Source organism: Flagellimonas amoyensis (assembly GCF_003058265.1).
GTDB lineage: Bacteria > Bacteroidota > Bacteroidia > Flavobacteriales > Flavobacteriaceae > Flagellimonas > Flagellimonas amoyensis.
This window is the reverse complement of record NZ_QBUK01000001.1, coordinates 288,356-345,661: the sequence shown is the minus strand read 5'-3', so window position 1 is coordinate 345,661 and position 57,306 is coordinate 288,356. Positions and strand designations below refer to the sequence as shown.

Sequence of the window (57,306 nt, the reverse complement as noted above, 5' to 3'; positions counted from 1 at the left end):
TTTCCAAAAGTAGGTTGGTGGACCCTGACTTTTCCCATCTAACAGTAGAGGCCATTGGCCAAACAGTGGGCTTTAGGTCCAAATCTGCCTTTTACAGTGCCTTCAACAAACATGTGGGGCAATCGCCATCGGCCTTTGTGAAGCAGAAAAACGGGCAAAAAACGGTCTAATTTCTCCCAAATTGTAATTCAGGACATTTGCACGGACCTAAAATCAAGCGATTTACAAACGTACTTCCCATCTTTGGCCAAAATTCATCAAAATGGAAAAAACGATTAGACGTTATGATCTCGACTGGCTGCGGGTCATTGTATTTGGATTGCTCATTTTTTATCACGTGGGCATGTTCTTTGTCCCCTGGGGCTGGCATGTGAAGAACAATGTGATCTACGATTGGTTGCGTTGGCCCATGCTGTTCCTCAACCAATGGCGGCTTCCCATACTCTTCACCATCTCCGGGATGGGGACATATTATGCCCTAGGTAAAAGGGGCTTGGGGAAATTTGCGTGGGAGCGTTTCCTACGCTTGGGCATTCCTTTGGTTGCGGGCATGCTACTCATCGTCCCTCCCCAAGTCTATTTTGAACGCCTGGCAGAAGGCTCTTTTTCAGGTTCGTATGCACAGTATTATAGCTCTGTGGCTTTCGATGGGGTGTACCCCGAAGGGAACCTGAGTTGGCACCACCTTTGGTTCCTTCCCTACCTTTTAGTGTTCTCTTGGGTGCTTTCGCCGCTATTCATCTACTTGAGAAGTCACCACACCAAGTTTATCGATGGGATCAAAAGACTGCTCCAGAAACCCTTGAGAATCTATCTTTTTGTAATCCCACTCTACTTTGTAGAAGCCTTGGTGGAGCCTTTTTTTCCAGTGACCCATGCCCTGGTCGATGATTGGTTCACCATCATTTTCAGTAGCATTCTCTTTTTCTATGGATTTGTCCTGATTGCGACCGGAAATACATTCTGGGAAAGCCTGACCCAACTAAAGCACAAGGCACTTGTGATCGGCATAGTGGCTTTTTCGGCCCAGATGGTCATATGGCTGTTTTTTGAGGACGGTTATGTGATCCATTTCACCGAAGCCTTGCTGAAAGTCGTGAACATTTGGTCTTGGATCTTGGTGTTGTTCGCTTACGCCTCCCAATACTTGAACAGGCCCAGCAAGGGGCTTGCCTATGCCAACCGGGCGGTCTATCCCTTTTACATTTTGCACCAAACCGTGACCGTGGGCATTGCTTACTATCTCATGGACCTGGATTGGGGTTTTTTGCCAAAGGCATTCTTGCTGATCGTGGGCACGTTTGGCATCAGTTGGTTGATCTACGACCTTGTCATTTTAAGGATTCCTTGGTTGCATCCCTTGTTCGGATTAAAAAAGAAAAAGCCCGCTAAAGTCTAGCGGGCCTTTATTTTGTTTAGAAGTAATAGGATAACCCGAATAATACGCTGGCTGTATTAAGGTTTAGTTGGAATGAGTTATTATCCTCAGTAGCTCCTGAATCGTACTCCGTTTTAGCTGAATAGTATTGGAGCGCACCGATATGGGTTTCCAGCGCCAATCCCTGCGAAACAAAGAAGGATACCCCTGGCCTGATGGCAGCACCAAATTGGTCTATCCTGGATGTGGTTCGTCCTGAATTTGAGTTGGAAATATCATTCCAAAGGGCCGTATAGTCCAATTCCCCTTGAAGGTGTATCAAAAGCTTGTCCGTTAACCCAAAATATTTACGGACATAGGGGGTCACAGAGATACTTTCCGCTTTGTTTTCATAGTTGTAATCCAATGGATCGGCTGGTTGATGTTGTTCTGTCCGGCGAAAGGAATAGCCCGTCTTAAGACCCACCATCCAGTCATCGGCTATCGCGTAGCCAGCACTGGGAAAAAAAGACATTGAAAAATTGTCCGATTCCCATCCTGACTGCAGATTGTCCGATTGGGTATCCTGGACTCCAAAAGATAAGGTTCCCCCCAAGTTCCATGTGCCATTAGCGATAGTTCGTTTGTCGCCGTCAGAATTCTGCGCCTGAAGCAAGGTAATGCCAGACAACATTGCAAAAAGTAATACTCGTTTCATTTTTAATTGGATTTTAAGGTTAAAGCTGAGAAACATCAAGTATTATTCCCCATTCTACCAAAAAATCCCATTTGTGAATATTTTAACCAGCAAATGCCATTTATCGATTTAACTTCAATTTATCATCTTCATGGCAAGGTATTTGTTACTTTTATAGGTGCTAAATTGCTCCATCTTGCCATGAAAAAGACATTCTTTGTTTTGCTGGGCATCTTACTCTCAACAGCTCTCTCGTTCGCGCAGGGCGATTTGCCCACTACGCGTCCGTTAAAAATTGGCGAGAAGAACGACCTCGACATCAAGGCAAGCAATCAAGGTACATCGCTCCGAATGCCTTCCGTATTGGATGAGAGCCTCACTTCCAAAAATGAGAAACCTGGCATCCAAATGTTGCCCGATCGGGAATTGCTCCAAGCTGGTCACGACATGGTCATTGACCCGAAGGTTGGGGAAAAGAAGGAAAAAGGCAGTAACGAACATTTTGGAGATCAATATCTGGGTGACTTCAAGACCAATGCCAAGTTTGTGGGCATTGTGGCAAGGGACCACGAGTATGTGGATGGTGACCGCATCAAAATCTATGTGAACGGAGAGGTGGTGGAGCATAATCTCCTGCTATCGGGAACCTTCAGGGGCATCAATCTAGATTTGGTCCAAGGGTTCAACCGCGTTGAGTTCGAAGCCTTGAACCAAGGATCATCAGGACCCAACACGGCCCAAGTGGTCGTGACCGATGACAAAGGTGAGGTCATCCACAACAACCGATGGAACCTTTCTACAGGTTCAAAGGCAAGCCTGATCATCGTCAAAGAAGACGAATGATCACTGTCCGGGTCTGTACGTCCGTTCGGCCCGTTCCAAAACATCTTCCTTATAATATGCCGCATCTTTGAACTCGATATCGGCATAGCGTTGTGCCTGATCATTGAAATGGGGTGAATCGGGATCTCCACTCTGCCCCCCGGCAAGCATGGTCTTGGCCATGACCTTTTCCCCAAATTCCACTACGGCCACAAAACTGTTGCCCCGTGTACCGTAAATTTTCTTGGTATCGTTGTCGTACCGCGCGCCATAGGCCGCCAATGCACCCCAAGTGCCGCTTGCAAAACCAATGGGAATACTGGGTTTGGTATCATCAAAGGGTTGATAGATGTCCCCGTTCAACCTTTGGTAGCGGTTCACTTCGCCCCAAGGCATTTTCCAAGTACCGAAATCACGGGTAAGCCCATCCAAAGTTTCTTGAAACAAGTCCAATTTTTCCGAATTTGGGGAAGCTGTGCCCCAATATTCCACAAGTTCCATACCTGAAAGACCTTCGGGCCGCACCGCTTTGGAATAGCTCATTGTTCCATAATAATGGGCCAAGGTCATGGCCACCGATTCCTTGGAAGTGGTAAAGTCCCAATTCCGCATCATCTCCATGGCTTCTTTCAGTTCTGGTTTTGGTTGGGCATCATACGCACGCACCAGACCGGGAACCAATGCTTCAAAAGCGGGCAAATACGGATCGTGCGCCAATTGGATGAGGCTGTCCAAGGTATAACCGCTACGCCCGGTCAACAATGCAATGGCATGGACGCCCCTGAAATTTTCTTGGTCCCTGGACATGTAGTTAGGGTAATCCTCCCTTTTGGGGCTGTATTCCAAGGCCGAAGTGTATGGGGTCGAATTGCAGTTCTGTATCCATCCATTTTTGGGGTTCAGCACCAGAATGTTCTCGTCCACCTTGTGCAGTCCCTTCCAATCGGTTTTGGGATCACTGCCATCCACAGGCTCCGTATAATCATAAATGGTATCGCGTTTCGGGATAAAGTTTCCATGGAAATAGGCGATGTTGCCCTCAGCATCTGCATAAACCGTGTTGTTTGATGAATTGGTTCGGATGTCCATCATTTTTCGAAAACCATCATACCCCTCCTGTTTGGTACGGATATAGGATTGCTCCAAAGCCTTTACCGGCTCCCACATCATGGCCGATGCGGTCCATTGCCCTCCCACCTGATGGGTGATCGGGCCGTGATGGGTGCGGTACACGGGAAAAGTCCTCTCCTTCAAACTGTCCCCATCTTTATAGGTCAAGGTCACTTGACTGGAATCCACCGGGCGCAGTTCCTCTCCATATCGGTAGAAAAGCTTGCCCTCATTCTTTAGAATGGTCTCCTTGAACTCGTCCATCACATCAGTATAGGTCGATGTATGCATCCAGCCCGTTTTCTCATTGAATCCCTGATATACAAAAAACTGCCCCCATGTGACGGCACCGTAGGCGTTCAGACCTTCCTCACTCACCACATGCACTTCCCCCCGAAAATAGAAAGAAGTATGTGGGTTGATGAGCAACATCGCATTCCCGGATTGGGTCAAATCGCCTGAAATGGCAATGCCGTTTGAACCTTGGGGCTCGGCCATTTCCTCTTCCTTTTTCTGTTGGAGCAATTCCATCTTAGGGATTTCCATCCCACTTTCGTAAAAGCTTTGGATTTTTCGGGTGGAAATGCGTTCAATGTCACCTCCAATAGATCCCTCGCTGAAATACATAGGCATCCAAGGCTCGAAACGCGTCAAAAGTTTGGGTTTCACTTCCGGATGGGTGTGGAGATAATAGTTAACGCCATCGGCAAAGGCATCGCAGAGTTTTTTCAACCATTCGGGGCTTTTTTCATAATTGGCCTTGGCCTCCTCCTCTGTCATGAAAAGTTTGGCCCGCAAATCACTGTACAAAGCCTCTTCGCCTTCCACTTCGGCCAATCGGCCCGTGGCCCAGATATAATTTTGCTCCACGCGGTTAAAATCATCCTCACATTGGGCATACAGCAATCCAAAAACGGCATCTGCATCGGTTTTTCCATAAATGTGGGGCACTCCAAAATCGTCTCGGATGATAGTGATGTTCGCGGCTTGGGCCTCCCATTCTTCAACTTCGGTCTGCGTTTTTTCCGTGCAAGAAAAAAAGGCGAAAAGAATGGCAACAAGAAATGTCCTCATTTGGAGTGTGGTTTGGTTTTTATCTCCATGAAAATACGGGAATTCTCCTTCCCTACCAACTTCCACTGGCGCCACCCCCACCAGAGCTGCCACCGCCACCAGAGAAACTACTGGAACTTCCCCCGGAACTACTAGATCCAAACGAATGGCTGCCCGATGACGAAAAGGTCTTGCCCACATACGTTTTATCCGATTTGAACCAAGAAAGCTTGAAATCTTCCTTGCCCTTCACCAAAATCTTCACCACGGCCAAAAGGATTGTCAGCAAAAAAAAGCCGCCAAAAACATAATAGACCCAGCCAATGTCCTCGACCAAGGCCTCAAAATCCAAATTGAAGCCATAAATCATACTCAGAAAAAACAGGGGCATCAAAATAAAGACCAACCCAAACCCGACCATGAACAGTGCGGAGAAAATCATGAACAAACCCGGCACAAGGCCCAGTTTCCCCACCATGATCCCCCTGAACATTTCCACTAGACCCGAATAACCCTTGTAGAAAACGAATATCCCGGCAGCAATAAAAATGGATAAGAAAAGAGTGAACAACAGGTAGCCCCACCAAGGCATTTCGCCTTCCGCCTCAATTTCCCTGTTGAATTCGGCCAAGGCTTCGGGGTTTTTGAGGAACTCGATGATCTGTCCCGTGGCACCATCAATCCCTGCAAAATAGGCTTCTTCCTTAAAATTGGGGATCATGATATTGCGGATGATGCGTGAGGCCACGGCATCCGTGATGTAGGATTCCAGTCCATAGCCCACCTCAATACGAACTTCCCTATCGTTTTTTGAAAAAAGGATGAGAATGCCATTATCCTTATCCTCTTGCCCTAATTTATTCTGGTTGAAAACGCCATTGGCATATTGCTCGATGGTCTCGTAACCCAGATCATTGATGGTCAATACTACCAATTGGTTGGTGGTCTCGTCCTCAAACTGGGTCAGCTTTGCCCGAAGGTCTTGTAGTTCTTGTGAAGTGAAAATGTTGGCATTGTCCGTAACAATCTCGGTCAATTGTGGGTACTGGTCCTGTCCCCAGCAAAATCCCGAGAACCACAACAAAGCACAGAAAAGTAATGTCCTTCCCATAAACTTGTTCAGCAAGAAAGACTAAAGATAGGATTTTGTTGCTTTGTCCGCTCTTGGATTTGATCGATGGCTTCCTTGGATCAATCCTCGGCAGGGGCCAGCTCCACTTCCAGACCGTCGAGGTCTTCGGTAATGTGCAGTTGGCAGCCCAATCGGCTGTTGTCCTTTACAAAGAAGGCTTCGGCCAACATGGCGTCCTCATCGTCGGATTTTTCAGGGAGCTGATGGTCCGAAAGCACATAACATTGGCAAGAGGCGCACATGGCCATCCCTCCGCAGATGCCTATGGTACCCTCCGGGGCCAGTTCGTAGGATCGAACCACCTCCATGAGGTTCATGTTCATATCTGTTGGGGCATCTACCTCGTGCAGAACGCCATCACGGTCGGTTATTTTTAATTTTATGTCACTCATAATCTTTATAGGGGACACCCCTAAAGCCCCCTCAAGGGGAAAATTTTACGAAATATTTAATCTATTGCCTTGACAACTGCCTTAGGCGCTTCTTTTTTACTGCCATCAAATCCTGTAACGCCCCCGACCGTGGTATATTTCATCACATACTTTTTATCGGGGTGGATGCGCTGGTATGCACTTTGGCACATCAATGTTGCTTCGTGGAAACCACAAAGGATCAGTTTCAATTTTCCGGGATAGGTATTCACATCCCCGATGGCATAGATGCCGGGGATATTGGTCTGGTAGTCCAGCGCATTGTCCACCTTGATGGCGTTTTTTTCGATTTCCAATCCCCAATTCCCAATCGGTCCCAATTTGGGCGAAAGGCCGAACAAGGGGATAAAATGATCCACTGCGACCTCCGTATCTTCATCGGTATCGGTATTCCTGACGGTGACCTTCTCCAATGTGTCCTCGCCATGGAGGGACACGACCTCGGAAGGGGTCATCAGTTTGATTTTTCCCTGATCTTTGAGGTGTTGTACTTTTTCCACAGAGTCTAAGGCTCCCCTGAACTCGTTCCTGCGGTGTACCAAAGTGACTTCTTCGGCCACATCCGCCAAGAAAATGGACCAGTCCAAGGCCGAATCTCCTCCCCCGGCAATCAATACTTTTTTATTGCGATACACCTCAGGTTCCTTGATCATATAGGCCACACCGTTGTCCTCATATTGGGCTAGGTTGTCCAACAAAGGTTTTCTGGGTTCAAAACTGCCCAGACCACCAGCAATGGCAACTACGGGGGCGTGGTGCTTGGTCCCTTTGTTGGTGGTGACCACAAAGCTGCCATCGTCCAACTTTTGAATGGTCTCTGCCCGTTCTCCCAGGGTAAAACCGGGCTGAAAGGGTCTTATCTGCTCCATAAGATTGTCCACCAGCTCCCCCGCCAATACTTCAGGGAAGCCCGGAATATCATAAATGGGCTTTTTCGGATAGATTTCGGAACATTGTCCACCGGCTTGGGGCAATGCGTCTATCAGGTGGCATTTCAATTGGAGCAGGCCTGCTTCAAAAACGGCAAAAAGACCCGTAGGCCCTGCTCCGATTATCAATATGTCGGTCTTGATCATGTGCAATGGATTTTGTGGCATGCAACTTACTGCTTGCCCAAGGAAAGGCGAATGACTTTTATCAGTTAGCTCAAATTGATGACTTCCTCAATTTGGGGCGCATATTTCTTAATGGTCATCTCCACACCGCTCTTCAGGGTCATCTGGTTGACGCTACAGCCTATGCAATTGCCCTCCAATCTAACTTTTACGGAATTGTCATTGTCTATCGAGACCAAGGTGATATCGCCCCCATCACTTTGGAGAAAGGGACGTATTTCCTGTAAGGCCTTTTCAACATTGCTTTTTATTTCTTCTGATGTCATGCTCATTTCTTTTTAACGGCGGCACAACCGGCCATTGTTGTAATCTTTATTGCTTCGGTGGGAGGGAGATCGGTGTTTCGTCTCACCAATTCCTGTACCACGTTTCTAGTCAGTTCCTCAAAAGCTTCCTCGGTAGGGGTAGCTGTCTGCAGTGCCGCCGGTCTTCCCACATCACCTGCTTCCCTGATGCCCTGCACCAACGGAATCTCTCCCAAAAAGGGCACATCGAGGTCTTCCGCCAGATTTTTGGCACCGTTTTGTCCAAAGATATGGTATTTATGGTCAGGAAGTTCGGCCGGGGTAAAGTAGGCCATATTTTCCACGATACCCAAAACCGGTACGCTAATGGCTTCCTGCTGGAACATGGCAACGCCTTTTCGGGCATCGGCCAAGGCAATTTCCTGCGGGGTGCTGACCACAACGGCGCCTGTCACGGGCAAGGACTGCATAATGCTCAAATGGATGTCCCCGGTTCCAGGGGGCAGATCCAGCAACAAAAAGTCCAATTCACCCCAATGGGCATCAAAGATCATCTGGTTGAGGGCCTTGGCGGCCATGGGTCCACGCCAGATCACGGCCTGGTTGGGCTGGGTAAAAAATCCGATGGAAAGGAGCTTCACCCCATAGTTTTCAATGGGCTTCATCTTTGCCTTGCCATCCACATTGATGGACAAGGGCTTCTCATTGGCCACATCGAACATAATGGGCATGGAAGGTCCGTAGATATCCGTGTCCAAAAGCCCCACCTTAAAGCCCATCTTGGCCAAGGTAACAGCCAAATTGGCGGTAATGGTCGATTTTCCCACACCCCCTTTTCCTGAGGCCACGGCCACGATGTTCTGTATGCCCGGAATGGGGTTCCCCTTGATTTGGTTGACCTTGGGTGTGGCTGGGGCATCAACCTTTAGGTTGACCTTGATCTTGGCCTTTTCATAGACCTCTCGATGGATGCACTTCAAGATTTCCACCTCGGTCTTCTTTTTGGCCTGAAGACTAGGGTTTTTTATGGTAACATCCACTTCTACTTCATCCCCAAACACTTGAATGTTTGTGATTGCACCACTCTCCACTATATTTTGACCATCTCCAGGCGCAGAAATTTTTTCCAATGCCTTGAGGATATCTGCTTTTTTCAACTTCATTGTCCGAATTTTATATGCAGTCGTTTGTACTGATTCTAAATTACAAAGATACGGTGTTGCGCTTAGATTTAGAAGTTGGTCCATTGAATTTCAATATGGTAGAACAACTTGCCTCTATAGTGTGATGATTTGTCCCATTTTAGCATGTTTTTCAGCCTTTTATTGGTTTTCATACTTGAAGAATCTGTAGAAATATACTGCTCCCCCTCTCTTTTTTTTGAAAAAAATGTAGCTTAGGCTATTGAACATGCCTATAACCGACCACACATGCCAACCCACCTCAAAATTCCTCCTTTCCTTTGCTCGTTTGGTTTGATTCTTTTGATTTCCTGCGCCTCACAACATGAATTTACCAAAAGGGATGTCAAGAGATCCGAACGCCTCATTGGCATCCAATTTTCGAAAGAGGCACGGGATACTTTGTATCCTTATTTGCAAAGGAACCGCGAAGGGTTTGACTCGCTCCGAAAATATCCGTTGGACGATGCTGTTTTTCCTGCCGTTCGCTTTGACCCTATTCCATTTGGCTTTGAAATGCCCGAACAATTGGAACATCAGGTTTGGGAAATTCCCGATTCTGTGGAAATCCCAGAACCTTATAATCTATTGGCCTTTTATACCATTCCTCAGCTCGCATCCCTCATCAAACATCAAAAAATCACCTCCACCGAACTCACCCAATTCTTTTTGGCCCGATTGAAAAAATATCAACCCATGCTGCAATGTAGCATCACCATTACCGATAGTCTGGCATTGGCACAGGCCAAACGTGCCGACGAAGAGATAAAAAATGGACGGTATCGAGGTATTTTGCACGGCATCCCCTATGGCACCAAAGATTTGATGTCCGTCGCCGGATATCCGACCACTTGGGGCGCCGCTCCCTACAAAGATCAAGAAATCGATGAAACCGCCACCGTGATCGAACGTCTTGAGGAAGCAGGTGCCGTATTGGTTGCAAAGCTGGTTTCGGGGGCCTTGGCCCGGGGCGATGTTTGGTTTGGTGGCAAGACCAAAAACCCATGGGACACCACCCAAGGGGCCAGCGGCTCTTCGGCAGGTTCGGGATCGGCCACTTCGGCGGGACTGGTGCCTTTTGCCCTCGGAACCGAAACCTTGGGATCTATTACTTCGCCGAGCAGCAGAAATGGGGTCACCGGACTGCGCCCTACGTATGGCAGGGTGAGCCGACACGGGGTGATGAGCTTGAGCTGGTCCATGGACAAGGTTGGGCCATTGGGACGGAACGCGGAGGATTGCGCCATTGTATTTGCCGCCATTCAAGGGAAAGACGAAAAAGACCTGACCACCATCGATCTTCCTTTCGGTATTGATTGGAAAAAAGACATCACCGGCTTGAAGGTGGCCTATCTCAAAGCGGATATCGAAAAAGACACCACGGAAAGTGGCGACAACCTGAGAAAGGCTCTTGAAGTCTTAGAGACCATGGGAATAACACCTACGGCCGTGACATTGCCCGAAGCCATGCCCTATCGTGGGTTTGACATTATCCTGAGGGCAGAGGCAGGAGCTTTTTTTGATGCGCTGGTACGTTCGGGGAAAGTGGACGAGATGGTGGAACAGGACCAGCGTTCCCGGGCGAATTCACTACGCCAAAGTCGCTTTATCCCGGCGGTGGAATACCTGCAGGCCAATCGGCAAAGACAGGTATTGATTCAAGAAATGAACGCATTGATGAAGAATTACGATGTGCTCATTTCGCCTTCGTTCGGGAACGACCAATTGCTGGCCACCAACCTCACGGGGCATCCCGTGATCGCTATTCCTACCGGTCTGGACAAAAAAAACCATCCCACCAGCATGACCTTTGTGGGCAATCTGTACGATGAAACCAGCATTTTACTATTGGCAAAGGCCTTTCAAGAGAATACGGAGTTTGATGAAATGCACCCTCCCGGATTTTAAAGCTCTTTCCCCGGGTCCCAAAAATGTTTTTGGAAATCCACAATTTGGTTGTCCTTGACCTTGATGCCCTCGTTTTCGAGCAATTGTTGCATCAAGTTAGTACCTCCAAAATGGTGTTTGCCTGTAAGTACCCCCACACGGTTCACTACCCTATGTGCGGGCACCTCCTTTGCCGATGAATTGTTCATCGCCCAGCCCACCATTCGGGCGCTACGGGCCGCTCCAAGATATTTGGCAATGGCCCCATATGAAGTAACTTTCCCATAGGGAATTTCCCTTGCCACCGCGTATACTTTGTCAAAGAAATTTTCATCTTCCATATCAACGGTAAAAAATCCGAATAAGGGTAATCACCAGTAGCAAGAGCATAAGTGCGCTCAGGATGTAATTGGAGTTTTTGGAAAACCGGTTGGTCTTGGTCTCCAATTTATCAAAATAAAAGGTGTAGAGATAGAGCACGGAGAACGTTCCGGCCCCGGCTGCCACCACAAAGGTGGTAATGTCCTTGGCCTCGAACTTGATCCATCCGGCTTCGTTCCACATGGCATTGAGTCCGCTGTAATAGGGAATGGTGAGCAGGTTGACAGCGGCCAAGAGCACTCCCTTGAAAAAACTGTTTTTCTTGCTCAGGTTCACTTTTTTGATCTTCTGTGTTTTCTTCCGCTTTGCCGCTATAAAAAAGTACACCGCAAAAAAGGCAAAAATGGCAATGGCTATTTTGAGGAGGATGTCGATGACCTCGGGATTCCTATATAAAAATTTGGAAATGAAGACCGCGATGTAGGCCTGCACCATGATTATGGAGGACACCCCAAGGCTAAAGATGACACCATTGACCTTCCCCTTTTCCACACTGATCTTGGCCGCATTCATATTGAGCAATCCCGGCGGCACAGTAGCCATGAAGGCTGCCGAAAATGTGGCAAAAAAAAGGATGAGGATATGGGTCATAGGTCGGTCGATCCTAACTTAAACTGGATATATGTAATCGGTTTTCCTTTCTCAAGATACTGATTTTCATAGAAAGTTTGGATTTCCAAAACTTCTGCGGGGCTTCCACTGTTTTTATAGACGTCGTGGTTGGCATAGGCAATCTCGTACCCCAGCCCATGCAAAAGCCCAAGCGTATAGCCGTGCATGAACTCGCTGTCCGTTTTCAGGTTCATCGTGCCCCCCCTTTTCAGGATGTTTCTGTATTTTTCCAAAAAAACGGGATTGGTGAGCCTGTGTTTGGTGCGCTTGTACTTGATCTGCGGATCGGGGAAGGTGATCCAGATCTCATCCACTTCATTTTCGGCAAAAAGATGATCCACCAATTCGATTTGGGTACGCAGGAATGCCACGTTGGACAATTGTTTCTCCACAGCGATCTTGGCCCCACGCCAAAATCGCGCGCCCTTGATGTCTACCCCGATATAGTTCTTGTCCGGGTTCCTTTCTGCCAGACCAATGGTGTATTCGCCCTTACCGCAGCCAAGTTCCAGGACAATGGGATTGTTGTTCCCAAAAAAGGAGGCCCAATCGCCCTTAAACCTGAATCCTTGCAGGACCTCATCCCTCGTTGGCTGTACCACGTTTGAAAATGTCTCGTTCTCCCTGAACCTCTTAAGTTTGTTCTTGCTTCCCACTTTTGTCCTGAATTGACCAAAAATTTAATGATTTGGCAAAACTAAGGAAATCCACAAGCAAATTACATTTTGTTTTTTTGCACTCATGTTCAATTCCAAGCGGATTTTGGTCGCCCCATTGAATTGGGGCCTTGGGCATGCCACAAGGTGCATTCCCATAGTTCGGGCTTTGCTGGAGCACGGCCACCAGCCATACCTTGCTTCGGACGGGGTGGCCCTGTCGTTACTGCAGAAGGAATTCCCGGAACTGCCCTCTTTTGAACTGCCCTCTTACAAGATCACCTATGCGGAAAAGGGCAAAAACTTCAAGATCAAGATGATTTGGGACTCCCCAAAAGTGATCAAGGCCATGGCCAAGGAAAAAAAAGAGGTGAAGCGATTGGTGAAGGAACATGGGTTGGACGGGATCATTTCCGATAACCGATTGGGGGCATTCTATAAAAAAGTACCCTGCGTGTTCATCACCCACCAATTGAACGTGCTTTCTGGCAATACTACCTGGATGAGCTCCAAGGCGCACCAGAAAATCATACAGAAATTTAATGCCTGCTGGGTCCCCGATGTTGAGGACAAACCCAATCTGACGGGCAAATTGGGACACTTGAAAAAATCCAAGTTGAAGATTGCTTACTTGGGGCCGCTGAGCCGTTTTGAAAAATTGGATGTCCCTATTTCCCATGACCTCATGGTGCTGCTTTCCGGCCCAGAGCCCCAGCGCACTTTTTTGGAGGAAAAACTACTAAAGGAACTCCAAGGATTTGAGGGAAACATTGTTTTTGTGCGTGGAAAAATTGAAGATGAACAGACCTTCGAGGAACAAAAATTGGCCAAGGGAAACCTCCAACTATACAATTTCATGAAATCCGATGCCCTCCAAGAAGCATTGAACCAAAGTGCCAAGGTGTTGTGCCGATCGGGATACACCACGGTCATGGACTTGGCCAAACTGGAAAAAAAGGCCTTTTTCATACCCACCCCAGGGCAGTACGAACAGGAATACTTGGCCAAACGATTGGAAAAACAGGAACTGGTGCCTTACTGCGAACAGGATGCCTTCCAGCTTTCGGAATTGTCACGGATGGAAGATTTCAAGGGGCTTGCCCAATTTGAATCCGATATCGATTACTCGGCTCTTTTTGCGGTCTTTTCCAAGGTGAACGAAAATTCGGAACCTACGCCCACCTCGCTTTCCACATAGATTTTTTCACCGTGGGCCTCAATGATGTGCTTCACAATGGAAAGTCCCAATCCCGATCCCCCTTCACTACGGCTGCCACTCTGGTCCACACGGTAAAAGCGTTCAAAAAGTCGTGGAATGTGTTGCTTGGGAATCCCGGCACCATTGTCCGTCACCCTGATGATGACCTTGTTTTTGATCAAATTTTCCACGCTGACCTCCGTGGTTCCGTTCGCATGCCCATATTTGATGGAGTTGACCAAAAGGTTACTGATGACCTGTTGTGTCTTTTCCCTGTCCGCATTCACATAAATGGGGTTTGGATATTCCATATCAAAAACGAGGGCTATTTGCTTTTGGGCAGCCTTCATCTCCAGTAGGTCAAACGTGTTCTGTATGAGTTCTATGATATCAAAATCCTCCCGGGCCAATTTGAGGTCCCCAACTTCCAATTTGGTGATGAGATCTAGGTCCTTGACAATATAGATAAGGCGATCCACTCCCTTGCTGGCCCTTTGCAGATATTTTTGGCGCAGTTTCTTGTCGTTCATGGCGCCATCCAGCAGTGTAAGTATATAGCCTTGAACGGTGAACAGAGGAGTCTTGAGCTCATGGGACACGTTCCCCAAAAAATCCCTTCGGTACTCCTCCCGTATTTTTAAGGTGTCGATCTCTATCTTCTTTCCCTCGGCGAATTTTTCGATCTCTTCGGTAAGGGTCTTCATGTCCGTGGTAACGGGCTTCGACGAAAACGATGTGGATTCCAGGAGGGACACATCGTCATATATTTTTTTGATGCGCCTGTAGATGAACCGCTCCACCCTGATCTGGATAACGACAAAGCAAACGATGAAGCAGATCACGGCAAACAAAATGGCATACGGCCAATCCAATCGGCCCTTGTCCAAAAGAAAGGCCACGAACAATGCAGAAACAAAAACGGTGATCAGAAGGGATGACCTTAAAGCAAATTTATATGACTTCTTTAGCTTGATGGCCATTAAAGAACGAACTTATACCCTACTCCTTTCACGGTTTTAAAGTGGTCATCACCTATTTTCTCCCGAAGTTTTCTGATGTGCACATCGATGGTACGCCCGCCGACCACTACCTCGTTGCCCCAGACCTTGTCCAAGATCACTTCGCGCTTGAACACTTTGTTGGGTTTGGAGGTCAACAAGGACAAAAGTTCAAATTCTTTTCTGGGCAGGACGATCTCTTCCCCATTGTTGATGATCTTGTACTCTTCCCTGTTGATGACAATGCCACCTACCTTCACAATGTCCTCCACTTCTTTCTTTTCCTCTTTCAACCTCCTGAGCAATGCCTTTACCTTGCTCACCAAAACCTTTGGTTTTATAGGTTTGGTGATGTAGTCATCGGCACCGGCATCAAAACCGGCCACTTGGGAATAATCCTCTCCACGTGCGGTAAGGAACGTAATGATGGTATTTTCAAGCCCTGGTGTATTGCGTATCACCTCACAGGCTTCGATACCGTCCATTTCGGGCATCATCACGTCCATGATGATCAAATGGGGAGCCTTTTTCTTGGCCTTGGCCACACCTTCCACACCATTTTTGGCGGTAAAGACTTCATAGCCTTCAGAGGCTAGGTTGTAGCTCACAATTTCCAGAATATCAGGTTCATCGTCAACAAGTAGAATCTTAATGTCCTTCGTTTTCATGGGATGGTATTTCTATGTTAAACGCCCAAATGTAAAGATAATACTATAACGGCATAAATGCTTAACGTTCATTTAATCTGGTAACCTTATTGTAACGATAAACAAAAGAACACTTAACACCGAGCTAACATCGCTTTTACAGCATGTCGCGTTCTTTGCGCCAAATACTTAGCTGAGAATGAAATACTTTTTATTGATTTTTGTGTTTGCCTTTGCAACCTATACTTATGCACAGCAAACCACCGGGAGCATCGTTGGTAAACTCACGGACAGAGAGCAGAACGATGAGCCTCTAGCATTTGCCAACATCCTTATTAAAGGGACCACTTTGGGTACGACATCAGATTTTGATGGTCTCTACGAAATTCCCAATGTGGAGCCTGGAACTTACACTTTGACATTTAGCTTTTTGGGCTACGAAACCATTGAAATTCCCAATATTGATGTGGTTGCGGGCAAAGTGACCAGTATTGACGTACCCATGAGCGCTTCGCAAGGTGTTGCTCTGGACGAGGTCGTTGTCACCACGGTTGCCAGAAAAGATTCTGAAGTAGCCTTGCTACTGGACCAAAAAAGAACCATTACGCTGGAAACCTCCATTGGCGCACAGGAATTGGCCAGAAAAGGGGCCAGTGATGCTGCCACTGCGGTCACTAAAGTTACCGGGATCTCCAAGGAAGAAGGTACAGGGAACGTATATGTGCGTGGTCTAGGGGACCGTTACAACATCACAACCTTGAACGGACTTCCTTTACCTTCAAACAATACCGCTAAGAAGAACATCGATTTGGGTCTTTTCGGGACATCCATCATTGAATCCATCGGTATTGACAAGACGTACAACGCCAAAAACTATGGGGACTTTGCCGGAGCCAACATCAATATAGTTTCGCGCAACTATACCGGGGCAGGCTTTTTGGAGCTTGGCATTAGTTCAGGGGCCAACTCCGAGGCCATTGGAGTTGAGGATTTCTACCTCTATGAAGGACCTGACTTTTCTGGATTTTATAATAAGGAAATCCCCAACAATCCTTTCAACAACACTTTTGATACCAGTTGGGACCGTGAAACAAGGAGCACTCCCATCAATTCAAGCCTTTCCCTTAAAGGCGGGGATTCATTCAACATTGGTGAAAATTCCACATTGAACTTTTTTGCTGTTGGATCCTTTAGCAATAAGAATTCATACCGCGAAGGGGTCAACAGAGGTGCTCCCAACTTGGGAACAGGACTACCAAACTCTGATTTTGACTACCAAAGGTATAGCTACGAAACCGCGACCACCCTTATGGGGAACGTCGGTCTTCGATTGGGCTCGGCCAATGATATCAAGTACAACTTCGTGATGCTCAACAATTCTGAGCAAAAGCATGAAGAATTTGATGGTATCCTAGATAGGGAGGACGACGCTCCCAACGGAGGTGGTTTCATCCAAAGGAACACTTTTGAGAGAACCACGCTGATGATCAATCAATTGTTGGGAAGCCACGATTTGAGCGAAAATCTTGAACTGAATTGGGGCGTAGGGTACAACAATGTACAGAATCTGGTCCCAGATAGGAGACAGAACATCCTTTTGCCGTACTCCAACAATGACCCTCAAGGGCCAAAATCATTCCGATTGGTATCGGCTGCATCAGCCAACCATAGGTTTTTTCAAGAATTGACCGAAGACGAACTTGCTGCCAACATTTCCACTTCCTTCAAGTTCAAGAAGAATGAGGATGATGCCTTTGACGGTAAGCTGACCGTTGGATATAATGGAAGGTTCAAGGACGTTTCCTTTGAAGCGACCCAGTTCAACTATCAAATATTGAATGTTGCCAACCAGCCCACGGTTGACCCATATAACATTGATGCTTATTTTCAGGAATATGGTCCTGGCTCTGGATATTGGCAGATCCGAACCTTCAGGGGAACCGCCTCTACCCCAGGCGCATTGGACCCACAGACCTATGGTGGTGAGCAACAGATCAATGCAGGGTTCTTGACCTTGGAATACAAGTTTACCCCAAAGTTCACCTTGTTTGCAGGGGCAAGGGGCGAACAAATAGTTCAACGCATCGATTGGAGCACCGTGATCCAAGGTGAGGGCAGCAACGAATTGGAAACTTTTGAGTTTTTGCCGTCATTGGCCCTTAAATATGAGCTCAATGAAAAGCAAAACCTAAGGTTTGCCGCCAGTAAGACGTATACATTGCCCCAATTCAAAGAGCGTGCCCCCTTCCTGTTCCAAGAGGAAATCAATCAGGATACACAGGGTAACCCAGCATTGGAAAATTCAACGAACTACAATTTTGATTTGAGATGGGAGCTCTTCCCATCATCCAGCGAACTGGTTTCTTTTGCCGTGTTCGGAAAATATATCGAGAACCCGATAAACACCTTCTTGATCGTATCTGCGGCCAACAACCTCAGCTATGCCAACACAGGGGACAATGCCACTGCGTTTGGTGCCGAGCTGGAGGTAAAACTGGATGTACTTGAGAACGAAAAAGAAAGTGCTGAAAGCATGCTGGTGGAGCGCTTGTCTGTTGGAGGGAACATTTCTTACCTGAACACCAATCAGGAGTTGGACTATCAAAAAGTATCCGAAGAAACCAATTTTGCAGCAGCTTTCACCAACACGGAAGCGCCCCTACAGGGAGCCTCTGACTTCATTTTCAATGCCGACATTAGTTACTATACCGAGTTCGCCAACAACAAAAACCTGAGGACCACACTGGCCGGAAACTATTTCTCCGACCGCATTTTTGCCTTGGGAAGCACCGGTAGGGGGCATTTGGTGGACAAAGGCTTTGTTTCCCTTGATTTTATTACAGCTGCCCAACTTGGCGACCATTTTGGTCTAGGGTTGAACGTCAGGAACCTACTCAATCCATTGGTGGAACGTGTCAATGAAAATGCAGAAGGAGATTTGGATACTAGCAACCCGGCAATCCCCGGTTTCCTGGAAAACGGACCTGTGACCGCATTATCCTATAAAAAAGGGGTTGATTTCAGCCTCTCCCTAACCTATAAGTTTTAAAACTATCAAACAATAAATATTAAATCTGAATTTCTTTAATCTAAAACTATACTTATGAAAAAATCATTTTTCAAATTTATGTTAAGTTTCGCTGTAACGGCCTTTGTGGTATCGTGTAGCGGTGACGACAATGGCGGTGGCAGCACCTGTTCGGATGGTATCCAGAACGGCGACGAGACCGGAGTTGATTGTGGAGGCTCCTGCACCCCATGTGCCGATGCAACCGTGGAACTTTCCGGAGAGGTCACCGAAGATACCAGTTTGGATGCTTCAAAAGAATATAAACTTACCGCAGCTTACATCGTGAAAGCTGGTGCGGCATTGACTATTCCTGCCGGGACCGTAATCAAGGCCTCTGGAGGTACTGCCGCTTTCATCGGTGTTGAAAGAGGTGCCCAGATCTTTATCAATGGTACTGCCAGCAATCCTGTGGTAATGACCTCCGATGCTGCTGAACCTGCTCCTGGTGATTGGGGTGGATTGGTTATCGCCGGTGATGCCCCTACCAACAAAGGGGTGGACGTGACCACTGAGGTAGGTGATCTTACTTATGGTGGTGCTACTGCCGATGACGATTCTGGTTCCATCACCTACCTTCGTGTGGAATATACCGGGGCCACTTTCTCCAACGATAAGGAGTTCAACGGTGTATCCCTGTTCGGTGTTGGTTCAGGAACCACTTTTGAGCACGTACAATCCTACAATGGTGGTGACGACGGTATCGAGTTCTTCGGTGGTACCGTAAGCGGTAACTACCTTGTATCCATAGGAAGCGGTGACGATTCCATCGACTTCGCCGATGGTTGGACCGGTAGCGGAAGCTTCTGGTACATCGCCGGTGGCGCAAAAGCAGGTATCGAAGGTTCCAACAACGGGGACAATGGCGATGCCACTCCTGTGACCACGACTACCTTGAGCAACATCACCGTGGTAGGTCCTACCAGTGATGAAGGTGCCCTTTTCTACAAAGAAGGTGGGGGCAGCTTTTCCATCGACAACTTTTATGTGAGCAATGCTCCAGTAGGTATTAATGTAACTGCTAGTGATGCTCCTGCCGGTGTTCGTATTGAAGCTGGTGATCTAGATATCACCAACATTCAATTCGCCAATATTCCAGAAGGGTTCGTTATAACCAATTATGCCGGTGCTAACCAAGCCTTCTATACCGAAGGTATTGCAACAGGAGCCGGAAATGGTGCCAATTCCCCTGATTGGGCGGCTGGTTGGACCATTGGTTTGGAGAACAGCGAAATCATCAGTGAAAACTTGGCCGGTGAAGCTACCGGAGATGTTAGCTTGAGCGCTTCCATCGAATACTTTCTAACAAGTTCTTTCATCGTGAAAGAGGGTGGATCATTGACCATTCCTGCCGGGACCGTGATCAAGGCCTCTGGAGGTACTGCCGCTTTCATCGGTGTTGAAAGAGGTGCCCAGATCTTCATCAATGGTACTGCTGAAGCTCCTGTGGTGATGACTTCTTCTAGCGAGACTCCTGCTCCTGGTGATTGGGGTGGTTTGGTGATCGCCGGTGATGCCCCTACCAACAAAGGAGTGGACGTGACCACTGAGGTAGGTGACCTTACCTATGGTGGTGCTGCTGCCGATGACGATTCTGGTTCCATCACCTACCTTCGTGTGGAATATACCGGGGCCACTTTCTCCAACGATAAGGAGTTCAACGGTGTATCCCTGTTCGGTGTTGGTTCAGGAACCACTTTCGAATATGTGCAATCTTTGAATGGTGGTGACGATGGTATCGAGTTCTTCGGGGGTACCGTAAGCGGTAACTACCTTGTATCCATAGGAAGCGGTGACGATTCCATCGACTTCGCTGATGGTTGGACCGGTAACGGAAGCTACTGGTACATCGCCGGTGGTGCTAAAGCAGGTATCGAAGGCTCCAACAACGGGGACAATGGTGATGCCACTCCTGTGACCACGACTACCTTGAGCAACATCACCGTGGTAGGTCCTGTCACCGAAGGTGCCCTTTTCTTCAAGGAAGGTGGAGGAAACTTTACCATTACCAACTTTTACACCAGTGGTGTTGACCTTGGCGTGATGGTGACCGATACTGATACTGCTGCAGCTGCCCGTATCGAAAATGGTGATTTGGACATCAACCCAATACAGTTCGATGTCCCAGCAATGGGCTTTTTGGCCACTGACTATACTGGTCTAAACCTAAGTTTCTACACTGAAGGTGACAATACAGGAGCCGGCAATGGTGCCGACCAACCTGATTGGGCCTCTGGATGGACCTCTGGTTTCTAATACGAAAACAGCTTATAAATTAGCGAAGCCCCCGAATGATCGGGGGCTTCTTTTTTGCATTTTATCGAAAAGTAACCTCTTATTCATCAAACGGTTACTCAACCGCATCGCATTTTTTATATATTTGTGGCACAGCCTTTGCCGTAAATAGATTTATGAAACACTTTTACCTTGTTGCCCTTCTTTTTGTCTGTGCCCTTGGATTTTCGCAAGAAAATGCCAAAGGAAGCGCGGATATCGATGGCTTCAAGCTGTATCCCAATCCTGTTACGCAAGGCAAGGTCTACATTGAGACCAAATTGAATTCCCCCAAAAAAATCCTTGTTTTTGATGTATTGGGCACCCAGGTCATTGAGACCACTCTTTTGGGCAAGGAACTCAATCTTTCGAACTTGGACAAAGGGGTGTACATCCTTAGGGTTTTCGAGAACAATAAAGTAGCTACCAGAAAGCTCATTGTCAAGTAGTTTCCCTTCATTTTCACCCACTCGAAGTACCTCCAAACCACAACTTTTCTTCTTTTACCTACACAATTATTGCTTTCACAACATTTTGTAGTCCTTTTATAGGTGTTTATCTACTTTTATACTGCACATATACCCCAAATCAGCATTTATGAAGAAAATCTACTTTGTCCTTCTTATGGCCTTACCCTTACTCACTTACGGTCAAGAACTGGTCAGTGTAAACACTGAGCCGGTACAGGAACTCAAGGGATTCAAAATGTATCCCAACCCTGCGTACGGGGATGAAGTGTATATCACGACAGAATCCAACGGTACCAAACAGATCAAGATCTATGACGTTTTTGGGGAGGTAGTGCTCACCGACAGGATCACCACCAACACCTTGGACATCTCACGGCTCGTTCCCGGTGTGTATGTGCTCCAAGTAACCGAAGAAAAGAAAACCATGACCCGAAAATTGGTCATCAAATAAAAACACAATCTTTCAAAGCCTCTTTTCAAAAGGGGCTTTTTATTTTTGGGTACTTTTGTGGCCCATGGACACCAACAATTTTCAACGGATTTTTTCCATTTCCAACGCTGCTGGGTTTGAAGACATAGCACTGGATATCTTTAGGTTCCAGTATACCTACAACCCAGTTTACAAGAGCTATTGCGAACATCTGGGAAAATCCCCTGCAACGGTTTACAGCCTTTTGGATATCCCCTTTTTGCCCATTTCTTTTTTTAAGACGCATCAAATAGTGTCCACCACAAAATTCCCAGAAACCGTTTTTGAGAGCAGTGGCACCACACAGAGCACAACCAGTAAGCATTATGTGCCGTATCTGGACATGTACAATGAGAGTTTTTTGAAAGGCTTTTCCAACTTCTATGGCAATGTCGGGGAATATTGCATTTTGGCCTTGTTGCCCGCTTATTTGGAACGGGAAGGATCATCGCTCATCCATATGGTCAATGACCTGATTTTGCGTTCGGGCCATCCGCATAGCGGGTTCTACCTCAACAATTTGGAAGAACTGAACCAAAAACTTAGGGAACTGGAACAGAAAGGGACCAAAACGTTGCTCATTGGGGTTTCCTTTGCCCTATTGGACCTGGCCGAACACTTCTCCCTACCACTTAAACATACCATCGTCATGGAAACCGGGGGGATGAAAGGCAGGCGTAAGGAACTGATCCGGGAAGAACTGCACTCTATCTTGAAAAAGGCCTTTGGCGTCCCCAAGATACATTCCGAATATGGGATGACGGAACTGTTGTCGCAGGCCTATTCCGATGGTGACGGACTGTTCCGGACACCACCATGGATGAAAGTACTGGCGCGTGACACTGAGGATCCCTTGAGCATGCAGCCCATCGGGAAAACCGGGGGCATCAATGTCATCGATCTTGCCAATGCGTACTCCTGTTCCTTCATCGCCACACAAGACCTTGGAAAAACATACCCTGATGGCTCTTTTGAGATTTTGGGCCGTTTTGATGATTCCGATATCCGGGGCTGTAATTTGATGGTCCTTTGACTCCATTTACACCTCTTTTTCGCCATCCATACATAAATAAGCACCATTCACAAACATACAATCAATTCATTTTTAAGGTTTTGCATAAATTAATACCATAACCAAACAGACAAAAGATGAATAGAAATGCTTTTTTAAAAAGAAGTGCCCTCTCCGCAGCGGCACTTGCTTCGATGCCCGCCTTTGCCCATTTTTCCACCAAAAACGAAAAGGATGAGAAGATACTTGACCCTAAAATCGTACGGAAAGGAGAAGGCAAAAAAGTGAACGTAATAGGAGACCAACAAACCTTTAAGCTCACCAGTGAAGACACAAACGGCCTTTTCACATTGATTGAAGAGGTAAACCCTCCGGGAACGATGATCCCACCCCATGTACATACCAATGAGGACGAAATCTTTAAGGTCTTGGAAGGAGAATTGGAAGTGACCGTAGGAGAGCAAACCACCATATTGAAAGCCGGTGATCTGGCCTTTGCACCAAAAAATGTGCCCCATTCGTGGAAAGTGGTTGGAGACCAAGATTGCAAAACCATTCTGAGCGTATTTCCTGCAGGTCTTGAACTGATGTTCGAGGAATTGGGGAACTTGCCCCCAGGACCGCCAGACTTTCCAAAAGTGGCCGATATGGAATCACCTTTATCCCCCAATAACTAAAAAAGCCATCTAAAAGATGGCTTTTTTAGTTATTCGACTACCAGCACAAAATAATTTTTCTTGCCCCGTTGGAGCAACACAAACTTATTGTTGATCAGGTCATCCTGGGTGATCACATATTCCTCACCCACTTTTTCCTTGTTCACCGAAATGGAATTCTGTTTCAACTCCCTTCGGGCTTCCCCGTTGGATCCCAAAAAGTTCGTCTTGGCGGCCAAGGCACCTATCATGTCCAGCCCAGGCTCAAGTTCACTTTTGGAAATCTGCGCTTGTGGCACGCCTTCAAAGACATCCAAAAATGTCTTCTCGTTCAACTTTTTCAAATCTTCAGAGGTCGATTTCCCAAAAAGGATATCACTTGCCTTGATGGCATTTTCCAGCTCTTCCTTGGAGTGGACCATGGTCGTGATCTCTTCGGCCAATCTCTTTTGCAATGTCCTCAGGTGGGGAGCTTCCGTGTGGGCCGCCACCAAGTCCTCTATCTCCTTTTGGTCCAAAAAGGTAAATATCTTGATGTATTTTTCTGCATCCCCATCCGAAGTGTTCAGCCAATATTGGTAAAATTTATAGGGCGATGTCCTTTCCGCATCCAACCACACATTGCCACCTTCCGTCTTCCCAAATTTGGTGCCGTCTGCCTTGGTGATCAGCGGGCAGGTCAGGGCAAATCCCTTTCCCCCACCAATCCTACGGATCAGCTCCGTTCCCGTGGTAATGTTGCCCCATTGATCGCTTCCCCCCATTTGAAGGGTGCAGTCATGATTTTGGAACAGGTAGAGAAAATCATATCCTTGTACCAATTGATACGTAAATTCAGTAAAGGACATTCCTTCCTTCGCATCCGAAGAAAGTCGTTTCTTCACAGAATCCTTGGCCATCATATAGTTTACTGTGATGTGCTTCCCAACATCCCTGATAAATCCGAGGAATGAAAAGTCCTTCATCCAGTCATAATTGTTCACCAAAACAGCAGCATTGGGGGCCTTGCTCTCAAAATCGAGAAAACGGGCCAACTGTCCCTTGATCGCCTCTTGGTTGTGCCGAAGGGTGGCTTCATCCAAAAGATTGCGTTCCGCAGATTTTCCGGAAGGATCCCCGATCATTCCCGTGGCACCGCCAACAAGTGCATAGGGTTTGTGCCCTGCCAGTTGAAAATGCCTCAACATCATCACGCTCACCAAATGACCGATGTGCAGGGAATCTGCCGTAGGGTCGATACCCACATAAGCGGCCCTCATTTCTTCCATAAGATGTTCCTCAGCCCCGGGCATCACATCATGCACCATTCCCCTCCATTGCAGTTCTTGAACAAAATTCTTCACCTTGGTTATTTTTTGAATAGGTGCAAATATAAAATGATGTTGCCAGTTCTCTGAATAAATCGGTTACAAATAGGTATTTTTACCGCATGATATTGGTTATCGGAGGCACAGGGTTGATCGGTTCGCACCTACTTTTCCATTTGACAAAAAATGGGGAGCGGGCAAGGGCCAATTACCGCACAAAGGAATCCTTGGACAAAGTTGCCAAGGTCTTTGGGTACTATACGGAAAACCCTTCCGCTTTGATGGATCAAATTGAGTGGATTGAGGCCGACATCACCGATATCGGCCAGATGGAACGGCTTTTTGAGGGTATCAAAAAAGTGTACCACTGCGCGGCATTGATCTCTTTCGACCCAAAGGATTACAAGGCCCTGGAAAAAATCAATGTCGAGGGAACGGCCAACGTGGTCAATCTCTGCCTAAAACATGGCATCCAAAAACTCTGTTACATCAGTTCCATTGCCGCCATTGGCCCAGCTACCAAGGGAAAGGAGAGCACGGAGGAGAACGAATGGTCGGACACCCACGTATCTGTCTATGGACTTACCAAGCGTGATGCGGAGCTCGAGGTATGGCGAGGGTCACAAGAAGGTCTTTCTGTGGCCATAGTCAATCCCGGAGTGGTCATTGGGCCCGGTTTCTGGAGGTCGGGCAGCGGTTCCTTTTTCACTTATGCCGCAAAAGGGAAAAAACACTTTATCCCTGGTGGAACCGGTTTTGTCACCGTGGACGATGTGGTGAATGCCATGGTACAATTAATGGAATCGGATATCAAGGGCCAACAGTTTATCCTTGTGGGCGAAAATTTGCCCTACGGTGCGCTCTTCCAAAAAATTGCAAAAGGATTGGATCTGGCACCTCCCTCCCAAAAAGTATCTTTCTTTGCATTGGAGTGGTTCTGGCGATTGGATTGGTTGCGAAGCAAGCTCTTGGGAAAAAGGAGAAGACTTCCTAAAGCCGTTGCGAAAGGGCTGTACCATCAGGAACATTACAGTAGCGAAAAAATCAAGGACACCCTCAACTTTTCATTTGCCGATCTGGACCAGGCCATCCTTTTTTGCTGCTCCAAATTTAAGGCTCGGGGATAATACTGTCTTTTGGGGTTTTTGCTGCCTTTATCGAATCGCTACGCTTTTCATTGGCCTTGCGGATACTGTCATTTTTTTTCTCGGTTGCTTCTTCCACTGCCTTTTGCCGCGTGTCCAACTTGGTCTCCACCTCGGTATAAATGGCTTGGTATTCCAAAGGAAGGGATGCATAATACAGGTCGCTCTCCGAAAATTGGGTACTGTCAATCTGGTACTTTTGGTAGAGAAACTCCATGATATCTATGCCCGATTCGTCCAATTTGGCACCTATCGTGGTCTTAGTAGCATTCAAGATGGCCAGGTCGTGGAGAATGTCGACCATTTTTTCCTTCGGGATAAGGTTATCCGGTTCTTCCACCACCTTTTCGGCACAGGAAACCACCATCAAAAAAACAAAAAGGAACAACAGCTTTTTCATTTCCTATCGATTAAAGGTGAGCCTTTTCGCATTTTTCTCCCCGGCAAAAACACCATCGTCATACGCCAAGAGGCCATTCACAAAAGTGCGCACCACTTTGGAGCCAAAAGTAACACCTTCAAAGGGAGACCAGCCACATTTGTAGAGAATATTAGATCTTTTAACCTCGTTTTGGGAATTGCGGTCCACTTGGACGAGATCTGCGTAATATCCTTCCCGGACAAAGCCGCGACGGTCAATGTCAAAAAGCTTGGCGGGGTTGTGGCTCATTTTCTCCACTATTTTTTCCAAGGAAATGATTCCTTCCGATTCCTTTTGGAGCATGGCCAATAGGGCGTGCTGTACCAACGGTCCACCGGACGGTGCCTTGGTGTACGGATTGTTCTTTTCTTCCAGGGTGTGGGGCGCATGGTCCGTGGCCACCACATCGATGCGATCGTCCAAAAGGGCCTCCCAGAGTTTCGCCCTATCCGTTGTGGTCTTCACGGCCGGGTTCCATTTGATGAACGTTCCCTTTTCGGCATAGTCTTCATCCGAAAACCACAAATGGTGGATGCAGACCTCCGCAGTGATCTTTTTTTGTTCCAGCGGAACGGCATTGGTGAACAGGTCCGTCTCCACTCCCGTGGAAACATGGAACACGTGCAAGCGGGCCCCGGTCCTTTTGGCCAAGGCAATCGCCTTGGAAGAGGACAGATAACAGGCCTCCGCGCTGCGGATGATGGGGTGCATGCCTATGGGAATGTCTTCCCCGTACATGGCTTCGTATTTGGCCATATTGGCCATGATGGTGCCCTCGTCCTCGCAATGTGCCGAGATCACCATTTCCGTATTGCTAAAAATCTTTTCAAGGACCGCTTCGTCATCCACCAACATATTTCCTGTGGATGACCCTAGGAACAGTTTCACCCCGGAGCAGGCATTCTTGTCCAAACGTTTCAGTTCTTCCAGATTGTCGTTGGTGCCCCCAAAAAGAAAGGAATAGTTGGCAAAGGAATCCTTGGCCGCAATGGCCATTTTTTCTTCCAGCTTTTCTATGGTTGTCGTCTGTGGATTGGTGTTGGGCTGCTCCATATAAGTGGTGATCCCACCAGCAATGGCTGCCCGGCTCTCCGTGGCAATGTTCCCCTTGTGGGTGAGCCCTGGTTCCCGAAAGTGCACCTGGTCATCGATGGCACCGGGCAACAAAAGGTCACCGTCCAAGTCAATCACCTTGGCATGGGCATCGGAAATATCGGGGTCGATGCGGGCAATGAAATCCCCATCGAGCAGTACATCCGTTTCAAAAATGCTGTTCTCATTGACAACCTTGGCATTCTTCAACAGTATTTTCGACATAACTAAAAGTTCTTTTTAAAGAATATGCTCCTGAATTTCATGGCAATCACCCCAAAAATGGCCTCGCGGATAATGGCAGAATTCATTTTGGACTTTCCATTGACCCTATCCGTGAATATGATGGAGACTTCCTCAATCTTGAATTTTTTCAGGTAGGCCCTGTATTTCATTTCTATCTGGAAGGCATAGCCAATGAACCTTACGTTGTCCAGATTGATGGTTTCCAGCACCTTTCTTCGATAGCACACAAAACCGGCAGTGGGGTCGTGCACCTTCATCCCGGTGATGATCTTCACATAAAATGACGCGCCGTAGGAAAGCAATATCCGGGCGAGGGGCCAGTTGACCACATTCACCCCCTTTTTGTACCGTGATCCCACGGCCATATCGGCACCGTTCACACACGCCCTGTGCAGTCGGGAAAGGTCGGCGGGACGATGCGAAAAATCGGCATCCATTTCAAAAATGTACTCATAGCCATGTTTCAACGCCCATTTGAACCCATGGATATAGGCCGTGCCCAATCCTGACTTCTCTTTGCGCACCTCAAGGAACAATTGATCGGGAAATGTTTTCTGCAGCTCCTGCACGCATGCTGCTGTTCCATCAGGAGAATTGTCATCCACCACCAGCACGTGAAAATCCTTCTTCAGGTCGAAGACCGTTTTCACAATGGCCTCGATGTTCTCGATTTCATTGAAAGTGGGTATGATCACCAAGCCGTCCGCCATTCACATTGGATTAGAATGTGTCAAAAATACGGTTTTCTGTCTTGCCTGTGCAAGTTGCCCTTAGCTTTACGTGGACCCTGTTTGCCAATATTTGTACCTTTGCGCCATCTAAAATCTATTTGATGTCTCAAAAGTTTCCCAGACTTTTTGTTGTTCTGCTGGCCGTTCTTTTTGTGCTGAACCTCGTGCAGGCCTCTATCACGGAGCTCATCTATGATGAGGCCTATTATTGGTACTATGCACAAAATATGGCGTGGGGGTATTTTGACCATCCACCCATGGTGGCCTTCCTCATCAAGTTGAGCAGTTTTCTGTTCGATGGGGAACTGGGGGTAAGGTTCATGAGCTGTGTCCTTTCCGCGGGCACCTATGTCTTGTTGTGGCTGCTCATCGACAACCCCAAGAAAAAGGACTACGTGGTCCACTTTTTTCTGTTGGTGTTCTCCTTTACGTTGATGAACGCCTATGGTTTTTTGACGCTTCCCGATACGCCTTTGTTGTTCTTTACGGCCCTATTCCTATGGCTCTACAAACGTTTTCTGAAAGAACCATCCGCTTGGACCACAGTACTTATGGGCATTGTGATGGCCTGCCTGATGTACAGCAAGTACCATGCTGTCTTGGTGATCCTGTTTGTCTTTCTTTCGAACGTGAAGCTCATCATGAACAAAAATGCTTGGCTGGCTGTGGCGATCGCATTGGTCTGCTATCTTCCACACTTTGTGTGGCTCTACCAGAACGATTTTGTGTCCATCACTTTCCATTTGTACGAAAGACCCAACCAGGCCTATTCTTTTGAGGGCTTTACCTTGGGCTATTTCCTGAACCTTATTGTGATCATCGGGCTTTTGTTCTATTGGGTCTATGCCTCGTTTTTCAAATTCAGGGCCACCGACCAATTCTCCAAGGCACTGGTGTATTTGGTGTATGGTGTACTTATCTTCTTTTTTGTTTCCAGTTTCAACAGAAGAGTTCAGGCGCAATGGGCCATTGTCATTTCCATCCCATTGATCATCATCGCTTTCAATCATCTTTTGGAACATGCCAAGAGCAGGAAATGGATGTACCGCATCGGCATCGTGAGCTTGGTGCTGCTCTTCTATGCAAGGGCCTGGATGGTGTATTACCCCCTCTTCCCAAAAGTGTATGAGACCCATGGCAACAAAGAGTGGACAAGCGACCTGCACTCCAAAGCAGGCGATGTGCCCATTATTTTTGAAAATTCATACCGACGCGCACCCATGTATGAGTTCTATTCGGGAATGCCCGCCATTTCGCTGAACAACTACATGTACCGAAAAAACCAATATTCCATTGATGGCTCCGAGGAACGGGTGCGGGGCAAAAGGGTGCTCTACATTTCCCAATACCGAAAAAGCGGGGACATCAACTATATGCACTTGGACAGTACGCTCTTTTATGGCATTTTTATGGACGACTTCCAGTCGTACCGATCGTTGCAGTGCATTGTGGAGAAACCCCTAACCGGAATCCAACATACCTTGAAAGTCTATAATCCGTATGCGTTTGATGTTCCCTTGGAAAGTTTGAAATATACCATTTCCTACTCCAACGAGCATAAACAGGTGCAGCAGATGCTCCCCCTAAAGGTGAACATGGACCCTATCCAAAGGACATTGAAATCCAAGGACACGGTATATTATTCTTTTGAGCTACCGTTGCCAAAAATGGAAAATCCGACGTACTTTAGAATTGGGATTTCGGAGAACGGCCTACCCCCTGGCCTTAACGGGAAACCTATCAAAATCCACGAATGAACCCAATAGAAAAAGTTGTGCCCTCCTTGGATTGGATGACCATTGTGCTGTTCGCCAGCCTTATGGTCATGGCCTTGGGAAAATATATGAACCATGCCAGGTTCCTCAACTTTATCATATTGCCGTTCAATGACAAATATGTGCTGCTGCACAACAAGAAGGGCCCGTTGCTGAACTGGTTCCACATCCTTTTGACGCTCTTCCAAGTGGTGAACCTTTCGCTGTTCGTCTTCTTCGTGCTAAAAGCTTTTGGGGTACTGCCCGGGGAAGATCCCTTATGGATCTTTTTAATGATCTTGGGAGGCTTGGCCCTTTTTCAGTTGGCCAAATTGGGGCTACAGTCCTTCACAGGATTTGTTTTCAATGCACAGGAACTCATTGTGGGGCTCATTTTCAGCAAGACCTCCTATCTCAATTACAGCAGCATCATTTTGTTCGTTGCCAATGTGATTTTGACCTACATTCTAAAGGACTCCAAAACCATAATTTATGGTGCTTTTATCTTAATTCTCCTTATAAATGGCATTGGTGCCATAAAGCTGTTGAAGAACTATCAAAAAGCTATGTTTCCGTATTTTATGTATTTTATTTTGTACCTTTGCGCACTCGAAATTGCGCCCTTGGTGTTAATTGGAAGCTATCTAAAAGGTTGAAAACTTATGAAAGTAAAAACAATTTTGGTTTCCCAACCAGAACCCAAAGTCGAAAATTCCCCCTACTCCCGTTTGATCGAGAAAGAAAAAATTAAAGTGGATTTTAGGCCTTTCATACACGTGGAGGGGGTTGAAGCCAAAAATGTTAGGCAGCAGAAGATCGATCTGAACAATTTTACGGCAATCATCCTGACCAGCAGAAATTCTGTGGACCATTTTTTCAGGATTGCCGAGGAGATGCGCTTTAAGGTTCCGGACACCATGAAATACTTTTGCCAGTCGGAAGCAGTGGCCTACTACCTGCAAAAGTACGTAGTGTACAGAAAACGTAAGATCTATGTGGGCAAAAGGACCTTCAATGAATTGATTCCATTGATGAAAAAGTACAAGGACGAAAAATTCCTTCTACCTTCATCGGACCAATTGAAACCTTCTGTTCCCGAAGCTTTGAACGAGCTTGGTGTAGATTGGAAACGAGGTATTTTCTACAAGACAGTCATCAGCGACCTGTCCGACCTTAGAGATGTTTACTACGACATTCTGGTATTCTTCAGTCCTTCCGGGATAGAGTCCCTTTTGAAGAACTTCCCCGATTTTGAACAGAACAATACCCGTATTGCCGTATTTGGTAACAGTACTGTAAAAGCTGCCACAGACGCAGGGCTTAGGATAGACATCCAAGCGCCCACCCCGGAGACTCCCTCCATGACCATGGCCCTTCAGAAGTACATTACCAGCGTAAACAAGTAAAAAAACTTACTGGAAAAAAAGCAACGCCCCCGTTTGGGGGCGTTTTTTGTTTTAAAAGGCATACCGTTGTGGTCCGCCACGCCTGATTTCCTCGCTGGCGTAGGCCTCAAACTTTTTAAAGTTTTCCCTGAAGGCATTCGTCAACTTGAAAGCGGTCGTGTAATAGGCCTCGTCATTGTTCCATGTGGCCCTAGGACTCAATACCTCGGTAGGAACACCAGGACATTCCCTGGGCTGTGCCACGCCAAAAACGGAGTGGATATGGTACCTATCATAACTATAAAGCCCTAGATCGCCCCGAAGAGCCGCACTGATCATGGCTCGGGTATATTTCAGTTTCATTCGGGTGCCGACCCCATAAGGTCCTCCGGTCCATCCGGTGTTGATCAACCATACATCCACACCTGATTCCTTCATCTTCCTACTCAACATTTCTGCGTATTTCGCGGGATGCAACGGCATAAAAGGCGCTCCAAAACAGGCTGAAAAGGAAGGTTGTGGCTCCACCACGCCCGCTTCGGTCCCGGCCACTTTGGCCGTATAGCCCGAAATAAAGTGATAGGCCGCTTGGGCCGGGGTCAGTTTGGATATGGGGGGCAGTACCCCAAAGGCATCGGCTGTAAGGAAAAAGATGTTTTTCACGTTCTTGCCGATGGATGGCTCCTGTATATTTTCAATATGCTCTATGGGATAGCTCACCCTGGTGTTCTGGGTAATGGAGGTATTTGCAAAATCTACCACACCATTTCCGTCCATGATCACATTTTCCAGAATGGCCCCTCTCTTGATAGCTCCGTAGATCTCCGGCTCATTCTCTTCGGAAAGGTCAATGACCTTGGCATAGCAACCTCCCTCAAAATTAAAAACGGTATTTGCCGCAGTCCATCCGTGCTCGTCATCACCGATCAGTTTTCTGTCCGGATCTGTTGAAAGCGTGGTCTTCCCTGTACCGGAAAGGCCAAAAAAGATGGCCGTGTCACCCTCTTCGCCCACATTGGCGGAACAGTGCATGGGCAAGGTGTTCTTGAAGACGGGCAGGATGAAGTTCAATGCCGAGAAAATACCCTTTTTGATCTCCCCTGTGTATCCAGTACCCCCGATCAGGGCAATTTTTCGCGTGAAGTTCAAAATGGCAAAGTTGTGCTGGCGTGTTCCGTCCACTTCTGGAACGGCCTTGAATCCCGGTGCGTTCACCACGGTCCATTCCGGCTCAAAATCTTCCAACTCCTCTTCCGTGGGCCTCAAGAACATGTTGTAGGCAAACATATTGGACCAAGGGTATTCGTTAATGACCCTGATGTTCAACTTGTAATCCGGCTCTGCGCAGGCATACGAATCCCTGACGAACAGTTCCTTTTCGTTCAGGTACTGGATGACCTTGTCATACAGCCTGTCAAACTTTTCGCTGTCAAAAGGAATATTGATATCCCCCCACCATACTTTGTCTTCGGTAATGGCATCTTTTACAATGAAACGATCTTTGGGCGACCGCCCTGTAAACTCACCTGTGTTCACGGCCAAGGCACCTGAGGAAGCCTCTTTTCCCATCCCTTTTTCCAAGGTGATGTCGTGGAGTTCGTCCGGTGAAAGTTGATACTGGAAATTGTCATGCTTGATTCCGTAAGCACTTAACGAAATCGTTTTCGATGTTGAAGCAGAATCCTTCATCTGTTTGTTTTAGTGTTAGTGCAAAGCTAAAAAATATTAACTTTTTGACCTCTTTTTGTGACTTAATTGAAGCCTTTTTTAACTAAAATGCAGTATCCCAAAAAGCCCCATCCCAAAATCAGGAAAACTCCCCCGATCGGTGTCAAAAATCCGATGCTTTTAAAGTCGAACGAGGTCAAACTGTTCAGGGCCAACAGATAGATAGAGAACGAGAACAGCACCACTCCCACAACAATCAAGATAAAGACCTTTTTTTTATGGGCCTCAGGCAAATTGGGCCAGATTCCCAAAAAAAGAAGAAAAAGGGCATGGTACATCTGGTATCGGACACCTACTTCAAAGGTCTCAATGGAAGACGCATCCACCAATTTTTCCAAACCATGTGCCCCAAAAGCACCCAAAATAATGGCCAGCGCACCAAATAGGATTCCAATCAACACAATTGTTCTGTTCATAACTTTATATGCTATTTTTTTTAGAAATATAACAATTTGATACCTTAGTATCTGTCTAACAAAAGTAAGCAAAACCTATGGTCCGCACTATTTTGGTCATTGGCGCTGGAAAGTCCACCTCATACCTTTTGGATTATATCTTGAAGAAATCCGACGAAGAAAATATTCAATTGAAAATCGGGGATCTACACCCGGAACATATTCCCATAGAATTTACCTCACATCCCAATTGCACTGTTTTTACGTTGGACATCTTCAATGACGAGGAACGAAAAAAGGCAGTCTCCGAAGCATCGATAGTGATCTCGATGCTTCCCGCCAGTCTGCACATCAAGGTAGCGGAAGATTGCATCCAGTTCAAAAAACACTTGATCACAGCTTCCTACGTGAGCAAGGAACTGGAAGCTCTTGATGGTGAGGCCAAAAAGAATGGTCTGGTCTTCATGAACGAAATTGGGCTGGACCCGGGCATTGATCACATGAGCGCCATGGAGGTGATAGACCGAATTCGCGGCAAAGCAGGTAAAATGCTCCTTTTTGAGTCCTTCACCGGAGGGTTGGTGGCCCCGGAAAGCGATTCCAACCTCTGGAACTATAAGTTTACCTGGAACCCCCGAAATGTGGTCCTCGCCGGGCAGGGTGGTGTGGCCAAGTTCATTCAGGAGGGTACCTACAAATACATCCCCTACCAAAAACTTTTTAGAAGGACGGAATTCATGAATATTTCTGGCTATGGGACCTTCGAGGCCTACGCCAATCGGGATTCCTTGAAATATAGGGAGGCCTATGGCCTACAAGATGTACTCACCCTGTATCGGGGCACCATGCGGAGGGTCGGTTTTTCCAAGGCTTGGCAAATGTTCGTGATTTTGGGCATGACAGATGACAGCTATACCATTGAAAATTCGGAGGGCATGTCCTATCGTGAATTTGTGAACCTGTTCCTGCCCTATTCGCCCACCGATTCCGTGGAACTGAAGCTAAGGCATTACCTCAAAATAGACCAAGACGATATCATGTGGGGAAAATTGGTGGAGCTGAACCTTTTTGATCCCCAGAAAAAAATTCCCCTGAAAAATGCCTCCCCTGCACAAGTGCTGCAATACATCCTCGAGGACAATTGGACCCTGAAAGAACATGAAAAGGACATGATCGTGATGTACCACAAATTTGGCTATGAACTGAACGGGGAGAAAAAACAGATTGATGCCAATATGGTGGTCATTGGGGAGAACCGCACCTACACGGCCATGTCCAAGACGGTGGGGCTGCCCGTGGCCATGGCCACGCTCCAGATCCTGAATGGAAAGATCAGCACGCCGGGCGTGCAGATTCCCATCAAAAAGGAAGTTTATGGCCCAATACTATCAGAGTTGAAGTCCCATGGCATACATTTCAAGGAATACGATGTGCCCTATTTGGGCTATAATCCTGATTCGGTGGCAAGTTAATTTTTTTGAATATCCATAATCAATCATACAAACAAAAAGTTGTCAGGTCGAGCGCAGTCGAGACCTCATTTTATGTTTTTGAACTTAATGACTTCTCGACTGCGCTCGAAGAGACATTAGATTATGATTGATTATGAACAATCAGATTTTTTTCCAGATTTTGGATATCTTTAGCTACAATTTCAAATCATTGTTGTGAAAAACAATAACAATTCGGTGAAAATCGATGGCATAGACAAGAAAATCTTAAGGTTTTTGATGGAAGATGCCCGCAAACCCATTCTCGAAATTGCCCGTAGCATTGGCATTTCTGGGGCGGCCATACACCAAAGACTGCGCAAATTGGAAAGCTCCGGTCTGCTGGCAGGCTCCAAATTCATTGTAAACCCGAGGGTCTTGGGCTATACCACCATGGCCTATATCGGTATCTTTCTGGACAAGGCCATGTCCAATCCCATGGCCGTGAAAGAACTGGAAAAGATCCCTGAAGTTTTGGAGTGCCATTATACCACGGGCAATTGGTCCATCCTCATCAAAGTGCTCTGTAGGGACAACGAACACCTTATGCAGGTGCTCAACAAAAAAATCCAACAAATAGAAGGGGTATCACGAACCGAAACCTTCATTTCCCTGAACCAACAAATTGATCGACAAATACAGATCTGATATTTGTATTCAATCTAAATAAATATTACATTTGGGCCATGAATGTAATAGTTCAATCTACATATTACACCCTGTACCAAGACACCAAGGAACGGTGCTTCTTTGTCGATTTTGGCCAGAAAATGGTCCGCATGTCCCTTTGCCAGCTATTATCGCTCCGCCAAAAGGTGATGTCCATTTCCATTGAAAGCCATTTCGATAGCGACCTGAACAAGCACGGGTTTGAAGTGTTGATGCTCTGCAACAAGGAACACCTTTTCATCCTGAACACTTTCGAGATCTTGGACCTTAAAAAAATGGTGGGAGAAGGTTTTGTGGCCATGGGCCTATCTGCGGAAAGCGAGCTCGTCAATGCCTAACACGACCTCTTTTCCTCTTATTTTTATTCAGTCTTAAATTGGCTTAAAATTAATGACTTAGCCTTAGTATGCGGTCAAAATTCCGTATTTTTACTGTATAAAGTTTCAATTCAATTCGATTATGAAAGATATAGCAAGACAAAGCATGAGCATTAAAGTGGAATCCATGGACCTGCTCAATGCCCAGATAAAAATGGAAGCCCATGCCTCTGCCACCTATTTGGCGATGGCATCTTGGTGCGAACAAAACGGATTTTTTACCAGTGCCAAGTTTTTCTTCAAACAAACTGAGGAAGAGCGTGAGCACATGATGAAGATATTCAACTTTTTGGTGGATACCGGTGGTAGCCCCGTTTCTCCAGAAGTAACGGACATCAACCACGATTATTCCTCTATCGTGGATGTGTTTGAAAGCACACTGGAACATGAGGTGGCCGTGACCAAGTCCATCCACAACATCGTGAAAAAAGCAAGGGAGATCGGTGATATCGCCACAGAGCGGTTCTTGGATTGGTTCGTTATGGAACAGATTGAAGAGGAAAACACCGTTAGGGACATTTTGGACATGATCGAAATCACAGGCACGGAAGGTGTAGGTCTTCAAATGATCGACAACCAAGTTGCCAAATGGATCGATTAATTTTCATCCGACCATAAAATTAAAAAGGGGCCTAAAGGCCCCTTTTTTGTTGCTATATTTTTTTTCTAATCCCTACCACCAAAGACCTGAAGGGCCCAGTAAAGCAAGGAGGCCAATGCGCCAATAGCAGCCACCAAATAGGTACGTGCGGCCCATTTCAAGGCATCTTCCGCTCCTGCATATTCCTGTTGGGTCACCATGTTCTTCTGCTTCAGCCACACCAATGCCCTTTTACTGGCATCATATTCCACGGGAAGGGTCACAAAACTGAACAATGTGGCAAAACCCATCATGATCAATCCGGCCACGGCAATGTAAAATCCAATACCGCCTGCCACTCCGGTCGCGGCCATCAGGGCAATACCCCCGAACACCACCCAGGTGGACATCCCGGAGGTCACGCTCACCACAGGTACCAATTTGGAACGCATGGTCAGCCACTCATACGCTTGGGCATGCTGTACGGCGTGTCCGCATTCGTGGGCAGCCACGGCTGCCGCGGCGGCATTCCTTTGGCTATAGACCCCTTCACTGAGGTTGACCGTTTTGTTCTTTGGGTTGTAATGGTCCGTCAACATTCCAGGGGTGGAAATGACCTTCACATCCCTGATGCCATGGTCGTCCAACATTTTTTGGGCAATTTCGGCACCGCTCATCCCATTGCGCAGGTGCACTTGGGAATATTTTTTGAACTTACTCTTCAATTGATTGCTGACCAACCAGCTGACCAGTGCGATGGCACCTATCAATATATAATATGTCATCATAACTTTTCTATTTTGGTATCATAAATATACCATATTAAAGCAAAAACCCCGCCAATATTTGACGGGGCTTTTTTTCTGACAAAATGTACGTTTTAGGCCAAGACCGGCTCAAATTGGAACGCTTTGGCTATCTCTTTGTAAACGATATCGCCCTCCACAATGTTCAATCCCTTGCCCAGGGACTTGTCCAGTTTGCAAGCGGTTCGCCATCCTGTGTTGGCCAGTTTTAGCACATAGGGCAGTGTTACATTCGTCAAGGCAACTGTAGAAGTATAAGGCACTGCCCCTGGCATATTTGCTACACAGTAATGGACCACATCGTCAACAATATAGGTTGGGTTCTCGTGGGTGGTAGGTCTGGTGGTCTCCACACAACCTCCTTGGTCCACGGCAACATCAACGATCACCGTGCCCGGACGCATGTCCTTGAGCATATCCCTGGTGATCAGGTTGGGTGCCTTGGCCCCTTTCAAGAGGACCCCGCCTATGATCAAATCATGGTTCTTTATATGTTTTCTGATATTGAATTCATTCGAAAATTCGGTCACCACGTGCGGTGGCATAATGTCGTTCACATGGCGTAGGCGTTTCATGTTGACATCCAATATGGTCACATGGGCACCAAGTCCCGCTGCCATTTTAGCAGCCTGAATGCCCACTACACCTGCTCCGAGCACCAAAACGCGCCCTGGTGCCACTCCGGGCACACCGCCCAAGAGCACACCTCGCCCTTTTACGGGCTTTTCCAAGTATTTGGCCCCTTGCTGAATGGCCATCCTTCCGGCAACTTCGGACATGGGGGTGAGCAGGGGAAGGGTCCCGTCCTCATCTTCCACCGTTTCATAGGCAATACAAATGGATTTGCTCTCGATCATGGCCTTGGTGAGGGACTCGCTGGATGCAAAATGAAAGTAGGTGAACACGATCTGCCCTTTTTGGATGAGTCCATATTCTTCAGCGATGGGCTCCTTGACCTTTACGATCATATCGCTCATGGCATACACCTGACCGATGGTATCCAAAATAGTGGCCCCGGCCCGCTGGTAATCGTGATTGAAAAAACCACTCCCTTCGCCCGCTCCGGACTGCACATATACGGTGTGGTTGTTCTTTACCAATTCAAAAACCCCGGCTGGTGTCATCCCAACCCGACTTTCGTTGTTCTTGATTTCCTTTGGTACCCCGACTATCATTTTGATATGTTTAGTAGTTAATGCCTCAAAGGTGATATAAAAAACAGAATTCAAGAAATAAAATCAAAAAAAAGTAGGGGTCAACAGTCAAAAATGATGTTTTTTTAACTTTATACCCTATTTTTAATAGGGGTAAAATCATTTTTTAATGTTTTTAAATTGAATTACCCTATATTTTTTTAGGGGTTAAATAATTGTAAAAATAAAAATGCACGCCTTTTGGCGTGCATTTTTAAGGACTGTCCTTATTTATGGAAAGGCTAAATTTTTCGTCAACCTGAACTTGTTTCAGGTTCTCATTAAACTATTTATAAATATGGATGAGATTCCGAAATAAATTCGGAATGACGACTAAAAGATTCTCCCAAAATCCATTTTATAGCTATCCTACGATATTTACGATCTTGCCCGGCACCACGATCACCTTTTTGGGAGCTCGACCCTGCAACTGTTCCTGGGTCTTTTCATGGGCCAACACGGCGGCTTCGATCGCCTTGCTGTCCATGTCCGTCGGGAATTCCAGTTTGAACCTCATTTTACCATTAAAGGAAATGGGGTATTCCTTGCTGCTCTCCACCAAATATTTTTCTTCGAACTTGGGGAAAGGCACCTCGGCAATGGAGCCTGAATGACCCAATCGCTCCCAAAGCTCTTCGGCAATATGGGGGGCGTAGGGCGACACCAAGACGGCCAAAGGTTCCAAAATGGCCCTGCTGGTACATTTCTGTGTCGTGAGTTCGTTCACGCAGATCATAAAAGTGGACACCGACGTGTTGAAGGAGAAGTTCTCGATATCCTCCTCCACCTTTTTAATGGTCTTGTGCAAGGTTTTTAGGTTTTCGGCGGTGGGTTCAGCTTCGACTCCGCTCAGCGACCCGTCCACATAAGGGGCATAGAGCTTCCATAGTTTTTTAAGGAAGGAGAACACACCGGTGATGCCCGCCGTGTTCCAAGGCTTGGATTGCTCCAACGGCCCGAGGAACATTTCGTACAACCGAAGGGAATCCGCCCCGTACTCCTCACAAATGGCATCTGGGTTGACGACATTGTATTTGGACTTGGACATTTTTTCGACTTCACGCCCAACAATATATTTTCCCTCTTCACGAATGAAAGTAACATCCAAATTTTCAGGATTCAATTTTTTGAAACTTTCAATATCCAACTCATCAGATGCATTGACCAAAGACACATCAACATGGATAGGGGTAAATTTTAGGTCTTCTACGATTACTCCAACATTTTGAGAATAAATATCCTTCCTTACAGATTCAAACAATCTCGTAAAATCACTCAATGTCTGTTTCTTTTCATCATCCAAGATGTCAAAAAATACCGTATCATTATTTACACTAGCCAAACCTTTTGTAAACCCTATACCCATCATAAATTCATTTTTATCATGAGCAGATAGTTCAGAGTTTAATATGAAATTGCGTAAGTCTTCAAACTTTTTGTAATAATTTTTACTGATATAAATAGCCCTTGAAAGACTCGGCTGTTTAAACTCCACATTAGATGTGGTTTCCCAATGGAACTTTAAATCAACTCGATAAACAAAAGCACTCGTTCCCGTGATCATCCCTTGGTTGATCAACTTTTGGGCATACTCCGCTTTGGGCACATAGCCCCTATCGAACATAAAGTGCTGCCAAAAACGGGAATACAACAGGTGGCCCGTGGCATGTTCACTACCTCCAATGTAAAGATCCACATCTTGCCAGTAGTCAATCGCTTCCTTGGAGAAAATGGCCTCGTTGTTTCGGGGATCCATATATCGATTAAAGTATTGGGAGCTTCCTGCCCAACCCGGCATGGTGTTCAATTCCAAAGGAAAAACATTGACATGATCAATGAGATCATTGCTAACCACTGCCGCCTTGAGGCGGTCCCAAGCCCAATGGGTGGCGTTGCCCAAGGGCGGTTCGCCAGTTTCGGTGGGCAAGTATTTTTCCACTTCAGGCAATTCCAAAGGCAAATGTTCCACATCGATCATCTGTGGCATCCCGTCCACATAATACACCGGGAAAGGTTCCCCCCAGTAACGCTGACGGCTGAACACCGCATCCCGAAGGCGATAGTTCACCTTGCCCTTGCCCTGACCTATTTTTTCCAGTTCGGCAATAGCCTTTTTGGTGGCCTCTTTATAGGAAAGTCCATTCAAAAAGTCGGAATTGGCGATAATGGTCGTGGCCTTGTCGGCAAAAGCCTCTTCGGAAATATCCACGCCCTCAAAAATATTGGGGATGTCTATGTTGTAATGTTTGGCAAAATCATAGTCGCGCTGGTCCCCACACGGAACGGCCATCACGGCACCTGTTCCATAACTGGCCAATACGTAGTCGCCAATCCAGATCGGAATAGGTTCTTTGGTGAACGGATGCTCGGCATACGCTCCCGTAAAAACCCCTGAAACGGTTTTCACATCGGCCATACGGTCCCGCTCAGAACGTTTGGCAGTGGCCTCCACATAGGCTCCCACGGCAGCTTTTTGTTCCGGTGTGGTGATTTTGGCCACCAGATCATGTTCGGGTGCCAAGGTCATAAAGCTCACCCCAAAAATGGTATCGGGGCGGGTGGTGAAGACTTCTATTTGGTAGGGGTGATTGAGCGAAGTCGAAATCACATCTCCGTCCCTTCGACTACGCTCAGCGTCCAAAACATTAAAAGTAACCGATGCTCCTTCAGAGCGACCGATCCAGTTGGTTTGGGAATCCTTCAAGGGTTGTGGCCAATCGATATTATCCAAACCATCCAACAAACGTTGGGCATAAGCAGTGATACGCATGCTCCATTGCGTCATTTTTTTACGGATCACAGGGTGGCCGCCACGCTCCGAAACGCCGTTCACAATCTCATCGTTCGCCAAAACGGTGCCCAAAGCCGGACACCAGTTCACTTCGGTATCCGCCAAATAGGTCAACCTGTATTTTAAAAGGAGCTCTTGTTTTGTCTTTGTTGAAAATCCATTCCAATCTTCCGCAGAAAAAATAGGGGTATCCTCGTCACAGGCCGCCTGCACCTTCGCATTGCCCTCCTTTTCGAACTGAGAAACCAAGGTTTCAATAGCTTCCGCCTTATCGGATGTTTTGTTGTACCATGAATTGAACAATTGAATAAAGATCCACTGTGTCCATTTATAATACGCAGGGTTGGAAGTACGCACCTCACGGCTCCAGTCAAAGGAAAAGCCCAATCGGTCCAACTGCTCGCGATACCTATTGATGTTGTTCTCCGTGGTGATGGCCGGGTGCTGTCCGGTTTGGATGGCATATTGCTCCGCGGGCAGCCCGAAGGAATCGTAGCCCATGGGGTGCAACACGTTGAACCCTTTGTGTCTTTTGTAGCGCGAATAGATATCCGTGGCAATATAGCCCAGTGGATGCCCCACGTGCAGTCCCGCCCCAGATGGATAGGGAAACATGGACAGTGCATAGAACTTGGGTTTATCGGAGTGGTTGGAAGCCTTAAAGGTTTCATTCTCTGCCCAATACTTCTGCCACTTGGCTTCAATTTCACGGAAATCGTAATTCATGCTATTCGCTTTCATTTTCGAGTTGCAAAAATAGGTTTAATCCCCTAAATACAATTTACTTTTCTATTTTTACGTATTGATTCCACTATATGAGCCAATATATTGAAAGATATCAGCGAAGAAAACTGATCTCCTCCTACTTTTCCGTGGTACTGAGCATAGGACTTGTGCTGTTCCTGCTCGGTGCGCTCGGTCTTTTGGTGCTGAACACCAAGAAGCTGGGCGATCATTTCAAGGAGCAGATCACCATTTCCGTATTCCTGAAGGACAGTGCCAAGCCGGTAGAGATCGATCAATTGCAAAAAAGCCTTGCTTTGGCAGAATACACCAAATCTGCCGAATATATTTCCAAAGAGGATGCCGCCGAACAGTACAGTGAGGACATTGGCGAGAATTTCGTGGAATTTTTGGGGTACAATCCCCTTAAAAATTCCATTGATGTGCACTTGAAAGCGGATTTTGTGTCCCCGGAACAGATTACCGAGATTGCCGAAGGGATAGCGGAAAAAACCTATGTGGACGAAGTGAGCTATGACAAGCCCCTGATAGAACTGCTCAACGACAATGCCAGAAAAATTGGACTTTGGATCTTGGTGGCCAGTGCCATTTTCACGGTCATTGCGGTTTTGCTCATCAATAGTTCCATACGTTTGTCCATTTACTCCAAGCGGTTCATTATCAAAACGATGCAAATGGTCGGGGCGACCAAAAAATTCATCCGGAGGCCTTTCATCTGGACCAATATCAAACTGGGCATGATCGGGTCCTTTGTAGCCCTTGTCTCCTTGGGTATTTTGCTGTATTACCTCAACAAAAATTTCCCCGAACTGAACCTCTTGGACGATTATCCCATCCTTATCCTCCTCTTTGTGGGCGTGTTCGGATTGGGGGTTGCCATCTCTTGGGCCAGCACCCATTTTGCCACCCAACGCTTCCTCAATTTGAGGACGGACGATCTTTATTATTAGACACAAGACTCTGGACCGCTGCGCTTTTAGACATAGGACGACACAAACCTGGAAAAGTTTTGATTAAATTTGTGCCATGAGCAAGAAAAACAACAACGATCAAAAACCCAATAAGGAGTTTGTTTTCCAAAGGAAAAATTACCTCTTTCTTTTTATCGGCATTGCCTTCATTGCCTTGGGTTTTATTTTGATGAGCGGCGGTGGTAGTGACGACCCCAATGTCTTCAATCCAGAGATCTACAATTTTAGAAGGATCCGTTTGGCCCCCACTTTGGTGTTGATCGGCCTCGGCATCCAAGTATATGCCATTTTGTTGAACCCCAATAAAAATAAAGACTGATTTGGAGTTGATAGATGCGATCATCCTTGGCATCATCCAAGGATTGACAGAATTCCTGCCCGTGTCTTCCAGCGGTCATTTGGAATTGGGAAAAGCCATATTGGGCGCGAATGCCCTGCCTGAAGAAAGCCTTTTGTTCACCGTGATACTGCACTTTGCCACCGCATTGAGTACCATTGTGGTGTTTCGAAAGGACATTCTCGATATTTTTAAGGGTCTTTTTCAATTCAAATGGAACGAACAGACCCAATTTTCCCTCAAGATCATCATCTCGATGATCCCCGCGGCATTGGTGGGTCTCTTTTTAAATGATTTCATCGAAGTGTTTTTTGATGGTGCCATCATCATTGTAGGGATCATGCTCATCATCACTGCCATATTGCTCTACTTGGCCGATATGGCCAAGACCACGGACAAAGGGGTGTCTTTCCGAAGTGCCTTTGTCATCGGCATGGCACAGGCCGTAGCCATCCTGCCCGGTATTTCCCGAAGTGGGGCCACGATTTCCGCGGCCGTGCTATTGGGTGTGGACAAGACCAAATCCGCTCGTTTTTCATTTTTGATGGTAGTTCCATTGATCTTGGGCAAAGTGGCCAAAGATCTTATGGGGGGGGAGATCAATTTCCATGGGGACCAGGCCGTGGCCATGGGTGCTGGGTTCATCGCTGCTTTCATTGCCGGATTGGCTGCTTGTACATGGATGATCAAACTGGTGCGCCAAAGCAAGCTTACCTATTTTGCCATCTATTGTCTCATTGTCGGGCTTATCGCCGTGGCTTGGAGCATTTGGGGATAGATCAGTACCTTTGCCACAAACCCAAAGCTTAGCTTTTGAAGACCAAAGAAGATTTTTTGAACGGTCAGATCCTTCTGATCGACAAGCCCTTGGAATGGAGCTCGTTTCAGGCCGTTAATGCCCTAAAATGGGCCATTCGCAAAAAGTTCGACCTCAAGAAGATAAAGATTGGCCATGCCGGCACCTTAGATCCATTGGCGACGGGCCTGTTGATCATCTGTACCGGAAAGTACACCAAAAAAATCCCCGAACTCCAAGGCCAAGTAAAGGAATATACCGGCACGTTCACCGTGGGGGCCACTACGCCTTCCTATGATCTGGAAACCGAGGTGGACCAGACCTTCCCCACGGAACACATTTCCGACACGGCCATCAAAGAGACCACCAACCAATTTTTGGGGGAGATAGCACAGGTACCACCGGTGTTCTCCGCATTAAAAAAAGACGGAAAACGGCTCTATGAACTGGCACGGGAAGGAAAAGAAGTGGACATACAACCACGAAACATCACCATCTTGGAATTTGAAATTACCCGAATCGCCATGCCCGAGGTCGATTTCAGAGTGGTTTGCAGCAAAGGGACCTACATCCGTTCCTTGGCCCACGATTTTGGCGGTGCATTGGGCTCCGGAGCCTATCTTTCAGCCCTCAGAAGAACCAAAATAGGGGATTTCAACGTAAATAATGCTACCAGCCCTTTGGTTTTCAAAGAAAGTCTGGAGTAAAATATTTTTCGAAAAAAGCGGTTATAGTATGACCATGAACCTGAACAAAAGCCAATTATCGCTCTTGATCACCTTCTTTTCCATGGCCATTGTGATCTTGTTGTTGTTCAACATTCACTTGGGCGGGATGAAAGAAGATGAATACGTCATTGAAATGAGTTTGGCGGACGAGGACATCGAGAAATTGCTCGAAGAGGAGGACAGAAAACTGGAAGAGCTTGCCGCCAACAGCGATCCCATCAAAAGCCATATGGCCCTGAACGAGACGGCCAAACCCAATGTAGGGAACCCAGAGCCCTTGAAAACCTTGGAAGAACTTATCGAAGAAAGGGCATTGAGCAGTGAGACCGGGGAATATTCCGGGGACAGCAATTTTTCGAGCCAATTGAAGCAGTTGAGGGAACAACGGGACGAAAAAAAACAAAAATTGGGCGAACGTGATGCCCAAAAGCAGGAATTCACCAACTATTTAAAAGATAAGCGCACCTCCATTTCCTACTCTTTGGTGGAAAGAAATGCCTACTCGTTGCCGCCGCCCATCTACACCTGTATTGAAGGTGGAAAGGTGGTCATCAACATCAACGTGGATTCCAATGGCTATGTCACCGAGGCGAATTTCAACGACAAAAGTTCCACGACCAGCAATGGCTGCTTGGTGGACAACGCCATCAACTATGCGCTAAAGGCGCGTTTCAACCCCGATTCCAAAAGTTCGCAGATCGGGACCATCACCTATCTATTCCAGAGCAAGTAGTTGTAGGATATCGCTCAGGATATTCTGGCCTTTGTCCTTGTTGTACCAAACTTGGAGGTCCTGTTTGAACTCATCGGTCAGTTTTCCGTGCGCTGCCTTGAACGCCTCTACCATTTCCGTGGCCATACTGGGCCTAGGACCCCACTCTCCGACTATTTGGTCCTTGTTCTTGTCCAAAACAATGAGTTTGGGGATGGAACGGCTCCCATTGGTCAAAAAGGCATCCATAAGCTCAAGGTTTTCATCCCGGAGAATGATTCGGAGATCGATATTTTTTGCCTCCCCCGCAATTTTGTCCATGATGGGCAAACTGGCAGCGGCATCACCGCACCAACTCTCTGTCAACACTAAAAAAACCAGTTCCGAACCCAAGTTGGACAGTTGTTCCCGTGCATCTTCGGGCAATTTGAAGGTTTTCTCCCATCGGTGCATACGACGGTCGTTCAGCTGGGTAAAATCGATACGGGCCTCCGATTGGTCTGTCCCAGTCGCCTTGCCTTCCTGCGCCAATGCGTGCACCATTTCCCGGTATTGTTGGTATTCCTTTCCTTTGGAAAGGGCCTCCTGCACCAGTGCCAACCTGTCTTTTTCGATGACTTCCATTTTCTTTGTTTGTTTCAAAAATACAATGGGCCAATGGCCTATTCTGTGACTTTTGTCATAGGTTGTCGCAGATAGTCCAAGAACTTACACTTTCTTAGAGATCCTTAGAGTGTTTTGGGATTGATGGCCAGGCTTTTGAACAACTTGGCCTTGGTATGCAGGAACTTGTTCTCCATCTCGTTCTGCTTGAGATGCGCATCTATGAGGTTGCCCTCTCGGGAATTGATCAGGAACAGGGAACTCTCTCCAAAACTGAACTTTCGCTCCTCGGCGGATAGGAGGGTGGCATAGTCCTGTACCACATCCCGAATGATCTGGTTCTGGACCACATAGGAATCCAACTCGTTGTATATGGCGGTTATCTTGTTCTGTATTTCCACTTGGGCATTGTCCCTTTCAAACTCCGCATCCCGAAGTTTAAATTTGGCCAACTTGAGGTCTCCACGTTCCTTGCGCAAAAACAAGGGCATTTGAAAGGCGAGGCCGGCTTTGTAGTTTTCGGTGACAAAGGAATTCATCAGTTCTGGGGTTTCCGTGACAAAATTGTATTCCACGTTCAGTTTCGGAAGCAGTTTGTTGGCCTTCAATCTTTTGTCGGTCTCCAATCCTTCAATTTTATAGTCCAGCGAGACAATCTTGGGGTGGTTGTCCAGCATGAAACTATCCAAGGGCACTCCTTGGATCTCCAATGTGGAGTCAACATCTAGATCCATTTCCAGATCTGGCCGGACACCTGGTTGAAGTTCCACCGGAGTCTCATCGATCCACAAAAAATTGGCCACTTGCAAAGATGCTTTCATCAACTTTACTTTGGCCTGTTCATAACCAAGGGCCCTGTTGCGCACGGCGATCTTGGCCTCCACCGTATCGATCATGGCAATATCCCCTGCCAGGGCACTTTCCCTGATTCCTTCAAACCGTATCTCGGCATTTTCCAAAAAATCCTTGTACACCTCAACATCCCTGTAGGTCTTCAACCAATCAAAATAGGACACGGATGCGTTGTAGAGCACTTGGTTCACTTGAAGGTCCTGGTCGGCCTTGGACTGCTCCCTAAAAAGTTTAGCCTTTCGCAAGGTCGCCATCCGTTCGTTGATCCAAAATCCCTGAGCGAGCGACATGGAGACCCCGGCACTGTACAAGCCGTTCTCTGGCAGCGTTTCATCGGGGTTGATGTAATATCCCTCGCTTTGCTGGAAATTGCCCTTGAGTTCTATCCCGAACCAAGTGGGTATTTTGAACGTGGTGTTCAATCGGTCCCAATATTCAGTCCCGTTGAATTCTTTCCTACCATAATCAGCTTCTATTTTGGGGTCGAAGCCGCCTCGGGCCTTCATGAGGTTGGCCTGCCCCACGGGAATGTTCAGTTGGGCCTGTTTGGCCACGGGATGGTATTTTTTCACATACCCCAAATATTCCTTGAACCCAAGCACCTGCGGAGCCTCCTGACCGTATGAACGGCCTACGGCAAGGCAAACCAGCACCCAAAGTAGGTGTTTCACTTTATTTTGTGGTGACATCGGTATTGACATTTTGGGGTTGGTAATAATTGGGCGGGAAGCCATTGAGTTTTCGCCAGATTTCATACCAAATGGGCACATCTTCCAAAAGGGCCATGGTGCTGGCTCCCGAACCTACCCTGATGTCCTTGGGCCAGGGTGCATCTTCCTTGTCGGGAATCAAAAGGATACGGTACCTTCCATTGGGACTTATAAAGTTTTCAATGGCCACGATCTCACCTCCAAAGGTTCCATAGGACACATTGGGCCACCCGCTAAAAACAATGGCGGGCCAACCATCAAACTGAATTCGCACCTTTTCCCCGATATGGAGCAACGGCAAGTCTATGGGATCCACATAGGTTTCCACGGCCACATCGTAATTGGCTGGCATGATCCCCACCAACTGGGCTCCTTCCTTGAAGGTCTCCCCTATTCCAGACTGGATGGCCTTGTTGATATAGCCACTTTGGGGCGCCCTGATGTAGAGGAGGCTGTTCCTGACCTCATAGTTGGTATATTCATTTTCCAATTTGGTCACTTGCGCTTCGGAGTCAAATTGATTGGACTGGGCCGTATAGAGATCGCTCTGTGCTTTTGATATCTTGTCCGTGTATTCGGCCTGGACGCGGTTGATTTCCACCCGCGCATTGATGACCTCGTTTTTACTGGCCAACAATTTGTTCTCCTGGCTGATGAGTTTGGCCTGGGTTTCCTGCAGTTTCAAGCGTTTTTCCTCCAAATCGGTCACAGCCTTGAGGCCCTCTTTTTCCAATTGGACCACACGGTCATATTGCCGCTGTGCTATGGAAATGTTGGTCTTTGCCGCTTCCAGGTCGATGCTATCGCTACTGACCTTCAAAATTGATTGGGTCAACTTGTTCTTGGCCTGTTCCAACTTCAACTTTCTTTCGGTGGTCAATGCGTTGATCTGTTGCCCAAGGGCCTTCACTTTTTCCTTATATGAGGTGACCGACATGGATTTCGCCGCTATCTGCTTACCGGTACGCTCCACCAAATTGGGATCAAAGTATTCGCTCTTCACCTCGGAAATGTATAGGATGGTGTCCCCTTTTTCCACATAATCGCCTTCGCGCACATACCATTTTTCAATTCGTCCCGGAATGGGGGACTGAATGGTCTGCGGCCGCTGATCCGGGGTCAAGGTGGTGAGGTACCCCCGACCGGAAATGATCTGTGTCCAAGGCAGGAACAAGATGACCAGTACAATAATGGAGAACGCCGCCAAAAATCGGTTGAACTGTTTGTAATGTCTTTTATGAAAAACCTTTTTTCCGGCACCATATCCCAAAATATCCACCTTCTCGTTCAATTTGCTATGTGAGGAAATATTTAGCATCAGTTTCGTTTTACGTTGGTTAGTTTTCCATTTTCCATAGTGATCACCCGGTTACATTTTCTGATCCACTTGGGGTTTTCACTCACCACCACCAAAGACCAGCCGTTGGAGCTATCCGCCAAGAAATCCATTACCCGTTCCAATTCTTCTTCTTCGAACAGGTCCAAAGGATCTTTCAAGAGCAATAGCTTTGGTCTGTTCACTATACTGCGGGCCAGGACAATTTTCTTGGAAATAAAATCTGGAATCTTTTTCCCCTCTGGATATAAGACTGTTTTGAGCCCATCCGGCTGTTCTTTCACGAACTGGGTAAGACCAACCTTGTCCAAGGCCCAGTAGATGTCCTCGGAAGAAATGTCCTTGTTTCCAAAGGTGATGTTCTCCCAAATAGTGCCCTCGAAGGGATATTCTTCGGCAAGACAATGCCCCAAACGGGACCTATATTCCCTAAGATCTATACCCTTGAGCGAAACATTGTTGACATAGATATTGCCTGCATTGGGCTCCAAAACACCGGCAATGATCCGAAGTAAACTGGATTTTCCGGAACCATTGGGCCCATGTATGATGGTCGTAGTGCCCGGTTCAATATTAAAGGACACGTCGTCAATTATTTTTTTGTCCCTTCCAGGCACCTTGTACACCAACCCTTGCAGCTCGATGGTCAATCCTTTGTTGTCATCAAAAGGGCTCTCACCGTTCAATGGCTCAAGTTCCTTGTCCACTACCTGCCCCAGCTTTTCCAGGGATGTCAACAGGTCGTAAAAGGTTTCAAGACCCAAGATCATCTTTTCCACCGAGTTGATCACCAGCAGTATGATAATCTCCGCTGCCACAAATTGTCCAATGTTCATCTCTTGGTCCAACACCAGAAGTCCTCCGATCAGCAAAAGGCCCGCAGTGACCAATACCTTGAACCCGATCATTTGGATGAACTGAAGTACCAAGACCCTAAAATGATCTTCTCTAGCATCCAAATATTCTTCTACCAACGCATCGTTCTTGTTCATGGCCAAAGAGGTCCTTCCTGAAAGTTTGAAACTAATGATGGATCTGGCTATTTCCTGTATCCAATGGGCCACTTTATACTTATGTTTGGACTCTTCCAGACTGGTTTCCAATCCTTTCTGACCAGTGAACTTGAACACAAAGTAGATCAACAACACCAACAACAGACCATAAATGATAAAGAATGGATGGTAGAACGAAAGCAACATCAATCCAAAAATGATCTGCAAAAAGGCAGATGGAAAGTCTATGAGCACCTTGGAAAGTGATTTCTGTACGGTGATGGTATCGAAAAAGCGGTTGGCCAGTTCCGGCGGGTAATAATTGCGCAGTTCGCTCATCTTTATTTTTGGAAACCTGTAGGCAAACTCAAAGGAAGATCTGGTAAAGATTTTCTGCTGAAGGTTTTCAATGATCCGAATTTGCATCAATTGCAATGTGCCCACAAAAGCAACCCCCATAGTGACCAAAACCACCAGAATGAGCCACGAAGTGCTCACTTTTGCCCCCTGTATCAAATTGATGATGGCCTGTATGCCCAAGGGAAGGGAAAGGTTGACCAATCCGGCAAAGATGGCATAGTAAAAAACCTGTAGGATGTCTTTTTTATCCAAGGCCAGCAGACCCATCAGTCGCTGCCAAGCTGTAAGTATATTTTTTGCCATTCTATTTTTTTATTGCTCTAAAAACCAAATCCGTAAAATAATCTGTTGGTGTGATGTCCCCATCACAATCCGTGAGCGCAGGAAAATGCGCTTTGAGAAAATATTGATAAAGCGTGCCCTCCAGAACGGTGCTGGCCAACGAATTTGGATAGGGGTAACCTTTATCCACCGCTATGATCATTTTGCACAAACGCTCCACCAACCGCATGTAAATGATACAATACCCATCCCTTTTTTCCTTGGACACTTCCCTGACCAACAAGGACTTGGAATACTCATCTATGATGACCTTGTTGAGCACACTTTCGTTGATGTGGGATACCGTAGAGTCATACTCCACATTCTGGGTCAAGATTTCTATGGCCCTTTTCAACTTTTCCTTAGGGTCCGGGATGCCATTGGTCTCAAATACCATCCTGCATTCCATCCATGCCCAGTGCCACGAAGCCAGATATAGCAACAGCTTGTTCTTGTTTTCAAAATACCGGTAAATGGAACTCTCGTTCGATTTGATCCTGGTCCCTAGTTTTTTGAAGGTAAACTGTTCAAATCCTACCTCATCCAACAACAGGATGCTCTGTTCCACTATTTTCTTCCCCAGATCGGATGATTCGGGGTCTTTAATGTACAGCTCGTCGTTTATTCCCATTTTAAGAGAACGCATCAATACTTCCATCCTTTCTCTTTTTAAAATCAAATGTTGCAAAAATAATAGTTTTACTATCAATATATAACCCTTTAACTTTCGATTAACTATTGCCGATTTTCCAGTATTTTTGAAAAAAATGTAGTTGATGGAAAAACACAGGTGTGGGTGGTGCGTTGGCGACCCCTTGTATGAAGCATATCATGATACCGAATGGGGAGTGCCCGTAAAAGACGATGATCTACTCTTCGAATTTTTGATTTTGGAAACCTTCCAAGCAGGTCTGAGTTGGATCACCGTATTGAGAAAACGGGAGAATTTCCGAGAGGCCTTTGATCAGTTCGATTATCAAAAAATCGCGAACTACAAACAGCCCAAAATCGATGCGCTTTTGGAAAATCCGGGCATCATCCGCAACAAATTGAAGGTACACGCCACGGTCTCCAATGCCATTGCATTTATGGAAATTCAGAAGGAATTTGGGAGTTTCAGCAACTATATCTGGGGATTCATGGATGGCAGCCCCATCAAAAACAAACTGGAAAATTACAAGCATGCCCCTGCAACCACCCCTGTTTCCGACGCCATTAGCAAAGACCTGAAAAAACGCGGTTTCAAGTTTGTGGGCAGCACCGTGGTCTATGCCCATATGCAGGCCACAGGTATGGTGAACGATCACGAAATCCACTGTTTTAGATACCATGAAGTATAAGATTGGACTATTATTCCTGTGCTGTCTGCCCTTTTGGGTGGTGTCCCAGGAAAAGCGTGAACAGGAGTTCAGGATCGACAGGGAAGAATTCCCCGGGGCAGCGCTGGCCCAAATTGAAGGGTATCTGGCAAATGCCAAAAGGATCAGGTTCTACCAAGAGATGGACAGTACCAAAAAAAGCTACGAGGCCAAGTTCAAAAAGGGCAGGCTGCACTATAGTGTGGAATTCAATGAAAATGGCATTCTAGAAGACGTGGAATTTATCATCAAGGAAAGGGACATCCCTAGAGATACCTGGGACACGATCATGGACTATCTTGATGCTACATATCCAAAGTTCCGTATCAAAAAAATCCAACAACAACATCCTCTAACCGACCATGACCCCAAAAAAACATTGCACGAGGCCTTCCAAAACCTAATGCTGCCACACATCAATTATGAGTTTGTTTTTTCGGCCAAAAACGAAAAAGGATTCCAAACTTACGAGGCATTGTTCAATTTCGAAGGCAATTTGATCAACATCCGCAAATCATTTCCCCCAAGCTACGACCATGTCCTCTACTAATAAATGGCCCTTATTCCTTTTCTTTTTTTTGCTCTTTGGCACTATCCATGCCCAAGACAACCTTACTGGTTATTGGCAACCGCAACTTGCCATAAACTATGACGTGACCGGCATCTATTCGCATAATTTTTCGGTGGCCAACCGAAACTATATCATTGATGACAGCGAGGTAGTCCTAAAAACAAGACAGATTGATTTGGTCCATTTTTCCACACTGAAGCTGAAGGATAACCAAACACTCGCATTGGGCATACAGTACCGGTTCAGGAACAATTTTGATGGCGGCGACAACGAACTCCGGCTCACCCAGCAGTACAACGTGACCAGCAAACCTCTATCTGTACGTTATGGTCATCGGTTGCGATCGGAGCAGCGCATCACCGAATCTCTCACCACCCATAGGTTCCGCTACCGTTTTGCGGTGGATTTTCCCTTGATGGGCGAAAAGTTGGATCTAGGGGAGCCTTACTTCGTGGGGAGTTTTGAAAACCTGCTCAGTGTGGCCAAAGGCACCTCTTCCCTATATGATGTCAGGCTGAGCGGACAGATAGGGTGGCAACTGGACCACGGACTAAAACTTCAGGCCGGGGTGGAATATCGCATGGAGGAATTCACATCAGGGCTGCCCCAAAATGTAGTGTTCTTACTCACCAGCGCCCAATTGTCCCTGTAAAATTTCCATAAACCTGTTCCTAGGGATCAATTCGGCACCGAGGCTTTCCAAATGATCGGTATGGACTTGGCAATCGATGAGCTGATATCTTTTTTGTTGCAGTTCCTGTACCATTTTTATAAACGCATATTTGGAGGCATTGGGCCTTAGGCTGAACATGCTTTCCCCACAGAACACATGGCCCAGGTCCACGCCATAGAGTCCACCCACCAATTGATTTTCCTCCCAAACCTCATAGGAACGGGCTATTTTCTGATGGTGCAGATCGGCGTAGGCGGTCCTCATATCGGGGGTGATCCAAGTTCCTTGCTGCCCTTTTCGTTCCACTTGGCCACAGTGCTCCATCACTTGCTCAAAACAGGTATCTTGGGTGAGCCTGAACTTGTCGCTCCGCAACTCCTTCCGCATGCTCTTGGATATTTTTAATCTATCCGGAAAAAGTACCATCCTTGGATCAGGGCTCCACCAAAGGATCAGGGCATCGTCATTGAACCAAGGAAAAATACCGCTTTTGTAGGCCAAAAGGAGTCTTTCCGGCGAAAGGTCACCGCCCACGGCAAGAAGACCATCCTCATTGGCCAACTCCACCGAGGGGAATTCCAGTCGTTTTCCCAAAAAATGTAGCGGAAATTTGCTTCCGTAGTTTTCCACGATCCTGTTTTATCCTAAAAATAAGCAATGGAACAGAAATCAGAAAGCCCTTCCTTTTTCCAAGGTCGGGCTTTCCTAAAAATTGTTTTCCTAAAGGAAAGATGTTTGACTTTTAGAACGGAAGGTCGTCATGGTCCTCCTCATTGAGGTCGTCCGCAGGCTCAAAGGCCTCCATTGGGGGAACAGGGGGCATATTGCCATTGCTGGTCTCGGCCTGTAGGTTCTCTATTCGCCATCCTTGGATGGAGTTGAAATATTTGGTCTCTCCCTGGGGATTCACCCATTCCCTACCCCTAAGGTTGATGCTTATCTTCACGGGCTGACCCACATTATAGCTGTCCAACAAATCACACTTATCCTGCACAAACTCCACCAAAATATGCTGGGGATATTGCTCTTCCGTGGTCACTACGACCTCCCTTTTCCTAAAACCATTGTTTCCAAAGGTTTTGGTATCATCGATCATTTTGATTTTTCCCTGAACTTCCATTATGTTAATTTTTGTTGATTTTCAAAAGTACATAAAATGAATCCTATTGAAAACCCGTTATGCTAACTAACTATCAACATGTTTTCCATTTTCCGCTATCTTTAAAACACAATCCGACCAACAATGAACTTCAGCCCCCAAAGGAAAGCTTCCAATATTACTTTGTTGATATCAGCATTCATCATTGTGAGCTTGATCTTGTGGAACACCAACAGTTTTTTCAGAAAGTTCAAGGAAGAGGAGCGTTTGAAAATGGAAATATGGGCCACGGCCCAGTTGGAGCTCATCCAGTCCCCGGTGGACCAAGAACTGGGCAACCTCACCTTGAAGGTGATGGCCAACAATACCTCCACTCCCATGATCTTGGTGAATGAGGAAGGGTCCTACAAAACACATAATATTGCCAAGGACAAGATTGCCGACAGCATCTATATCCGACAAAAGATAGAACAGTTCAAAAATGAGAACGAGCCCATACAGATCATCCAGGAAGATGAACTGTTGGAAACTCTCTACTACGGAAATTCCGAGGTGCTCAACAAGTTGAAGTACTATCCCCTAGCGCTATTGCTCATCATATGCCTGTTCGGGACGGTCATTTTCTTTTTCTTCAAGACCAACAAGGCTTCGGAACAGAACAAGCTCTGGGCGGGCATGGCCAAGGAGACGGCACACCAGATCGGCACACCGCTTACATCGCTCATGGGCTGGAACGAACTTTTGAAAACCGAGGACATCAACCCGGATGTGACCAAGGAAATTGCCAAGGACATTGACCGCTTGCAGACCATTACGGAGCGTTTTTCCAAAATTGGCTCCATCCCTGAACTTCACGTCCATGATATTGTGGAGGAAACCAAAAAGGCCTACGACTATCTAAAACAAAGAAGCTCCAAACTGGTCCATTTTTCCTTTAGCAGCAATGTGGAGGAGGCGTTGGTGCTACTGAACCCCCCCTTGTACAACTGGAGCATTGAAAACTTGGTGAAAAACGGAATCGATGCGATGAAAGGCAAAGGGAACATCGCCATACAGATCGAGAAAAAAGGACAAACGGTCAACATTTTGGTTTCGGACACTGGTCACGGAATCGCGAAAAGTGACTTCCAGGACATCTTCAACCCTGGGGTGACCACCAAAAAAAGAGGTTGGGGACTGGGACTTTCCTTGGTAAAAAGAATTGTGGAAGAGTACCATAAAGGAAAAATTAAAGTATTTTCGTCAAGTAAGGAAGGAACAATCATGCAAATTTCCCTAAGAGCAAATGAAAAATGAGTCATGGCAAAGGAAAAAAAACTTGTACTAAAGGAAGCTGATATCACCAACAACTGCCCCGAATGTTACAATCAGGAACTGACGCTTACCTTTTACCAAAAGCACACCTACAGCCCGTTCTACCATCGGACCACAAACGAGGTGACCCACGAGATCAAGTGTAAAAAGTGCAATTCGACAATTTATCCGGTGAACTGGACCCCTGATATAGAAAGGGTCTATGAGTATTACAACAAGCTGGTGGCCCCCGACCGTAAGTCGGTGCGTTTTACCACCCTGTTCTTCATCATTGTGGCATTATTGCTCTCCCTAGTGGCGGGAGCTGTGTACTTTTTTATTCAGGGTACGATCTAGAGGTGGGACCGGATGGCTTCGGCCACGGCCTCAAATTCTGCTGTGGACAATTTTTCCTTGTGCTGAAAGGTTGCATTCGCCATGCTCTGCAAGGGAATAAGGTGCACATGCACATGGGGCACTTCCAAGCCGATGACCGTCATGCCGACCCGTTTGCAGGGAACGGCTTTTTCCAAGGCAATGGCCACTTTTCGTGAAAACGACATGAGTTTGTTATAGGATTCCTCGTCCAAGTCCCATATTTTGTCCACTTCTCTTTTGGGGACACATAAGGTATGCCCTTTGGAATTTGGGTTGATGTCCAAAAAGGCAAAGTTGTCCTCGTCTTCGGTTATTTTATGGCAGGGAATCTCCCCATTCATGATCTTGGTAAAAATACTGGCCATCTTGATTTGGTTTTTAACTAAAAATCCCGTCGTGGGACGGGATTAAATATACAGATTTTAATCGCTGTCATTCCCTGGTGATTTCCAAAACTTCCAGTTTCAGGGTTCCATTGGGCACCTTGATCTCTGCCATGTCCCCTACTGATTTTCCCAACAGGCCTTTTCCTATCGGGGAAGTAACGGATATTTTTCCCGTCTTTAGATCGGCCTCACTTTCGGCCACCAAGGTATATTTCATCACCATGCCATTGGCCTGGTTTTTCAATTTCACGGTAGACAGCACCAGTATTTTTGAGTCGTCCAGTTGCGATTCATCTATCAATCGGGCATTGGCCAAGGTTTCCTCCATCTTGGATATCTTCATTTCCAAGAGGCCCTGCGCTTCCTTTGCGGCGTCATATTCGGCATTTTCGGACAGATCTCCTTTGTCCCTGGCCTCTGCAATGGCTTGGGATGCCTTTGGACGCTCCACGTCCTTTAGCTGGTTCAGCTCGTCCCTCAACTTCTTCAATCCTTCAGCGGTATAA

The 57,306-nt window shown here is 46.7% G+C and carries 59 protein-coding genes (2 of these 59 only partly in view); 29 read left to right on the top strand and 30 right to left on the bottom strand.

Translation table 11 applies throughout. The annotated features are described in order from the left end of the window. Positions 1-170 carry the final stretch of a helix-turn-helix domain-containing protein gene (locus DB398_RS01480; RefSeq protein WP_108422617.1) on the top strand. The gene continues 1,006 nt to the left of window position 1, outside the view, so only the last 170 of its 1,176 coding nucleotides appear in the window; the start codon falls outside the window, past its left edge; it ends in the stop codon at positions 168-170. Positions 171-262: 92 nt separating this feature from the next. Continuing rightward, entirely contained in the window at positions 263-1,399 is a 1,137-nt protein-coding gene (locus DB398_RS01475) for an acyltransferase family protein (protein ID WP_199913339.1), read from the top strand. A gap of 16 nt (positions 1,400-1,415) precedes the next feature. Here the strand turns inward: DB398_RS01475 and DB398_RS01470 are convergent, their stop codons facing one another. Beyond that, positions 1,416-2,075 (bottom strand): outer membrane beta-barrel protein, encoded by a 660-nt coding sequence (locus tag DB398_RS01470; protein ID WP_159076278.1) that lies wholly within the window; start codon positions 2,073-2,075, stop codon positions 1,416-1,418. A gap of 180 nt (positions 2,076-2,255) precedes the next feature. On the opposite strand from DB398_RS01470, the gene DB398_RS01465 reads away from it, so the two are divergent. Further along, complete coding sequence (locus DB398_RS01465; protein ID WP_108422824.1) at positions 2,256-2,897, top strand: hypothetical protein; 642 nt, start codon at positions 2,256-2,258, stop codon at positions 2,895-2,897. Here the strand turns inward: DB398_RS01465 and DB398_RS01460 are convergent, their stop codons facing one another. The 6 genes from DB398_RS01460 to DB398_RS01435 form a co-directional block, all read right to left on the bottom strand. Beyond that, the gene (locus DB398_RS01460) at positions 2,898-5,060 is read right to left on the bottom strand and encodes an acylase (protein WP_108422615.1); all 2,163 of its coding nucleotides are present in this window, start codon (positions 5,058-5,060) and stop codon (positions 2,898-2,900) included. It abuts the gene before it with no gap. Between the two features lie 52 nt (positions 5,061-5,112). After that, positions 5,113-6,150, bottom strand: a complete 1,038-nt coding sequence (locus DB398_RS01455) for a TPM domain-containing protein (RefSeq protein WP_108422614.1) — start codon at positions 6,148-6,150, stop codon at positions 5,113-5,115. Between the two features lie 80 nt (positions 6,151-6,230). Further along, positions 6,231-6,563 carry a 2Fe-2S iron-sulfur cluster-binding family protein gene (locus DB398_RS01450; RefSeq protein ID WP_072875890.1) on the bottom strand — a complete coding sequence of 111 codons (333 nt, stop codon included), beginning with the start codon at positions 6,561-6,563 and terminating at the stop codon, positions 6,231-6,233. A 56-nt stretch (positions 6,564-6,619) separates the two neighbouring features. Then, on the bottom strand, positions 6,620-7,678 hold the full coding sequence (locus DB398_RS01445; RefSeq protein WP_108422823.1) for an NAD(P)/FAD-dependent oxidoreductase: 1,059 nt from the start codon (positions 7,676-7,678) through the stop codon (positions 6,620-6,622). Positions 7,679-7,743: 65 nt separating this feature from the next. Continuing rightward, positions 7,744-7,983: a NifU family protein gene (locus DB398_RS01440; RefSeq protein ID WP_108422822.1), complete on the bottom strand. Its 240-nt coding sequence runs from the start codon at positions 7,981-7,983 to the stop codon at positions 7,744-7,746. A 2-nt stretch (positions 7,984-7,985) separates the two neighbouring features. Then, the gene (locus DB398_RS01435) at positions 7,986-9,125 is read right to left on the bottom strand and encodes an Mrp/NBP35 family ATP-binding protein (RefSeq protein ID WP_108422613.1); all 1,140 of its coding nucleotides are present in this window, start codon (positions 9,123-9,125) and stop codon (positions 7,986-7,988) included. Positions 9,126-9,392: 267 nt separating this feature from the next. Between DB398_RS01435 and DB398_RS01430 the strand changes: the two genes are divergently transcribed. After that, a complete protein-coding gene (locus tag DB398_RS01430; protein ID WP_108422612.1) occupies positions 9,393-11,051 on the top strand; it encodes an amidase in 1,659 nt (552 codons plus the stop codon). On the opposite strand, the gene DB398_RS01425 is transcribed toward DB398_RS01430, so the two are convergent. The 3 genes from DB398_RS01425 to trmB are packed head-to-tail and all read right to left on the bottom strand — an operon-like array spanning position 11,048 to position 12,679. After that, entirely contained in the window at positions 11,048-11,371 is a 324-nt protein-coding gene (locus tag DB398_RS01425; protein WP_108422611.1) for an MGMT family protein, read from the bottom strand. The two genes, DB398_RS01430 and DB398_RS01425, sit on opposite strands and share 4 nt — an antisense overlap. A gap of 1 nt (position 11,372) precedes the next feature. After that, positions 11,373-12,002, bottom strand: coding sequence for a LysE family transporter (locus tag DB398_RS01420; RefSeq protein WP_108422610.1), 630 nt, complete (start codon positions 12,000-12,002; stop codon positions 11,373-11,375). Next, a complete protein-coding gene (trmB, locus tag DB398_RS01415) occupies positions 11,999-12,679 on the bottom strand; it encodes a tRNA (guanosine(46)-N7)-methyltransferase TrmB (RefSeq protein WP_108422609.1) in 681 nt (226 codons plus the stop codon). Before trmB ends, DB398_RS01420 begins: the two co-directional genes overlap by 4 nt. Before the next feature lie 85 nt (positions 12,680-12,764). On the opposite strand from trmB, the gene DB398_RS01410 reads away from it, so the two are divergent. Further along, complete coding sequence (locus tag DB398_RS01410) at positions 12,765-13,877, top strand: glycosyltransferase (RefSeq protein WP_108422608.1); 1,113 nt, start codon at positions 12,765-12,767, stop codon at positions 13,875-13,877. Here the strand turns inward: DB398_RS01410 and DB398_RS01405 are convergent. Then, positions 13,802-14,857, bottom strand: a complete 1,056-nt coding sequence (locus tag DB398_RS01405) for a sensor histidine kinase (RefSeq protein ID WP_108422607.1) — start codon at positions 14,855-14,857, stop codon at positions 13,802-13,804. The two genes, DB398_RS01410 and DB398_RS01405, sit on opposite strands and share 76 nt — an antisense overlap. Then, positions 14,857-15,543 carry a response regulator transcription factor gene (locus tag DB398_RS01400; RefSeq protein WP_108422606.1) on the bottom strand — a complete coding sequence of 229 codons (687 nt, stop codon included), beginning with the start codon at positions 15,541-15,543 and terminating at the stop codon, positions 14,857-14,859. Before DB398_RS01400 ends, DB398_RS01405 begins: the two co-directional genes overlap by 1 nt. 178 nt (positions 15,544-15,721) lie before the next feature. Between DB398_RS01400 and DB398_RS01395 the strand changes: the two genes are divergently transcribed. The 6 genes from DB398_RS01395 (at position 15,722) to DB398_RS01370 (ending at position 23,491) form a co-directional block, all read left to right on the top strand. After that, positions 15,722-18,571, top strand: a complete 2,850-nt coding sequence (locus DB398_RS01395) for a TonB-dependent receptor (RefSeq protein ID WP_108422605.1) — start codon at positions 15,722-15,724, stop codon at positions 18,569-18,571. A gap of 54 nt (positions 18,572-18,625) precedes the next feature. Next, positions 18,626-20,845, top strand: a complete 2,220-nt coding sequence (locus DB398_RS01390; RefSeq protein ID WP_108422604.1) for a hypothetical protein — start codon at positions 18,626-18,628, stop codon at positions 20,843-20,845. Positions 20,846-21,000: 155 nt separating this feature from the next. Beyond that, entirely contained in the window at positions 21,001-21,312 is a 312-nt protein-coding gene (locus DB398_RS01385; protein WP_108422603.1) for a T9SS type A sorting domain-containing protein, read from the top strand. 148 nt (positions 21,313-21,460) lie between these two features. After that, positions 21,461-21,784, top strand: coding sequence for a T9SS type A sorting domain-containing protein (locus DB398_RS01380; protein ID WP_108422602.1), 324 nt, complete (start codon positions 21,461-21,463; stop codon positions 21,782-21,784). Between the two features lie 64 nt (positions 21,785-21,848). Then, positions 21,849-22,835: a long-chain-fatty-acid--protein ligase gene (locus DB398_RS01375; protein ID WP_108422601.1), complete on the top strand. Its 987-nt coding sequence runs from the start codon at positions 21,849-21,851 to the stop codon at positions 22,833-22,835. Between the two features lie 116 nt (positions 22,836-22,951). Then, entirely contained in the window at positions 22,952-23,491 is a 540-nt protein-coding gene (locus tag DB398_RS01370) for a quercetin 2,3-dioxygenase (RefSeq protein ID WP_108422600.1), read from the top strand. Between the two features lie 29 nt (positions 23,492-23,520). On the opposite strand, the gene tyrS is transcribed toward DB398_RS01370, so the two are convergent. Then, entirely contained in the window at positions 23,521-24,813 is a 1,293-nt protein-coding gene (tyrS, locus tag DB398_RS01365; protein WP_262497734.1) for a tyrosine--tRNA ligase, read from the bottom strand. An 86-nt stretch (positions 24,814-24,899) separates the two neighbouring features. Here tyrS and DB398_RS01360 point away from each other — a divergent pair, with 86 nt between their 5' ends. Then, complete coding sequence (locus tag DB398_RS01360; RefSeq protein ID WP_108422599.1) at positions 24,900-25,904, top strand: NAD-dependent epimerase/dehydratase family protein; 1,005 nt, start codon at positions 24,900-24,902, stop codon at positions 25,902-25,904. On the opposite strand, the gene DB398_RS01355 is transcribed toward DB398_RS01360, so the two are convergent. From DB398_RS01355 to DB398_RS01345, 3 genes are read right to left on the bottom strand one after another with little or no spacing between them, the layout of a single operon-like run. After that, positions 25,888-26,322 carry a DUF4296 domain-containing protein gene (locus DB398_RS01355; protein WP_108422598.1) on the bottom strand — a complete coding sequence of 145 codons (435 nt, stop codon included), beginning with the start codon at positions 26,320-26,322 and terminating at the stop codon, positions 25,888-25,890. The two genes, DB398_RS01360 and DB398_RS01355, sit on opposite strands and share 17 nt — an antisense overlap. A gap of 3 nt (positions 26,323-26,325) precedes the next feature. Further along, positions 26,326-27,660: a dihydroorotase gene (locus DB398_RS01350; protein WP_108422597.1), complete on the bottom strand. Its 1,335-nt coding sequence runs from the start codon at positions 27,658-27,660 to the stop codon at positions 26,326-26,328. A 2-nt stretch (positions 27,661-27,662) separates the two neighbouring features. After that, the gene (locus DB398_RS01345) at positions 27,663-28,391 is read right to left on the bottom strand and encodes a polyprenol monophosphomannose synthase (protein ID WP_108422596.1); all 729 of its coding nucleotides are present in this window, start codon (positions 28,389-28,391) and stop codon (positions 27,663-27,665) included. A 122-nt stretch (positions 28,392-28,513) separates the two neighbouring features. Here DB398_RS01345 and DB398_RS01340 point away from each other — a divergent pair, with 122 nt between their 5' ends. From DB398_RS01340 to DB398_RS01330, 3 genes are read left to right on the top strand one after another with little or no spacing between them, the layout of a single operon-like run. Continuing rightward, a complete protein-coding gene (locus DB398_RS01340) occupies positions 28,514-30,169 on the top strand; it encodes a glycosyltransferase family 39 protein (protein ID WP_108422595.1) in 1,656 nt (551 codons plus the stop codon). Continuing rightward, on the top strand, positions 30,166-30,822 hold the full coding sequence (locus DB398_RS01335; RefSeq protein WP_108422594.1) for a DUF4271 domain-containing protein: 657 nt from the start codon (positions 30,166-30,168) through the stop codon (positions 30,820-30,822). Before DB398_RS01340 ends, DB398_RS01335 begins: the two co-directional genes overlap by 4 nt. A gap of 6 nt (positions 30,823-30,828) precedes the next feature. Next, positions 30,829-31,572: a uroporphyrinogen-III synthase gene (locus DB398_RS01330; RefSeq protein ID WP_108422593.1), complete on the top strand. Its 744-nt coding sequence runs from the start codon at positions 30,829-30,831 to the stop codon at positions 31,570-31,572. 51 nt (positions 31,573-31,623) lie between these two features. Here the strand turns inward: DB398_RS01330 and pckA are convergent, their stop codons facing one another. Together pckA and DB398_RS01320 are read right to left on the bottom strand one after the other, a co-directional pair. Beyond that, positions 31,624-33,240: a phosphoenolpyruvate carboxykinase (ATP) gene (gene pckA / locus DB398_RS01325; protein WP_108422592.1), complete on the bottom strand. Its 1,617-nt coding sequence runs from the start codon at positions 33,238-33,240 to the stop codon at positions 31,624-31,626. Positions 33,241-33,302: 62 nt separating this feature from the next. Then, the gene (locus DB398_RS01320; protein ID WP_108422591.1) at positions 33,303-33,695 is read right to left on the bottom strand and encodes a DUF423 domain-containing protein; all 393 of its coding nucleotides are present in this window, start codon (positions 33,693-33,695) and stop codon (positions 33,303-33,305) included. A gap of 77 nt (positions 33,696-33,772) precedes the next feature. Here DB398_RS01320 and DB398_RS01315 point away from each other — a divergent pair, with 77 nt between their 5' ends. The 4 genes from DB398_RS01315 to DB398_RS01300 all read left to right on the top strand — a co-directional run bounded on the left by DB398_RS01315 (position 33,773) and on the right by DB398_RS01300 (position 36,811). After that, complete coding sequence (locus DB398_RS01315) at positions 33,773-35,146, top strand: saccharopine dehydrogenase family protein (RefSeq protein WP_108422590.1); 1,374 nt, start codon at positions 33,773-33,775, stop codon at positions 35,144-35,146. Positions 35,147-35,341: 195 nt separating this feature from the next. Continuing rightward, positions 35,342-35,812 carry an Lrp/AsnC ligand binding domain-containing protein gene (locus DB398_RS01310; protein ID WP_072875958.1) on the top strand — a complete coding sequence of 157 codons (471 nt, stop codon included), beginning with the start codon at positions 35,342-35,344 and terminating at the stop codon, positions 35,810-35,812. A gap of 38 nt (positions 35,813-35,850) precedes the next feature. Beyond that, a complete protein-coding gene (locus tag DB398_RS01305; RefSeq protein WP_108422589.1) occupies positions 35,851-36,171 on the top strand; it encodes a hypothetical protein in 321 nt (106 codons plus the stop codon). A 121-nt stretch (positions 36,172-36,292) separates the two neighbouring features. Further along, positions 36,293-36,811: a ferritin gene (locus tag DB398_RS01300; protein ID WP_108422588.1), complete on the top strand. Its 519-nt coding sequence runs from the start codon at positions 36,293-36,295 to the stop codon at positions 36,809-36,811. Positions 36,812-36,876: 65 nt separating this feature from the next. Here the strand turns inward: DB398_RS01300 and DB398_RS01295 are convergent, their stop codons facing one another. From DB398_RS01295 to DB398_RS01285, 3 genes are all read right to left on the bottom strand, one after another. After that, positions 36,877-37,578, bottom strand: coding sequence for a zinc metallopeptidase (locus DB398_RS01295; RefSeq protein ID WP_108422587.1), 702 nt, complete (start codon positions 37,576-37,578; stop codon positions 36,877-36,879). 92 nt (positions 37,579-37,670) lie between these two features. Next, positions 37,671-38,771: an alanine dehydrogenase gene (gene ald, locus DB398_RS01290; RefSeq protein ID WP_108422586.1), complete on the bottom strand. Its 1,101-nt coding sequence runs from the start codon at positions 38,769-38,771 to the stop codon at positions 37,671-37,673. A gap of 382 nt (positions 38,772-39,153) precedes the next feature. Then, positions 39,154-42,306, bottom strand: coding sequence for a leucine--tRNA ligase (locus tag DB398_RS01285; RefSeq protein WP_108422585.1), 3,153 nt, complete (start codon positions 42,304-42,306; stop codon positions 39,154-39,156). An 89-nt stretch (positions 42,307-42,395) separates the two neighbouring features. Between DB398_RS01285 and DB398_RS01280 the strand changes: the two genes are divergently transcribed. The 5 genes from DB398_RS01280 (at position 42,396) to DB398_RS01260 (ending at position 45,889) form a co-directional block, all read left to right on the top strand. Further along, positions 42,396-43,274, top strand: a complete 879-nt coding sequence (locus tag DB398_RS01280; RefSeq protein ID WP_108422584.1) for a cell division protein FtsX — start codon at positions 42,396-42,398, stop codon at positions 43,272-43,274. A 76-nt stretch (positions 43,275-43,350) separates the two neighbouring features. Next, positions 43,351-43,614 (top strand): DUF3098 domain-containing protein, encoded by a 264-nt coding sequence (locus tag DB398_RS01275; protein WP_108422583.1) that lies wholly within the window; start codon positions 43,351-43,353, stop codon positions 43,612-43,614. 1 nt (position 43,615) lies between these two features. Beyond that, positions 43,616-44,410 carry an undecaprenyl-diphosphate phosphatase gene (locus tag DB398_RS01270; protein WP_108422582.1) on the top strand — a complete coding sequence of 265 codons (795 nt, stop codon included), beginning with the start codon at positions 43,616-43,618 and terminating at the stop codon, positions 44,408-44,410. Positions 44,411-44,445: 35 nt separating this feature from the next. After that, a complete protein-coding gene (gene truB, locus DB398_RS01265) occupies positions 44,446-45,135 on the top strand; it encodes a tRNA pseudouridine(55) synthase TruB (RefSeq protein WP_108422581.1) in 690 nt (229 codons plus the stop codon). 34 nt (positions 45,136-45,169) lie between these two features. Beyond that, complete coding sequence (locus DB398_RS01260; RefSeq protein ID WP_108422820.1) at positions 45,170-45,889, top strand: hypothetical protein; 720 nt, start codon at positions 45,170-45,172, stop codon at positions 45,887-45,889. On the opposite strand, the gene DB398_RS01255 is transcribed toward DB398_RS01260, so the two are convergent. The 5 genes from DB398_RS01255 to DB398_RS01235 all read right to left on the bottom strand — a co-directional run bounded on the left by DB398_RS01255 (position 45,872) and on the right by DB398_RS01235 (position 51,700). Then, a complete protein-coding gene (locus tag DB398_RS01255; RefSeq protein WP_108422580.1) occupies positions 45,872-46,492 on the bottom strand; it encodes a thioredoxin family protein in 621 nt (206 codons plus the stop codon). The two genes, DB398_RS01260 and DB398_RS01255, sit on opposite strands and share 18 nt — an antisense overlap. A 104-nt stretch (positions 46,493-46,596) precedes the next feature. Further along, entirely contained in the window at positions 46,597-48,012 is a 1,416-nt protein-coding gene (locus DB398_RS01250; RefSeq protein ID WP_108422579.1) for a TolC family protein, read from the bottom strand. After that, complete coding sequence (locus tag DB398_RS01245; protein ID WP_108422578.1) at positions 47,996-49,351, bottom strand: HlyD family secretion protein; 1,356 nt, start codon at positions 49,349-49,351, stop codon at positions 47,996-47,998. The genes DB398_RS01250 and DB398_RS01245 overlap by 17 nt, the downstream gene beginning before the upstream one ends. Further along, the gene (locus tag DB398_RS01240) at positions 49,351-51,024 is read right to left on the bottom strand and encodes a peptidase domain-containing ABC transporter (RefSeq protein ID WP_108422577.1); all 1,674 of its coding nucleotides are present in this window, start codon (positions 51,022-51,024) and stop codon (positions 49,351-49,353) included. The genes DB398_RS01245 and DB398_RS01240 overlap by 1 nt, the downstream gene beginning before the upstream one ends. Position 51,025: 1 nt before the next feature. After that, the gene (locus tag DB398_RS01235) at positions 51,026-51,700 is read right to left on the bottom strand and encodes a TetR/AcrR family transcriptional regulator (protein ID WP_108422576.1); all 675 of its coding nucleotides are present in this window, start codon (positions 51,698-51,700) and stop codon (positions 51,026-51,028) included. 118 nt (positions 51,701-51,818) lie between these two features. On the opposite strand from DB398_RS01235, the gene DB398_RS01230 reads away from it, so the two are divergent. Genes DB398_RS01230 through DB398_RS01220 form a run of 3 tightly spaced genes read left to right on the top strand, consistent with a single transcriptional unit; the run spans position 51,819 to position 53,623 of the window. Beyond that, positions 51,819-52,382: a DNA-3-methyladenine glycosylase I gene (locus tag DB398_RS01230; RefSeq protein WP_108422575.1), complete on the top strand. Its 564-nt coding sequence runs from the start codon at positions 51,819-51,821 to the stop codon at positions 52,380-52,382. Then, positions 52,372-52,950, top strand: a complete 579-nt coding sequence (locus tag DB398_RS01225; protein ID WP_108422574.1) for a PepSY-like domain-containing protein — start codon at positions 52,372-52,374, stop codon at positions 52,948-52,950. The genes DB398_RS01230 and DB398_RS01225 overlap by 11 nt, the downstream gene beginning before the upstream one ends. After that, on the top strand, positions 52,937-53,623 hold the full coding sequence (locus DB398_RS01220; protein WP_108422573.1) for a DUF2490 domain-containing protein: 687 nt from the start codon (positions 52,937-52,939) through the stop codon (positions 53,621-53,623). Before DB398_RS01225 ends, DB398_RS01220 begins: the two co-directional genes overlap by 14 nt. Here the strand turns inward: DB398_RS01220 and aat are convergent. Beyond that, positions 53,594-54,274 carry a leucyl/phenylalanyl-tRNA--protein transferase gene (gene aat / locus DB398_RS01215; protein WP_108422572.1) on the bottom strand — a complete coding sequence of 227 codons (681 nt, stop codon included), beginning with the start codon at positions 54,272-54,274 and terminating at the stop codon, positions 53,594-53,596. The two genes, DB398_RS01220 and aat, sit on opposite strands and share 30 nt — an antisense overlap. A 112-nt stretch (positions 54,275-54,386) precedes the next feature. Then, a complete protein-coding gene (locus DB398_RS01210; protein WP_108422571.1) occupies positions 54,387-54,764 on the bottom strand; it encodes a DUF3127 domain-containing protein in 378 nt (125 codons plus the stop codon). 123 nt (positions 54,765-54,887) lie between these two features. Here DB398_RS01210 and DB398_RS01205 point away from each other — a divergent pair, with 123 nt between their 5' ends. Next, the gene (locus DB398_RS01205) at positions 54,888-56,039 is read left to right on the top strand and encodes a sensor histidine kinase (protein WP_108422570.1); all 1,152 of its coding nucleotides are present in this window, start codon (positions 54,888-54,890) and stop codon (positions 56,037-56,039) included. Positions 56,040-56,042: 3 nt separating this feature from the next. Beyond that, positions 56,043-56,393 (top strand): hypothetical protein, encoded by a 351-nt coding sequence (locus DB398_RS01200; RefSeq protein ID WP_108422569.1) that lies wholly within the window; start codon positions 56,043-56,045, stop codon positions 56,391-56,393. On the opposite strand, the gene DB398_RS01195 is transcribed toward DB398_RS01200, so the two are convergent. Continuing rightward, the gene (locus DB398_RS01195) at positions 56,390-56,779 is read right to left on the bottom strand and encodes an HIT family protein (RefSeq protein WP_108422568.1); all 390 of its coding nucleotides are present in this window, start codon (positions 56,777-56,779) and stop codon (positions 56,390-56,392) included. The genes DB398_RS01200 and DB398_RS01195 overlap by 4 nt on opposite strands. A 67-nt stretch (positions 56,780-56,846) precedes the next feature. Then, a protein-coding gene (greA, locus tag DB398_RS01190; RefSeq protein WP_108422567.1) for a transcription elongation factor GreA crosses the window boundary here: on the bottom strand, positions 56,847-57,306 show its 3' portion. It continues 17 nt past the right edge of the window; the window shows 460 of its 477 coding nt (coding positions 18-477); the start codon falls outside the window, past its right edge; the stop codon is at positions 56,847-56,849.

Bases quoted from the DNA above. Each gene is read 5' to 3' on its own strand.
- pckA (WP_108422592.1), bottom strand. From the start codon at position 33,240: ATGAAGGATTCTGCTTCAACATCGAAAACGATTTCGTTAAGTGCTTAC.
- DB398_RS01345 (WP_108422596.1), bottom strand. From the start codon at position 28,391: ATGGCGGACGGCTTGGTGATCATACCCACTTTCAATGAAATCGAGAAC.
- DB398_RS01210 (WP_108422571.1), bottom strand. From the start codon at position 54,764: ATGGAAGTTCAGGGAAAAATCAAAATGATCGATGATACCAAAACCTTT.
- DB398_RS01285 (WP_108422585.1), bottom strand. From the start codon at position 42,306: ATGAATTACGATTTCCGTGAAATTGAAGCCAAGTGGCAGAAGTATTGG.
- DB398_RS01205 (WP_108422570.1), top strand. From the start codon at position 54,888: ATGAACTTCAGCCCCCAAAGGAAAGCTTCCAATATTACTTTGTTGATA.
- DB398_RS01410 (WP_108422608.1), top strand. From the start codon at position 12,765: ATGTTCAATTCCAAGCGGATTTTGGTCGCCCCATTGAATTGGGGCCTT.
- DB398_RS01455 (WP_108422614.1), bottom strand. From the start codon at position 6,150: ATGGGAAGGACATTACTTTTCTGTGCTTTGTTGTGGTTCTCGGGATTT.
- DB398_RS01335 (WP_108422594.1), top strand. From the start codon at position 30,166: ATGAACCCAATAGAAAAAGTTGTGCCCTCCTTGGATTGGATGACCATT.
- DB398_RS01400 (WP_108422606.1), bottom strand. From the start codon at position 15,543: ATGAAAACGAAGGACATTAAGATTCTACTTGTTGACGATGAACCTGAT.
- DB398_RS01320 (WP_108422591.1), bottom strand. From the start codon at position 33,695: ATGAACAGAACAATTGTGTTGATTGGAATCCTATTTGGTGCGCTGGCC.
- DB398_RS01195 (WP_108422568.1), bottom strand. From the start codon at position 56,779: ATGGCCAGTATTTTTACCAAGATCATGAATGGGGAGATTCCCTGCCAT.
- DB398_RS01430 (WP_108422612.1), top strand. From the start codon at position 9,393: ATGCCAACCCACCTCAAAATTCCTCCTTTCCTTTGCTCGTTTGGTTTG.
- DB398_RS01275 (WP_108422583.1), top strand. From the start codon at position 43,351: ATGAGCAAGAAAAACAACAACGATCAAAAACCCAATAAGGAGTTTGTT.
- DB398_RS01450 (WP_072875890.1), bottom strand. From the start codon at position 6,563: ATGAGTGACATAAAATTAAAAATAACCGACCGTGATGGCGTTCTGCAC.
- DB398_RS01280 (WP_108422584.1), top strand. From the start codon at position 42,396: ATGAGCCAATATATTGAAAGATATCAGCGAAGAAAACTGATCTCCTCC.
- DB398_RS01355 (WP_108422598.1), bottom strand. From the start codon at position 26,322: ATGAAAAAGCTGTTGTTCCTTTTTGTTTTTTTGATGGTGGTTTCCTGT.
- DB398_RS01435 (WP_108422613.1), bottom strand. From the start codon at position 9,125: ATGAAGTTGAAAAAAGCAGATATCCTCAAGGCATTGGAAAAAATTTCT.
- DB398_RS01240 (WP_108422577.1), bottom strand. From the start codon at position 51,024: ATGGCAAAAAATATACTTACAGCTTGGCAGCGACTGATGGGTCTGCTG.
- DB398_RS01225 (WP_108422574.1), top strand. From the start codon at position 52,372: ATGAAGTATAAGATTGGACTATTATTCCTGTGCTGTCTGCCCTTTTGG.
- DB398_RS01370 (WP_108422600.1), top strand. From the start codon at position 22,952: ATGAATAGAAATGCTTTTTTAAAAAGAAGTGCCCTCTCCGCAGCGGCA.
- DB398_RS01250 (WP_108422579.1), bottom strand. From the start codon at position 48,012: ATGTCACCACAAAATAAAGTGAAACACCTACTTTGGGTGCTGGTTTGC.
- DB398_RS01260 (WP_108422820.1), top strand. From the start codon at position 45,170: ATGAACCTGAACAAAAGCCAATTATCGCTCTTGATCACCTTCTTTTCC.
- DB398_RS01390 (WP_108422604.1), top strand. From the start codon at position 18,626: ATGAAAAAATCATTTTTCAAATTTATGTTAAGTTTCGCTGTAACGGCC.
- DB398_RS01305 (WP_108422589.1), top strand. From the start codon at position 35,851: ATGAATGTAATAGTTCAATCTACATATTACACCCTGTACCAAGACACC.
- DB398_RS01460 (WP_108422615.1), bottom strand. From the start codon at position 5,060: ATGAGGACATTTCTTGTTGCCATTCTTTTCGCCTTTTTTTCTTGCACG.
- DB398_RS01315 (WP_108422590.1), top strand. From the start codon at position 33,773: ATGGTCCGCACTATTTTGGTCATTGGCGCTGGAAAGTCCACCTCATAC.
- DB398_RS01440 (WP_108422822.1), bottom strand. From the start codon at position 7,983: ATGACATCAGAAGAAATAAAAAGCAATGTTGAAAAGGCCTTACAGGAA.
- DB398_RS01420 (WP_108422610.1), bottom strand. From the start codon at position 12,002: ATGACCCATATCCTCATCCTTTTTTTTGCCACATTTTCGGCAGCCTTC.
- DB398_RS01425 (WP_108422611.1), bottom strand. From the start codon at position 11,371: ATGGAAGATGAAAATTTCTTTGACAAAGTATACGCGGTGGCAAGGGAA.
- DB398_RS01230 (WP_108422575.1), top strand. From the start codon at position 51,819: ATGGAAAAACACAGGTGTGGGTGGTGCGTTGGCGACCCCTTGTATGAA.
- DB398_RS01395 (WP_108422605.1), top strand. From the start codon at position 15,722: ATGAAATACTTTTTATTGATTTTTGTGTTTGCCTTTGCAACCTATACT.
- DB398_RS01220 (WP_108422573.1), top strand. From the start codon at position 52,937: ATGTCCTCTACTAATAAATGGCCCTTATTCCTTTTCTTTTTTTTGCTC.
- DB398_RS01470 (WP_159076278.1), bottom strand. From the start codon at position 2,075: ATGAAACGAGTATTACTTTTTGCAATGTTGTCTGGCATTACCTTGCTT.
- DB398_RS01200 (WP_108422569.1), top strand. From the start codon at position 56,043: ATGGCAAAGGAAAAAAAACTTGTACTAAAGGAAGCTGATATCACCAAC.
- DB398_RS01360 (WP_108422599.1), top strand. From the start codon at position 24,900: ATGATATTGGTTATCGGAGGCACAGGGTTGATCGGTTCGCACCTACTT.
- DB398_RS01300 (WP_108422588.1), top strand. From the start codon at position 36,293: ATGAAAGATATAGCAAGACAAAGCATGAGCATTAAAGTGGAATCCATG.
- DB398_RS01350 (WP_108422597.1), bottom strand. From the start codon at position 27,660: ATGTCGAAAATACTGTTGAAGAATGCCAAGGTTGTCAATGAGAACAGC.
- DB398_RS01445 (WP_108422823.1), bottom strand. From the start codon at position 7,678: ATGATCAAGACCGACATATTGATAATCGGAGCAGGGCCTACGGGTCTT.
- DB398_RS01255 (WP_108422580.1), bottom strand. From the start codon at position 46,492: ATGGAAGTCATCGAAAAAGACAGGTTGGCACTGGTGCAGGAGGCCCTT.
- DB398_RS01340 (WP_108422595.1), top strand. From the start codon at position 28,514: ATGTCTCAAAAGTTTCCCAGACTTTTTGTTGTTCTGCTGGCCGTTCTT.
- DB398_RS01475 (WP_199913339.1), top strand. From the start codon at position 263: ATGGAAAAAACGATTAGACGTTATGATCTCGACTGGCTGCGGGTCATT.
- DB398_RS01380 (WP_108422602.1), top strand. From the start codon at position 21,461: ATGAAGAAAATCTACTTTGTCCTTCTTATGGCCTTACCCTTACTCACT.
- DB398_RS01405 (WP_108422607.1), bottom strand. From the start codon at position 14,857: ATGGCCATCAAGCTAAAGAAGTCATATAAATTTGCTTTAAGGTCATCC.
- ald (WP_108422586.1), bottom strand. From the start codon at position 38,771: ATGATAGTCGGGGTACCAAAGGAAATCAAGAACAACGAAAGTCGGGTT.
- DB398_RS01330 (WP_108422593.1), top strand. From the start codon at position 30,829: ATGAAAGTAAAAACAATTTTGGTTTCCCAACCAGAACCCAAAGTCGAA.
- DB398_RS01385 (WP_108422603.1), top strand. From the start codon at position 21,001: ATGAAACACTTTTACCTTGTTGCCCTTCTTTTTGTCTGTGCCCTTGGA.
- DB398_RS01375 (WP_108422601.1), top strand. From the start codon at position 21,849: ATGGACACCAACAATTTTCAACGGATTTTTTCCATTTCCAACGCTGCT.
- DB398_RS01465 (WP_108422824.1), top strand. From the start codon at position 2,256: ATGAAAAAGACATTCTTTGTTTTGCTGGGCATCTTACTCTCAACAGCT.
- DB398_RS01295 (WP_108422587.1), bottom strand. From the start codon at position 37,578: ATGATGACATATTATATATTGATAGGTGCCATCGCACTGGTCAGCTGG.
- DB398_RS01235 (WP_108422576.1), bottom strand. From the start codon at position 51,700: ATGGAAGTATTGATGCGTTCTCTTAAAATGGGAATAAACGACGAGCTG.
- DB398_RS01245 (WP_108422578.1), bottom strand. From the start codon at position 49,351: ATGCTAAATATTTCCTCACATAGCAAATTGAACGAGAAGGTGGATATT.